Genomic DNA, 53,475 nt, shown 5'->3' on the forward strand with positions numbered 1-53,475 from the left:
ATGGCCGAACACGAGTTCGAAGCGACGAAGAAACTGCGGGAAATCGGCATCGACGCCCCCGAACCGATTGAGGCCTTCGAGTTCGAAGACCTCGGCATCCTCGTCCTCGAATATCTCCCCGAGTTCCGGACGCTGAACGAACTCGACCGCCGTGAAGCACTTTCCTACGCTCCCGACCTGTTCGAGGCGCTCGCGACGATGCACGACAACCGCCTCGCCCACGGCGACCTGCGGGGGGAAAACGTCCTCATCGCGAACAACACGCTCTACTTCATCGATGCGACGAACGTCAAAGAATCCGGCCTCGCGGACGCTCGGTCCTACGACCTCGCGTGCGGGCTCGCCGCGCTCGAACCCATCATCGGGGCCGGCCCCGCCGTCGATTCGGCCCTCGACAGCTACTCGATAGAAGAGGTGCTCGCCGCCCGTGAGTTCTTAGACTTTATCAACATGCGCCCGGACCACGATTTCGACGCCAGCGCGGTGAAAGGCGAAATCGAAAAACAGGCCAGCTAACCCCAGAGGTGAGTATTTCAGCCTGCCAGTGCTAGTTTTCCAGTGGTATGAGCCAGCAGGCAACAGAAACCTTCCGCCACTACATCGGCGGGAAGTGGACCGAGGGTGCAGGAGGGGAGACGTTCGAGAGTCTAAACCCAGCGACGGGCGAGGTGCTCGGTGAGTTCGCGAAGGGGACGCCGGCGGACGTTGACGCGGCCGTCGACGCCGCCACAGCCGCCTTCGAGGAGTGGCGCAATCTTTCGCACATCGACCGCGCGGAGTATCTCTGGGACATCTACCATGAGATGCGAGAACGCACCGACGAACTCGCAGAAATCGTCACCAAGGAGTGCGGCAAAGAAATCTCGGAAGGCCGGGCCGACGTGGTCGAAGCCTACCACATGGTGGAGTGGGCCGCAGGCGACGCCCGCCACCCGAAAGGGGACGTGATTCCCTCGGAGATTCCGAGCAAGGACGCCTACATGCGCCGTAAGCCGAGAGGTGTCGTTGGCTGTATCACACCGTGGAACTTCCCCGTGGCCATCCCGTTCTGGCACATGGCCGTCGCGCTCGTCGAAGGGAATACGGTGGTCTGGAAACCGGCTGAACAGACGCCGTGGTGTGGGCAAATCATCGCAGAGATGTTCGAGGACGCGGGCATCCCCGACGGTGTGTTCAACATGGTCCAGGGATTTGGCGACGCCGGGGCCGCCATCAGCGAACACGAGGACGTAAAGACGGTGTTGTTCACGGGATCCGCCGAAGTCGGCCAGAAGGTCGCCCAGATTGCGGCCGCCCAGCCCGGAAAGCTCGCGGCCTGTGAGATGGGCGGGAAAAACGGCATCGTCATCACCGCGAACGCAGACCTCGACATCGCCGTTCACTCGGCCATCATGTCGTCGTTCAAGACGACCGGTCAGCGATGTGTCTCGTCGGAACGCCTCATCGTCCACGAGGACATCTACGACGAGTTCAAAGAACGGTTCGTCGAACTCGCCGAGCAGATTTCGGTCGGTGACCCACTCGACGAGAACACCTTCATGGGGCCGGCCATCGAGCCAGACCACGTCGAAAAGATTCGCCAGTACCGCGACCTCGCGATAAAAGAGGGCGCAACCGTGCTCGTAGACCGCACGGACCTCGACGCAAGCGAGATTCCAGCGGGCCACGAGGACGGCTACTGGGTCGGCCCGCTGGTCTACGAAATCGAGTACGGCCCGGACGTGCGCGTCATCCGCGAAGAAGTGTTCGGCCCGCACGTTGCGCTGCTCACGTACGCAGGTGACATCGAGGAAGCGGTGGCGATGCACAACGACACCGAGTACGGACTGGCGGGAGCCATCATCTCCGAGGACTACCGCGAAATCAACTACTTCCGTGACCACGCGGAGGTGGGCCTGTCCTACGGGAACCTCCCGTGTATCGGCGCAGAGGTCCACCTCCCGTTCGGCGGCGTCAAGAAATCAGGGAATGGCTATCCTTCGGCCCGCGAAATCATCGAAGCCGTCACCGAACGGACAGCGTGGACGCTCAACAACTCGAAGGAGATTCGGATGGCTCAGGGCCTCTCTGCTGATATCAAGACGCAAGACTCGTAGGTGAAGTGTAAGAGCGGTTCGAGGCGAAGTGTGGGCCGTGTCGCGTGTGCGCCCCTGCACGCGACGCAGCCGGGTGACGCTGCGGCGAGCGTCGTGTGGACCGAGGCCATCGCAGTCCACGAGTGGCGGTGCGTTAGTTACCGGATTGACGAGAAAAGCGTCGTACCGGTACCTGTTGGAAGGCACTCACGACATTTAAATGCGGTGCATCGGGCAACCGGCGTCCGGTTACGCGGAGGTTTTCAGGTCTTCGAGCAGGGCGGCCTCTAAGTTCTTCAGCTCCTTCGAGAGATTGCGCTTGAAGAAGCGTTCGACGCCGGGGACCTTCCCCTCGACGACGAACCGGTTTTCCAATTTCGTCCCGTTTTCGGTCTCCGTGAGTTCGTGTTCGCCCACGACGTGCATCACCGACGACCGACCGACGAACTTGATGTACTCGGGTTCCTCGCGTTTTACGTCCTCAGTTCGGACTGGGACGGTCTTGTCGATGAACGGAATCGGGATGCTAATCTGCCACGTCGCTTTCGTCCCCTCGTCGTCGTCGATGGTGTACGAATCGACGACGCTGATGTACTCTGCGCGTTTGGCCGGGTCTGCGATGAACTCCCAGACGCGCGCGGGCGTGGCGGGCAACTCGAACGTTTCTGCAACCCGGACGGTCATACGACTGTTCCTACTTGCTCGCCGCTTAAAAAAGGCGCTGACTGGTTAGCCAAGCGTCACGCGCCACGTCGTAGACCGGGCACGCCCCCACTTTTCGATCTCGATGTCTTCTGACTTCTCAGAAAGGCGTGGGAGACGGACTCCGACCTGCTTTGCGGTGAGCCCAATCTGGTCTGCGATGTGCTTCGCGCGGAAGTAGCGTTCCCCCTTGGCAACGCTCTCGCGAAGGTGTGCGAGAATTCGCAGGTCCTCATCTGTGAAGTCTGTCATCACCGGGTCAATAGGACGTACAGAGGTTTAACGGTTACCGAGTCAGTTCCCGTAGAAGTGTAATAATCCAATCAGAATGCTCCCAAACACCATGGCGGCGGCGAAGCCGTAGGCGGCGTTCAGTGTCTCTGGGAAGACGTACATCGCGAGTGCTCCGAACAGTGCGAGCGCGCCAAAGAGCATGGCCATGCCGACGCCCTTGTCCGTGGCTGCGGCGGAATCTGCGGTCATGAGAGGAGGTAGCAGCAGGAGGGTCTTAGTTCATTCTTTTCCGGCGGCGGGAGACGACAGAAGAATTTTACGCGACTGCGCACTCACCTCTGGATAATGGCAGGGGCAAAGACACTCTTCTTTGGCAGCAAACTCAAGGTCGTCGTCGCCGTGGTCGGCCTGCTCAGCGCCAGCGTCGGCGGTGCGTGGGCGCTCGGTATCGTCGGCGTTCCGGGCGTCGTCGCCGTCGAAAACCGGTTTACCGGCGTGAGCGACACGGCGACACAGATTCAGACCGACCTCGTGGTGAACAATCCGAACCCGATAAGCCTCCAACTCGGCGGTACGTCGGTCGAGTACGACGTGGCGATGAACGACGTCTCCATCGCCAGTGGGCAAAAAGAGGGGCTAAACATCGACCGGGGCAACACCACCCTCCAGTTCGAAACGCAAATGGACAACGAGAAGATTCCCGCGTGGTGGGTCACGCACATCCAGAACAACGAGACGACGAACGTGAACATCGACGCGACGGTTCACTCCTCGCTGCTCGGCCGCTCGTTCAACGTCCCCCAATCCCAGCAGGTGAACACGAACCTCATCGGGCAGTTCAACTCGGACGAGACCCGACGTATCGACGCGAATCAGGCGCTCATCTCCGACCCAGTCCTCTACATCAACCAGACGAGCGCCGAGTGGGGCACGGTGACCCAACAGAAGACGCCAATCGACCTGCGATTCAAGATGTACAACCCCAAACTCACGCCCTACACCATCACCGAACTCGGCTACACGGTGACGATGAACGGCATCACGGTCGGTGAAGGGACGACGGACCGCTCCTACGTCATCCCCGGCGGGGCCACCGAGACGGTCCAGACGAAGGCGAACATCAACAACCAGCTCCTCGACGACTGGTGGGCCTCGCACCTGCGAAACGACCAGGTGTCGGAACTGCGCATCGACTTCTACGCGAAGGTGCAACTCGGGCAGAGCGGCCCAACCGTCCGCCTCCCACTCGACCAGTTGACCCACAGCCAGACCGTCGAGACGGACATCTTCGGGACCAAAGACCAGACGGACATCGAAACGAACGCGAGTAGCGACACCTCTGCTGGAGACGATGCCCAGTCTACCACGACCGACGGAACGACGACGAGCGAATCAGAAGCGACGACCGCCACCGAGGAGACGACCACCAGCCAACCGACGACCACCGAAGACGGTGGCATCCTCGACCTGCCCCTCGGAACGCGCGTGCTCTGGGCTGGCCCGGCGATAGCATTTTAATCCCCCACCGTCTACGTTGGAATACAATGACACGGAGTACCCAGGCTCCTGGTCGCGTTCTTCTCCCGTGAGCAACGCGTAACGGCAGACGGCGAATCGATTATCCTGACGATAGACGGCGACACCCACGAGTTGCCACGCTCGGTCGCCCGACAGTTGCACGACGAAATCGGCGAGGCGTTACACCACCGCGAAGAGTTCTTCCGCACCGTCGGCGAGTATCGTGAGAACGGCACCTACCGCGTGAGTCGCCGCGGCGCGACCTCCGGCGGGAACGCCAAGGTGTTCCGCAGTTTCGAGGAACTGGAACGCCTGTACGAGCGGTTACCAGCGGCGTTCACCGCAAACGACATCGGTCGGACCGGCATCACCGGGTCGCGTCGGCACATGCTGGTGCGTCACTTCGCCGAACATCCGACCTTCGCGTGCAAAATCACGCGCCGAAATCCACTGACGGTGAAAAAAGGGTAGCTATCGAATCGTCGTGTGCTCAGATTCCTCGTTGAGCGCGAGGTTCGTCGCGATTTCGGCGTTACGGACGGCGTACTGAGCCGTCTGCTGGAGGCTCACGAGCACTTCTCGGACCTGCAGGAGGTCCTTATTCGACATCTCCGGGAGGTCGTTCAGGATCTCGTGTTCCTTGTCGCCGATTTCTGCGAACATCTTCCTGACCTCGATGGTCATCTCGAAGTCGCGTTCGACCGCAGAACGGACGGCGAGCTCCGTGATTTCGTTCACCTGGTCCGTAAACTCGCGGATGCGGCGCATCGTCGCGGAGTCGACGTTCAGGGTGTGGCCGTCCGTCTCGATGACGGTCTTCGCGATGTCCTCTGCGTTGTCGGCCGTGAGTTCGAGGTTCTTCGCGATAGAGCGGTAGCCGATGAGCGGGAAGCCATCGGCGAGGCCCACGGCGCGGGCGAGGTTGGGGTTCTGGTAGGCGGTGAAGATGAGGCGAAGCAGCAGGACGAAGATTTTGTTCGCCTGTCGCTCGCGGTTCAGGGCGCGCTGGGCGAGGTCCGGGTTGCCGTGCGCGAGGGCCTTTACTGCCTCGTTTCGCATCGTAGAGCCGGTCGATTCGAGGCGTTCTAAGAGATTGTCGAGTGTGAAATCTTCAGGGTCAACAGAACAGCGGATGGCGATGCGGTCTGGGGTCTCCTCGATGACGCCGAGGCCCATGAGCTGGGTCTCCGCGTTGTACACCGCGTTGATGTGGGCGCTGGTGAGGGTCTCACCCTCGTCAGCTTCCACGTGGATTACCCGGCGGCCGAGGACATACTGCGCGACGATTGCCCGCTCGACGGAATCTGCGTCGAGGTTCTTCGCGTGGATGATAGCCTCAGACTCCTCGGTCTGTGCCGACTCCGGCATGACCGTGAGTGTACCCTTTCCGCCCATCCGAATCGTCACCTCATCGCCCTTCTCGACTCCGTGTGCCTTTGCCCATTCCGCGGGCAACGTCATCGCCAGAGTCGAGGGTCCGAGTCGCTGTACCTTACGTGTCTCCATACGGAATCTTCTCTATTCGGACTACCTTATATCTCACCATATGGGAATAATCCACCTTGTTCTCCGTACTAGGGCCTAAGAGGGTGTTAAACGGCTTTCAGCATTCGGTGTTCGAATCGACCGACGCGAACGCGATACCAGCCCTTTAATTCCTCGTCGAGCGCCGAATCGCCCGTGTCAACACGCAGCACACCAATGTCGTCGATCTTCGCTCGCGACCCGACGACGTCGACGTCGCACTGGCGAATGACGGCGGGAGACAACTGGTGGTTCCCCCGCCCAAAGATGAATCCCTGCCCACCGATGGGGGAGACGACGATGCGATTTTGTGCTCCGAGGGCGTCGAGAATCTGCGCTTCGTTGCCGTCGGTGACGAGTACCTCCCCGTCTCGCCAGACGTCGACGCCCAGTGGCGACCCGTCGAACCCGAGCGCGTCTTTGATTGCGCCCACGGTGCTGCCGGGACCGAGGACGTAGGTGACCGCCGGGTCGATGTCTGCGACGAACCCATCGACGAGCGTCTCGATGGTTCCAGAAGAGAGTTGTTTCGACGACTGGCGGTCGTCTGCAACCGGGACGTTCACCACACCTTTGAGTTCCGCGCGCACCTCGCCATCGCGGTAAGCGGCCTCGTCTAAGTCCATCACTTCGCTCGATTCGACGCGGTCGAAGGTGGCTGCGATGTGCCCTGCCGCACTCGGCGAGACGGCGAACACGGCGGAGTAGATTTTCACCCCGGTCGGAATGCCGAGCATCGGCGTCTCCGCGTCCAACTCGGCGAGCGTCTCGGCGACGTCCACAGCGGTGCCATCGCCGCCAGCGAACAGGACGAGGTCCACGTCAGCTTCGACGAACCGCCTGACGGCTTCCCGGGTGTCCGCGGCAGTGGTGTCAGCGGGTGCTTCGGAGACGAGTTCGGGAGTGAAGCCAGCGGCCCTCGCTGCGGCCTCACCCATCTCCCCGGAGACCGTGAGAATCGTCGCGTCGGGGGCGTGTTTGGCGAGGCTTTCGAGAGCGTCGCGAGCGCGAGCCGGCGAGCGTGGTTCCGCGCCGAGTTCGCGGGCCTGCTCGACCGCGCCGTCAGTCCCCTTGAGGCCGACGCGCCCGCCCATGCCGGCGATTGGATTCACCACCACTCCGATGCGTCGCATGGTCGTTCATGCGCGAGTTCGACACAAAAGGGGTGCGGTGGCGGCGAGGGAGAACCAAAGCCCAATTATTATGTCAATCTACCCGATTAGAGCCACCACACAGGAACGGAACAGATGATGATAGACGAATTAGATGAGATAGTCGAGTACGCTACGTATCGATTCGGGGACAGCCTCCGCGTCGTCGGATACGTCACCGAAAATGAGCGTCATTCGACAGTTATGCGCGACGATGTCGCAGAGCAGTACGATGCAGCAGAGTTGGACAGAATCAGGGACGAACTCGTGTTGAGCACCATCGACCACGACCATCAGGAAAACCTGTACGCAATGGGGACCCCCCAGGCGACCGTGCGGGTGTTCGAGGAGGCCGTCCTGGTCGCGTTCGACAATCCGGATGAGAACGCAGCAATCATCGTTTCGCTCGACATCGACGTCGACTGTTCGCTCGTCGAATTCGTCACGGAGTGTCGGGCGCGATTCGACGGCGGCGGTGGCTGAGCCAACGTATGAACATTTAAGCGAACCCGCTTGCAACGACTTTTCATGTTTGTTCCACTCGTCGAAGCGGGAGAAACGGCCTTCACGGCCGCACAAATGAACCTCATCGGAGGCGCGATGGGCGTCCTCGGACTCGTCCTCGTCGGCGGCTGGTGGTACTACCTCTACCGCTAAGCTTCTGTCACGCGTTCTCGTAGCCACGCTTTCGCCGCAGCGACCGCGTCTTCGTCCTCGCTTTCGAGCTTGATGCGAACGTTCTCGCCTGGATAGCTGCCGACCTTGACGCCGAACTTCGCTTGAACCTCGTTCATCCGGTCGATGAGCGCGCTCTCGGGTTCGGCGGCGACGACCTGATCGGTGTAGCGTTTCGTTCCCGCGAACTCGTCCGCGACGAGGTCGAACATCGCCTTCATCTCCGCTGGGACACCGGGGAAGACGTACACCGACTCAACCACGCAGCCGGGGGCGACGCCGACTTCGTTGGGGAGCATTCGCGCTCCCGAGGGCAGGTGGGCGGTCCCCGTCGCGAGGTCGTCGCGCGAGTAGCCGCCGTGCGTCGTGAGCCATTCGAGAGCTTCGTCGTGTGGTTCGACGGACTTTCCGAACGCGGCGGCAATGCCGGCCATCGTCAGGTCGTCGTGGGTCGGTCCAAGTCCGCCCGTAACGAGGACGGCGTCGTACTCGGCGTGGTATTCGTTGACCACGCGGGCGATGTCGGCAACCCGGTCGGGGACGGTGGTCACGCGTTCGACCGTGACACCGCGCGCGGCCAATTGCTGGGAGAGCCAGGTGGCGTTCGTGTTGACGGTGTCTCCAGCGAGTATCTCATCACCGACGGAGACCAGGGCGACGCGCATACCGCTCGGTAGGAGTGGGGGTCGTAAAAATCCACAGTTAGCAGCGAGTTACCTGACGTCGAAGTCCGTGAACATCCCGAGTCTGTAGTGGGCCGGGAGGTTGCAGATGAGTGCGTAGTGTCCCGCTTCCATATCGACGGTCAGGGTCGCCGTGTCTCCAGTCTCCAGGTCCTCTACCTCGTCTACGAGTTCGATGCCCGGTGCACCGGCTTCGTCTACATCGCCGTTCTCGTCGGTCGGTAACTCAGCCGCGGGAATCTCCGTCCGTAGCACGACGAATTCGTGGACAGAGGGCCCATCGTTCGTGATATTGAACTGGATGCGCCCGGCCTCCACGGAGTCGTCACTCAGGATGATGTCGAAGTCGTTGAGCGTGACGTCCACTTCTGTGTCAGCAGTTGCACCCGTCCCGCCAGTACAGCCGGCGAGCGCGACGACGGCGAGGCCCCCAGTCGCTTTCAGGAAGGTACGACGGTCGGCCGTCCCCAGTTCCCCACGCAGTACCCCAGTTGACGCAGCCTTCGTGCTGGCCATAGGGTAGTGTACGCGGGCTGTGAGGATAGGCTCATCGTCGGGTCTCAGCACGTGAGACTACGCGAGATAGCGAATTGCAGTTGAAGAAATCCTGCCCGGTCAGATAGCGAGGTCGCCTTTTGCCTTGACGACGTCCACTTCTGAGGCGTCGATTGCATCGACTTCGAGGTGCATCGGGATGAACTCCCGGCGCTCGAAGGCTTCCTGTTCGTCTGCCGTGCCGATGGTACACCAGAGCTGGACGCGGTCCGGGCCGTGGTAGTCACCCTGTCGTGCGACGCCGAAACAGACCATCTCTTGACCGTCGTAGTTGATGATACCACCCTTGCGGATGCCGGGGTCCCCGTGGATGATGAGCCGCTTCATGGTCGTCGGTTTGGGCGACGGTGAAATTATACTGTCGGTTGCCGGTGGCCAGCCATACGCTCCAATTTGCCATCCGCCGTGAGAAATATAGTCTCGCCAACATTAACTCCTGAGCGATTGTATATTCCGGAAATGTACGGTCGTCGTCCGTTTCTTCTCGCCTGCGCTGTTGCGCTGTCCGGCTGTTCGCTCGTTACCGACCGGGATGGACCGTCAGAGAGCACGCTCACGCTCGACGTTCGAAACGAACGCACCGGTCCGGTCGACGTGACCGTGACGGTCACGGACGAAGAGGGAACCGTCGTGGACGAGGAAACCGACCGAATCGACGCCAGCGTGAGTCGAGCGTTCGAATTCGAGGTCACGGACCAGCGCGAGTACACAGTGACCGTTTTCGGGAGCGACTGGGGGACGGAACTCGCCTGGAACGCGGCGACCTGCGCGCTCCTCGATTCGACCGTCCGGCTCACCGACGAATCGGTCGAAAATAGTGGTGAATGCGTCCAGACCCGGTAACGGGTCGTTACTCGTAACTCGCGACGTTGTCCATGTGGTAGACGATTTCGTCGGAGACGTTGTCGAGATAGCCGGAGTGGTTGCTCCCAACCTGTGAGGTGGCGTCGTAGTCCCAGTAGTTACCGGGCGCGGTGTTGCCCGATTCCTTGCCAGTTTCACCCAGCGCCTGGTCGAACTCGAAGGAGTTGTAGGCCCAACTGAGCGTGCTGTCGTCGTTGCTGTAGTAGTTGAACGTCGCTCGGGTCTCGTTTGCCACTGCGTAGTAGCCGTCGCCGTGTTCGAGCGTCGGGCGCTCGTTGTCGACGGCCGCGCCAATCAGATGGACCGAGTCGATTTCGTAGCCGTACTGGTCCCAGTCGGAACTCACGTCGAGCGTTTCGAGGGCGCTGAAGGTGACGTGCGCGCCGAGCGAGTGGGCGACGATGCGGATGGTGCCCCCACAGTAGTACTTGTAATCGAGGAGGAACTGGGCGAGTTTTGGGCCATTTTGCTGGGCGATGTCCTGTGATTCGTTCCAGCCGTAGTCGCCGCCCCCGCCCTTGTTGTTGTCCCAGCTATAGCCGATGGTGGTTCCCCAGTAGCCGTTAGCGTCGAGTTGGCTGTCTGCGTGTTCCATCTTGTCCTCGGCGGCTGCCTCCGCGTCGCTGTCCGAACCCTTTTTGTCCCAACCGTGGACGAAGACGGTCATGTCGGAGACACAGCTCGTGTCGATGCCGGGAACCGTGCCGTCGGTGTCGTAATCGGTCGCCGTGTGACCCGCCGTGAGGTTGGCGTCGTCGTCGAAGTGGCCGCGCGTCGAGACCACCGGAACGTACGTGGCCGCCGAGGCGGTGGTCGCGCCGAGTGCGGTGAGTCCTGTCGCTGCGATGCCGGTGCGTTTGAGGAAGTTGCGTCGTTTCATTCGTTGGTAGCGTGTAGTGGTTTGCGAACTGGCCGACTGCCCGTCGCGTGACGAACAGCTTTTGTTACAGATAAAATTATTATAAAATTATCTAATAGAACTACCGGGGTGAATAATAAACACGTTCCACCCATGTATGCCAATAGCTGTGATGGGTTACGCCGTCGCGGACCCGCGGAAGGCGACGGGGCGACACGTGCGTGAGACACGGGAAAACCAAATGCGTTTTAAGGCGTGGCACGTTACGCCAGCATAAGGGATTAGCTATGCAGATGCCACGACGCTTCAATACGTACTGTCCGCATTGCCAAACGCACCACGAACACGAAGTCGAGAAAGTTCGTCGCGGTCGCGAAACCGGGATGAAGTGGATCGACCGCCAGCGTGCCCGTGGCAAAGCCACGATCGGTAACGCAGGCAAGTTCTCCAAGGTGCCTGGTGGCGACAAGCCAACGAAGAAAGTGAACCTCAAGTACCGCTGCAGCGACTGCGGGAAGGCCCACCTCCGCGCCGGCTGGCGTGCTGGGAAGCTCGAGTTCCAGGAGTAATCTCATGGCAGGAGCCTTCATCACCGTCAAATGCGCAGATTGCGAGAACGAACAGACCCTCTTCGAACGCGCGGCCACGGAAGTCGCCTGCGCCGTCTGCGGGCACACGCTCGCCCGTCCGACCGGCGGCAAGGCGACCATCGAGGGTGAGGTCACAGAGGTCGTCGAGTCACGATGAAATACAGCGGCTGGCCCGAGCCGGGCGAACTCGTCGTCGGAAAGGTAGAAGACATCGAGAACTTCGGTGTGTTCATCGACCTCCAGGAGTACGACGAAAAGCGCGGACTCGTCCACATCAGCGAGGTGGCCAGCGGATGGATCAAGAACGTTCGTGACCACGTCCGTGAAGGACAGACCGTCGTCTGTAAGGTGCTCTCGGTCGACGAGAACTCCCAGCAGATCGACCTCTCTATCAAGGACGTAAACGACCACCAGCGCAAAGACAAGATTCAGGACTGGAAAAACGAGCAGAAAGCAGACAAGTGGATGCTCATCGCCTTCGGTGAGGACATCGCAGACGAGGAGTACGCATCCATCGCCAACGAACTGCTCGACGAGTACGGAAGCCTCTACGCTGGCTTCGAGGCCGCCGCAATCCACGGCGCGAGTGCCCTCGAGGACACCGACTTAGACGACGACGAAGTGAGCGCAATCGTCGAATCCGCTCGCGAGAACGTCTCTGTTCCGTACGTCAACGTCACGGGCTACATCGACCTGCGCTGTCCGGCCCCGGACGGCGTGGACGTCCTCAAAGAGGCGCTGAAGGCGGCCGAGGAGGACGCGGACCTCCCCGACGACATCGAACTCGGCGTCACCTACGTCGGGTCGCCCGAATACCGCATCAAGGTGAAAGCGCCCGACTACAAACTCGCAGAGGACGCCCTCGAAGCGAGCGCCGGGCGAGCAAAGGACTACATCGAGTCCCACGGCGGCACCGCGCTCTACCACCGCGAACGCCACGAAGACGACGAATGAAATCAGACATCCGGGTGTGTTCGGCGAGTGCGACCGCACACGACCGCCCGGTGTACACGCTTTCTGCGACCTGCCCGATTTGCGGCGCCAAGGCCGTGAACTCAGCCCCGGCGAAGTTCAACCCCGAAGACCCCTACGGCGAGTACCGACGCGCTCTTAAACGCAGAGCACACGAATAGTGCCGTATGGACGAGTTTGACATCGAGGTCCTCGCCGACCCCGAACTTTCTGACCCAATTCTGGTAGAGGGACTCCCCGGCGTGGGCCACGTTGGGAAGTTGGCCGCCGAGTATCTCGTAGAACAACTTGACAGCGAGCTGGTACGCCGCGTCTACACCGAACACTTCCCCCCACAGGTGAATTTGGAAGATGGCATCGCGGAACTCACCTGTGCTGAGTTCCACGCCATCGAAGGCGAGGAACACGACCTGCTCGTGCTCACGGGCGACCATCAGGCACAGGACAACGCGGGTCACTACCGCCTGACCAACGCCTTCCTGGACGTGGCAGAGTCGTTCGACGTCTCGAAAATCATCGCCCTCGGCGGCGTCCCGACTGGCGAACTCATCGAAGAGTACGCCGTCCTCGGCGCAGCCACAAACGAAGACCTGGTCGCCGAACTCGAGGACCTCGGCGTGGAGTTCCGCGAGGACGAACCGGCCGGCGGCATCGTCGGCGTGAGCGGCCTCATGCTCGGCCTCGGTCGCCGGCGGGGCATCCCCGCCGCGTGCCTGATGGGCGAGACGAGCGGCTACCTCGTGGACCCAAAGAGTGCACAGGCGGTGCTCAAGGTGCTCGAAGCCGTGCTCTCGGTCGAACTCGACTACGAGGACTTAGAGGAACGCGCAGACGAGATGGAAGACGTGATGGGCAAAATCAAAGAGATGGAACAGAGCGCGGCCCCGACCGACGAGGACCTGCGCTACATCGGCTGATTAGTTCGTATCGACACCGACGACGAGGTTCGTCTCGTCAGTGCCACTCACGTCAAAGAACCCTTCTCTGACGGTTGGATTCACCTCGACCGGCCCGAAATCGTAGGTGCCCGTCGAGTCCGGACACTCGACGAAGTACGAATAGTTCGTCGTCGCGTTCGCAATCGCCTCCTTCGTGAAGTAGACGTAGTTGCCCTCGACGCGGTCTACGTCTTCGCTATATGCTTCGAGCACCGTCCAGCCGTCGGGTACGTAGTCGCGGACGACAGACCGGTCCGTCGGCGTCACCGACAGTTCGAGGTGATTCGTTTGCCCGGCCGTGAACACGGAGCCGTCGTCGTGGCGCTGCCCGGAGACGGAGAACGCCTCCTGTGGCGCTTCTACCGGGTCCACCGAGAAGTCGCCACCGCCGAAGGTGACGCGCTCCAGTCCGTTCTGCATCGTCCGAACCTGCGTGAAGCCCATCGCGTTGGTCAGGACGAGGTAGCCGAGGAACGAGACGGAGTAGTCGAGCATTCCGAACGGGTGGAGATTCGACTGGGAAGCGGGCGGGAGCAGGCTGCCGATGCAGTGGATACCCGTCCGGTCGTCTGCCGTCCACGTAAGCGAGCCGGCGGAGATGCGCCCGTCGGTGGTCCCCGCAATCGAGGGCACGGCGGCCCCGCCCGCAGCTTCTTCGAAGGCTTCCACGTCCACGAGCGTCATCGGCGCTTCGTTGCTCGTGGAGTAGCCAAGCGGCGTCATCTTCCAGAGCGCCTGTTGAATCGGTCGGGTGTCTTCGAGCAGCGGGTGTTCTGGGTCCTTCTCGCCGAGGTGGCCGATGTAGAAGTTTTCGGGTGAGACGCGTTCGCCCTGAACGTCTGCGGCAAGGGTGTTTTGCAGCTTGCCGAGCAGATTGAGGCCGGTGTCCGTGAGGACGAGGTTGCCGTCGTTTTCGACGAACGCGTCGAGTGCATCGACGTAGGCCGGTTGCTCACCGCCGAAGTTGTGGATGACGACGGCGTGGTCGTAGTTCGCGAGTGCGCCGTTTGCCACCTCGTCTATCGTGACGGGTTCCACCGAGCCACTGTCGAGGAACCCAGCGAGGTCCTCGAAGAATTCGAACGGCGTCACTTCGTAGTCGGTCTGCTCGTAGCCGAGTGCACGGACGGGGTCAGGGTTCGGGCCGGAGGACCCGAGCGTCCCGTAGCGGACTTCGGTGAACGCCGGTTCCGCCTTCAGATTCTCCATTCTGACGGTCCACGTACCCGCTTCCGGGCGCTTCACTTCCCAGGCTTCCTGGTCACAGCAGCGGCCACCGATGGCGTGGCCACCTTCGAGTGGGTTCTCGGAGCGGACGACCTCGCCGGATGGGGCCACGAGTTCGGTTTCGAGCAGCGCATCGTGGGCGTGGACGTGCGCAGAGAAACTCGAGAGTCCCGACGGTACGTCGAACGTGCTCGTCGCGACGCCGTCGCCGGCGACCTGCTGTTGGTCGGTCGAACTGCTCGTCGTCGTGGTCTGTGAACTCTCGCCCGGCCCGAGGAACGTCGCATTGATTTCGTACGTCGAGGCGGCGTTGGCCCACGTCTCCGCGATGAAGGTGTACTGGCCCGGCCCCGCGAGGTCTGCGGAAATCGTCTCCGGGTTGTCGGCCGTCGCCGCCGCCCCGATGCGGTTGCCGTCCGGGTCCTCCAAGTAGAATTCGAGGTCCTGTTGTTCGGGGGTCCACGAGAGTTCTGCCTGCACCTTGGTCGGACTCCCTTCGAGGTCGACGGTGTGGAAGGTCTCTTCTGCCGTCGTCTCCGCGCCCGTCGCGCCCGGCCCAATCGTGCCGGAGGCGCTGTAGGAGTCGAGTTCCTTGAGAGTAAAGGAGAGGTCGTCCGAGGAGCGCGTCAGCCCGTCGGTCGTGACGTAGGCCACTCGGTCGCCGCCCGTCTCGATGGACGTGTCGAATTCGTCTGTGCTGTTTGGCGTGTCGCTGTTCTCGTAGGCGTAGCGGGCGATTGTCTGGATGGCCGTCTGATAGCCAGTCACCTGCATCTCGACGATTTCGGGGTGGTAGACGTTCGTCCCGACCATGTGCGAGTAGGCCATCTCGAAGTCCATCGTCGTCATGCCGAGGCCGCCGAACTCCTCGGGGTGGGCCATCCAGTCGCCCATCGCGCCCGTCACGGTGTAGTCGATGGTGTCCCAGATGCCGGCGTAGTCGAACGCCTGCTCGGGGAGGACGCCGAAGCCCTGTGGCGAGACGTTCGTATCGCCTGTGATGGTCTTCTGTAAGTCGGCCGCGGTAACCCACGTTTCGAGGGCGCTCTCCAGGTCGTCGTCGATGACGCGACACATCTGGTAGAGTTCGTGGAGTTGCCGGGAGTCGAACTGGTCCTGGCTGATGAGGCCCAACACGAACTCCTTGGCGTTCAACATCCCGTGCATGTCCGCGCCGTAGTCCAGATTCTCGTACCCGCGGAAGTGGTCCACGATGGTGAGCGCGTCGGTCACTTTGTCGAGCGACCGTTCTGCCGGGTCGTCCGGTTCGCCGGGATAGTGCGCCGGCGTAATCCACCCGACGGTCGGATACTGGCGGTTCGTGTCGTAGACGCCAGCGTTGCCGCGCTCGTACATCGGAACGACGGGGACGCCGTCGTCCGGCCCGACGAGTTGGTAGCCGCTTTCGTACTGGGGATGTCTCGCGACCCAGCCGTCGGGGTTGGTGTAACAGAAGATGAGCACGAGGTCATCGAGCAGTTGTTCGATTTCGGGGTCGCCACCGCGGAGTAACTTCTCGATGTACCGCGACCCGGCCTCCGCCCCGGCGCGTTCTAAGCCGTGAAGTGACAGGCTGTAGAACACCTTCGTCTTCTCCTCGAAGGCGGTCTGGTCCTCGATGTCGTTCGTGATTTCGACGACGTAGACGTCCTTCGGGTCCACGCGCCCGCTAATCTCGTTGTAGTGGCCCGGACTCGTGCCGATGGAGTAGTAGCGCATCCGGTCTGCGTTCTCTTCCTGAAGGTGGCCGATGCCATCTATCATCTGCTCGTAATCGACGTAATCGACCGAGCGCTTTGCCTCCGGGAAGACACCGAGTGGGTAGTAACCAAGTCGCCAGAACGGGTTCGACCCCGGCGAGTGGCTGAGCGTCTCCGCCGTCGGTAGGTCCGCAACCTCGGCCGATTCAGTCGCCGTGAACTGCCCGTAGGCGGCTGGTTGTGGCGTGCTCGTCGTTTCGAGAGCGGCGTCGAGGTCGAGCGACGCGATGTCGTCGAGCCCCGACTCCTCTGAGAACGTGACGAGCGTCGGGACGGCGTAGTCCGTCGGCGTGTGATTGACGACGTATTCGTATTCCGCGCTCATCGTGTCTGCGGACACGTCGGCCGTCGCGTTGCCCGGGAGGGCGAGCGCCCCCGCGGTCGCCACAGAGAGGCGGACGAAGGTTCGACGTGAGATACGACTGGCTGCGAAACGGTCTGTCGGTGGAGAATTCTCGTCTGTCATAGTGTCGGTGTGGGCAGCAAGGCCCACGCGTATTTTCACGAGATGTCTCTCAGGTACAAAGTCTTCTGACAAATGTGTCCAATTAACACGCCATCCACACGGTTCATACGCTTCGCGGTCCAACATCATCCGTGATTGGTGACCTGCTGGCTGCGCTTCCCGGCTGGCTCGTCCTCGGCGTTGCGCTCGGGATGGCATTTTCCCTCGCGATAGCCACGGTGTTCGTCGTCGGCGAACGTCTGTACCCGACGGCCCCAATCGACCCGCGCCACGTCTGGAGCGGCGACGAGCGTCGGCGCAACGAGATTCGGGAGTTTCTCCATACTATCGGCGAACCGTTCGCCGAAAACCACCCCGTCGAAGGCCAGACGGTCGATTTCTACCTCCCGATGCGCGACGTGGCGATAACGTTCGACGCACGGGCCTACTACCGCATCGAAGGTTCGCCCACCTACGCCGTGCTCGTCGAACACGAGATGCCCGGCTTTCAACTGGCCGGCAGACTCCCCTTCGAAACGCCCGAAATCGAGATTACCGACGGCACGCCCGACGCGACGAGCATGGCCTTCGCCGTCCTCGGTGTCCCGAAAACAGCGAACAGCACGGAACTCAAGCGAGCGTACAGAGAGCGCATCAAGGAGGTCCACCCCGACCACGACGGCGACTACGAGACGTTCAAGCGCGTCCGCGAAGCCTACACCACCGCGAAAAAACGAGCGGACTGAGTGCGTGCGAACTGATTAGAGGTCAGCGACTTCGTAGGCGAGTCCCGCATCGCGAAGCGCGTCGGTCACGCGACCGGCGGTATCGACGGTGGCGACGACCACGACCGAGAGGCCGCGACTCGCCGCGTCGGCGGCGACTTCACCGGCCGCGAAGATGGTGTCCGGCGTCCGTTCGATGCGTCGGAGCGCCCCGACTGCCTCGACGCCCATCGCCGCGACGAGGTCCGCCGTCTCGCAGGCCGCCGCGAGCGTGTCTTCGTCAACCTCGTCGTCACCGGCCCGAACCGGCGACACCTGATAGACCGTCACGTCGCCCGGTTCGAGGTCGATGACGCCCGAAAAGCCGGTGACGCCGACGACTCGACCGGACTCGGCCATGGTCGTCGCGACGCCGGTCGCTGGTCCCGCTGCGCCGGGCGTCGCGTGGAGGAGGCCATCGACGATAGAGAGGGTCACCGTCTCGCCAGCCTCCACGGAATCGGTCGCGATTGCAGCGTCCTCCTGGACGTTTCCGAGCACGTCCTCCGTGACGTGTTCTGCAAAGCGCCGAACGTCCGTGGCGGCCTGAAACAGCCAATCGACCCCCTCCTTGGTCACGCGGTAGCGCGAGCGCCCCTCCTTGCGCACGAGGCCCTCAGCGACGAGGTCACGGATGTACTCGCTCACGGCCTGACTCGTCACGCCGACGGCCTCCGCGATTTCGCCCTGGCTCACGGCTGGCTGTCGGTCGGCGATTTCGACGAGGATGCGAAATCGGGTTGCGGCGCGCTTGTTTTCGAGGACGTCCGCCATACCACGTTCTACGGACGGGGGGCTATAAATTGCGTCGCCTTACCGGAGTGGCTAGAGCGGTCAGCGGTGGTCCGCCAGCACCACCTCCGCCGCGACCCGCCCGCTCTCGAGTGCGCCCTGAATCGACGACCACTGGGTCCAGTCGCCCGCGAGGTAGACGTTCTCGTCGCCGTCGCGCACGTCGGGCAGGCCAGATTTGAATCCGGGTGGCTGGCTAAACTGCGCGAACTCGATGCGGTCGGTGTGGATGTGTCGGAGGCTCCCGAAGGACTGTTCGGGGAACCACGACGCGAGGGCGTCGCGGCTTCGTTCGGTGAGTTCCGCGTCCGTCGCATCGGGCAGGCCGAGATAGGTGGCGCTCACGAGATGCTCGCCGCCGGGGGCGTAGTTCGGGCAGACCGCGGAGAGCGGCGCGACCTGATTTGGCCCCTCCTCGGTCGCGTTCAACACGAGCCGGCGGTCGGTGTCGAGGGGCGTCGAGAGCGAGTAGTACTGGGTGACACAGGACTGGGCCTGGCGTGGAATCGCGGACACGTCGGTCAGGTCGTAGGCGGATTTCGGGTCGGTGGCCACGACGACGGCGTCGGCTTCGAGCGTCTCGTCGTCGAGTTCGACGGTCGGTGCGTCCCCGCCGAAGACGCCGACTGCGTGCGTGTCGAGGGAAATGTTCGCACCCGACTGGCGGGCGTGGTCGGCCAGTTGCTCGGGAATAGCGCCCATCCCCTGTTTCGGCACGACAGTGTCGCCCGTCGCAAGCATCTGGAACGTGTAGTCGAACACCGCAGCGGAGGTGGCAAGCGACCGGTCGAGCGTGATGCCGCCGTAGAACGGCGCGGCGAAGTTGTCGATGAAACTCTGTGAGAACCCGCGTGCGCGGAGACCGTCTTCGATAGACCGGTCTTCTCCGTCGAAGAATGTCTCCGGGTCCCGTTTTCCGAGGGCACGACGGAGTTTCAGGATGCGGAATTTGTCGCGGAAGGTCACCTCGCGGTTGAATAGCGACTCGCTCAGGTCGCCGGGGTTGCGAAGCGGGTCTGCGAGGACCGACCGGTGGCCGGGGCGGGCGATGGTCGCCCCCGGTTCGAAGGCGTAGAGTTCGAGGGCGTCGAAGTCGAGTTCCCGCCGAGCGGCCGGATAGGCAGTGAACAGGACCTGAAAACCCCGGTCGAGCGTGAAACCGTCTTTCTCGATGGTTTGCACGCGACCACCGACGGTGTCCTCCTGTTCGACGACGTGGACCTCGATGCCGGCGTCAGCGAGGCGGCGGGCGGCGACGAGGCCGGAGAGCCCCGCCCCGATTATCACGACTCGTGTCATAGTTTCGTATAGTCCGGCGAGACACAAAACCGTATTGCGCCGAGACAGACAGCGATTTGTCGATTGCTCCGTAGATACAGGTATGGAGACGACTGCTGCGTTCCGCGGTCTCACGTGTACGGACTGTGGCGAGGCGTTCGACGCCGAGGCGGCCACCCACCGCTGTCCCGAGTGCGGCGGCATCCTCGACCCCACCTACGACTACGACGACATCGAGTTGACCCGTGAGGACCTCGAATCCCGGCCTTTCACCGGGATGTGGCGCTACGAAGAACTGCTCCCCTTCACCCGCGCGTCGAGCGTGACGATGGACGAGGGCGCGACGGCGCTCGTCGAGGCTCCCGCCCTCGCAGAGCGCCTCGGCGTCGGCCGCGTCGTCATCAAAGACGAAGGGCGCAACCCCACGGGGACGTTCAAGGACCGCGGCCACGCCGTCGCCGTCACCGCCGCCGTCCAGCACGGCGCGACGGACATCGCGCTTCCCTCCGCCGGAAACGCCGGCCAATCCGCCGCAGCCTACGCCGCCCGCGCTGGCCTCGCCTCACACGTCTTTCTCCCCTCTCGCTCCGCGTTCGTGAACAAGGCGATGGTCAACGTCCACGGCGGCGACATGAAAGTCGTCGAGGGGCGCATCGGCGACGCCGCAGACCGCTACGCGAGCGCGATGGCAGACGAAGACTGGTACTCGACGGCCACCTTCCAGACGCCCTACCGCCACGAGGGCAAGAAAACCATGCTCTACGAGATCATCGAGCAACTCGACTGGGAGGTCCCCGACGCCATCCTCTACCCGACCGGCGGCGGCGTCGGCCTCGTCGGGATGCACAAGGCCGCCCGCGAGTTCCGCGACCTCGGCCTCATCGACGACCTCCCGCCGATGTACGCCGCACAAGCCTCGGGGTGTGCGCCAATCGTCAAGGCGTTCGAGGAGGGCAAAGACCGCCACGACGTGTGGGAGGTCCCCGACACCATCTGCGGCGGCATCGAAATCCCCGACCCCGGCGCGAGTCCGCTCATCCTGGAGGCCATCCGCGAATCAGACGGCGGCGCGGTGGCGACCGACGACGACGAAATTCTCGACTCCGCCGTCGCCGTCGCCCAGCAAACGGGCGTCGAGATGGGCGCGACCTGCGGGGCGGCCGCGAGCGGCGCGTGGGAACTCGCAGAGCGCGGCGAGTTCGGCGAAGACGACACCATCGTCCTGCTCAACACCGGCGCGGGCAACAAAGAGGACGACATCCTCCGCAGTCACCTGATGGGAATGGGCTTCTAAACTACCACAGAATCGGCAACAATCCCGTTTTTGGACCGTATTTTCGTGTGAAACGGAGGCCTACCAACTGGCGTGAGACGTATGTTGCAACTCGTGGTAGACGCAGGTTTCAGCGGGACTCCGCACCTGCCGAACCTGAAACGTTGAAATTACAATATCCAGACGTATTGAATCAACAGCGGGTGAAACAGATGAACCGAACCCGACGATCGTTTATCAAAACCGGCGTCGCGCTCGCGGCGCTCGTGAGTGGGACGACGACTGCAGCTGCTGGGGGATGTGGGAGAGAGCCACCACAACCACCACGACAGGAACCGTGCAACAAGTTCGATGATACCGAGAGTGATTGGTATCTCAACCGTGACAGGGTAAAGGGAGAAGATTGGGCTGATAATGCAGACACAGCCGGGAATTTTGGCCCGCAACCTGGTGAAGTGGCTAACGACGTGGTGTTCCCGACGAATGCCGACCTTCCACCCGGACACGATAAGGTTCCAGAACCGCACGACAAAGACGAAAGTCCGCCACTGGAGAACGGACAGAAAGTCGGACACTGCAAATTCGACCCGCACCCGAACAGCTCAAACGACGAGTAAGCGGCTTTCGGAACCGACGCTGCAACAAAGTCACCTTTTTCGTGGCCAGTCCCCTACGACCAGCCAATGCTGGATATCCTCTCGACGCTCGTCGCGGGCGTCGTCTTCGGGCTCGCTATCGCGGCCCCGCCCGGTCCCATGAACGCGGTCATCGCAGAGGAGAGCGTGCTCCGAGGGTGGCTCGCTGGGGTTCGTGCCGGGCTCGGCGCGTTCACGGCCGACGTGGTGTTTTTCGTCCTCGCGCTCTACGGCGCAGTCGCGTTCGTCGAGACCTACCCGACTGTGCGCGGCGTCATGGTCGCCGCCGGTGGGTTGTTGATGCTGTACTTCGCCTATGGTGCGGCCCGGAGTGCGACCCAGACGTTCACGGGTGACGGCCTCGACGACGACCAGAAGGGGTTCCAGAAGGCGTTCGTCCTCGCGCTCACGAACCCGTATCAAATCGTGTTCTGGCTGACCATCGGCGTTGGCCTGCTCCAGCCGGGAACCATCGACGTGTTCGCGCTCGTTCCCTATGTCGGCGACCAGCTCGCGGGGTCGCTCGTCGTCGAGACGGGAAGCACGATGCTCCTCGTCGGTTTCTTCGGCGGCATCCTCGCCTGGGTCGGTGGCTTTCCGGCGACGCTCGTCGCGGCTGAACACCGGACGGATGCGTTCGCTCCGGTCGTCGCGTATCTCAGCGCCGGGATTCTCGCGGTGTTCGGCGTGCTGTTCCTCACAGATGGCGCAACGACGCTGTTTTAGGGCTGGTCGGGGTCGCGGGTCACCACGCCGTCCCCCGTCGAGAAGGTGACTTCGCGGTCTTCCGCGACGGTGAGGTCCACCGTCGCTGCGGTGATTGGCGACTCGGCGGTCTCTTGTGCCGACTGGTCTTCCGTCTCGGGGGACCAGCGGACGATGGCCGCGCGAGGGGCGAGGTCGTCGGTCTGGGCGTCGGGGAAGGTCAGACACCCCTCGGCACGGACGGTGTCGCCGACGCGGGTCAGGGTCTGCATGTGGACCTGCTGGGCCGAAGACCCGTACGGTCCCTGGACCACGAGGAGGGTGTGTTCGTCGAACGACGTCTCCCTGGCGAACGAAGCGGCGTCCTCCGGCAGGTTGGAGTAGTCGAATCGCTCCGCCTCGTTTTCGGTCGAGACGAGCGTGGTGTAGTACTGTTCGGTTCCGTCGTCGTACTCGTCGAATCCGCCTTCGATGAACCCCGCACGGGCGACGCTCACGCTGTCGAAGTCGATGGGTGATTCGCCCATGTCCCGACACAGGTGGAGTTCGTCGTTCGACTGGCCGATGGTGTCAGCGCAACCCGCCAGCCCGGCGAGTGAGGCACTCGCTGTGAGGGACAGAACCTGTCGGCGACTCGGCGACATAGGCGAGGCTAGGGACCCGCTGGGCAAGAAAGTGGTGGCCCACGCGGCTGTGGCCCGCTATACGTCGGCGCTCATCTCGGCGATTTCAGCCTCTAGCCACTCCTGGAACCACTTTACGCGCTTCAGGCGCTGGAACGCGATCGAGCGAGCAGTTTCCGACTGCACTCGCTGGGCGGCGTCACGGCCGCGTTCGAGCACACGTCCAACCATCTCCGCCGAATCCATGTGCGTCCGGGCCTCGTAGCCCATGCGCAGGAGCATCAGCGTGGTGCCGTTCGCGCCGACCTTGTCGAGCAAGTCGGCCTCAATGAGACACTGCGTTTCGAGCGTCAGATTCGAGAGGTCACCCTGATACGAGTGGTCGGTAATCGAGTCACACACCTGCGTGATGAATGACTCAGGGTAGTCGCCGTGGGATTCGAGGAACGCCTGCGCGACGCGGGCACCCTCCTCTGCGTGGACCTCCTGGTCTGCTTCCAGTTTCGCCACGTCGTGAAACAGCGCGGCGACGCGGGTCACGTCCACGTTCGCCCCCTCGTTGCGAGCAATCTTCGTCGCGAGCCCGACCACGTTCAGGATGTGGTTGTACCGGTACTCGGCGGAGTGCCACGGGTACCATCGCATTCGGCCACCCTCGTCTTCGTTGCGGACTGAGGCCTGGAGATAGTCGTAGACAAACTGCTTCATCTCCTCGAACGCCTCGTCCGTGATGGGTGACTCCTGAATCTCAACTCCCACAGAACCGCCCCCAGAGCGATGTAGTTGTGTTCATGTTACGTAGAAAAAGGTATGTTCTACTCTTTAGCGTTACGACAATCCGATTGATTAATCAGGAGCCTCCACTAGGTGGTATGGATTCGATACCCCGGTATCTCACCGACACCGACGCGAGATCTTTCGAGTCGACCGTTACCCGGGTCGCAGACGACCGGGTCGTTCTCTCAGAGACGCTCTTCTATCCCGAAGGCGGTGGCCAACCGGCAGACCACGGAACGCTACGGGCCGACGATGCGGAGTGGGCCGTCTCCGACGTCCAGAAGAAAGACACGATATACCACACGCTGGGAGCAGAGCCGCCCGCAGAGGGCACCACCATCACCGGCGAACTCGACTGGGAGCGCAGATACGCTCACATGCGCTACCACACGGCCCAGCATCTCCTCTCTGCGCTCCTCATCGAGGAGTACGACGCACCGACCACGGGGAACCAACTGTACACCGACTATGCACGCATGGACGTCGAACACGACCGCTTCACCGACACCGACCTCGCCGATATCGAAGCCCGGATGAACGACCTCGTCGACGAATCCCTGCCCGTGACCTGGTACGAGATGGACCGCGAGCAGGCAGAGGCCGAACTCGACCCGGTCAGAACACGGATTAACCTCTTGCCGAAGTCCATCGAACGGCTCAGAATCGTCGAAATCGAGGGATACGACCGAACCGCCTGCGCCGGAACGCACGTCGCGAACACCGACGAGATTGGAACAGTCGAGATTCAGGGGCGCGAATCGCGGGGGAAGGGATTCGAGCGGGTCCGGTTCGTTCTCGACGAGTAGGCTGTGCACACGGCGTGCGAACTCCCGCATGGCATTCGTGGTGACATCCCGGAGTTCACGCATGAACGTCAGGCAGGTCATCCCGCCGGATGCCATCCCGAGCATCGACGACCCCACATTCACCGCCGCGTACGATGGCGACTCCGACGAGCGAATCGTCGTCTTCGTCACCCCCGAAGGGATGGCGACCTTCGAGAATCCGGGATTCTCGTTCAACCGCGCAGCCCAACCCGGCGTGTTTCGAGCAGATGGAACCCGGTGGGACGGCGTGACCGGCGAGAGCGACGATGGGCGGACGCTCACCCGGGTACCGACGCGGTGGCTGTTCGCGTTTAACTGGCAGGACGACCACGGTCCACGCTCGTTTTTCTCGAATTGACTACTTTTTAACCTGAAAATTGGTCGTTCGAACAGCAATTTTGCCGACTAATTCGCGTTAACGCGCAAAGAATTATATAAAAGTCGCTCGATTCACCACTTGCATGGCGTACTCAGCTGAACCTTCGACGACAACTCCCGTGTGGCGTGACCCGGAACACTGTCCGTTCTGTGGGGCAGAACTGGTCGACGGTGGACCGGCATTCATGGCACACATCGACGACAGTCAATCCTGTAATCAGGGGTTCAGTCTGTGGCGCCAGCAAGTCGCAGACGACATCGGCAGCGAGTGGGGCGGCTAAGCCTTACTCTGCGTACGGTCGTTCGTAGCCGTTGTTGATGACGTGGCGCACGTAGTTCGCGTAGGTCCGGTCTGCGGGATTCGTGGCAACCTGTTCGTACTGGACTACGCCTTCTTCGTCCACGATGAACGTCCCAGCGAGTGGAATCTCTCCGTGTGCGGCATGATGTTCGGTGCCAGCATAGGCGGAAACCAGTTCCAGGTCGAGGTCCGAAAAGAGCTGTATTTTGAGGTCGAACCGATCGCGCATCTCCCGGAGCCGTGAAACCGGTTCGTTGCTCACGGCGATGATCGTCGTGTCGTGGTTTCGCCAGAGGTCGTATGCGTGATTGCTGAACGTCTGGAGCTGTTCTGCACAGTACGAACACCAGTGACCGCGGAAGGTCAGCACGACGACGGGACCGTCCTCGCGTGCCGCCGTGAGGGTGCGCGTGCTGCCGTCCGTGCCCTCGACAGAGAACTCCGGTGCGTCCGTGCCTTCGAGTGTCATACCCGCTTTTACGGGAGCGATGGCTTGACGCTACGGGTTGTGGCAACAGGAAAATCGAGCGGTGTGTCGTCCGTTCAGGCCGACTTCATGACGCCCTCGACGTCGGCTGTCGAGTAGTCGAGGCCGTGGGTCTCTTTTGCGTGCATTTTGACCATCTCGATGAGTTCGTCCTTGTTCTCTGAACGAATCATGAAGTCACAGTCGTTTCCAGCATCGCGGCAAAGTACTTGGTGAGCCATTGGCATCTCCGACCCCACAGAGGCGAGCGTTTCACGTAGTTATAGTTCCCTTGCACCAGAGCAGTCAGGAAAAGCGGACGATTAGGTGTCGTCGTCGTGGTGCTCGCGGTGGAGTTCGAGTGCCTCCTCCGGGGTGACGGTTTTCCACTCGCCGTCACCGAAACTGACCTGTACCATCCCGTCAGGGATGTCGGCCTCGACTTCGACGGCGTGTTCGGTGGCGATGTGTTCTGCGAGCCGGTCCTGTGCTGCTCGCGTCGTGGGCGCGACTGCGTGCCAGCCACAATCGTCGTTTGGACAGCGAAGCATTCGTGGCTGAGCAATCGGGGCAGATAGCTTAATGCTTTCCTAACAGCTGCTACCACGCCACACAAACGAACGACGGTGGGATGTCTCTCGCCTGACCGGACGTTCCCGATGCGAAGACGTCCACGAATTCGGGAAAACCGCCGAACGTGGCTCGTCTCGAGGCATACTTAATCGGCTATCTGACGTAGGTTCTGTATGGCATCGAGCAATCAACGATTCACGAATCCAGATCTCACGCCCGAGGAGTTCCGCGACCTCGGGTATCGGACGGTGGACATGATCGCGGAGTTTTACGAGGGTCTCGACCGGCATCCGGTGTTCCCCGCAAAGCACGAGCAAGATGTCGAAGCGCTGTTCGAGGAGCCACTGCCGATGGACGGGCAGGACCCGACAGCCATCGTCGAAGAGTGGCGGACCAAAATCCTGCCGAACGCGACCCACAACACCTCTCCGCGCTACTTCGGCTACGTGATGGGGTCGGGGACGATGATTGGCACCCTGGCCGAGGCGCTCGCCGCCGCGGTCAACATGAACACCGGCGGGTGGAAACCAGCCCCAGCCGCCACTGAGGTCGAACGGCGCACCATCTCGTGGCTGTCGGAACTCATCGGCTACGACCCAGATTGCGGTGGTTTGCTCACGAGCGGCGGAACGATGGCGAACTTCATCGCAGTTCTCACCGCGCTCAGAAACGTCGCCGAATACGATACGACCGTAAAGGGTCTCCAGACGGCCGACCGACCGGGGCGCTACACGCTCTACATGGCCGACCACGAGGGTCACTCCTCGCTGTACCGGGTTGCGGATATGCTCAACCTCGGACGCGAGGCAGTTAGATTGGTCCCGAGCAAGGATGATTTCACGATGGATACAGCCGCGCTCGAACGACTGCTCGACGAAGACATCGCGAACGGCGACGTTCCGTTCTGCGTCGTCGCGCAGGTCGGGTCGATTAACGTGAGTGCCATTGACCCGCTCGCGAAAATCGCCGATATCTGCGCGTCTCGCGGCCTCTGGTTCCACGCAGACGGAGCCTGTGGGGCCGTCGGCGCGATGCTGCCCGAACTCGAAGCGCGCTACGAGGGCCTTGACCGCGCGGATTCGATAACGCTCGACCCGCACAAGTGGCTGTACGTCCCCTACGAGTGTGGAGCCGTTCTCGTCCGCGAGGGGGACCGCCTGCGCCGGTCGTTCGACATGGAAGCGCCCTATCTCCACGGGACGCTCCCCACCGAGTACGAGGGTCACGATTTCTACCAGCACGGCCCGCAGATGTCGAGAGGATTCCGGGCACTCAAACTCTGGATGAGCCTCAAACACTACGGCGTGGAGGGCTACCGCGAACTCCTTCGCCAGAACATCGCGTGTGCTCATCACCTCGACGCGGTCGTGCGAAGCGAACCCGACTTTCAGGCGGTTCAGGAGCCAAACCTCTACATTTACTCGTTCCGGTACGTCCCCGCGGACCTCCGGGCCGAGGAACTGCTGGACGACGAAAACACGGCCGTCATCGACGAGTACCTCGATACGCTCAACCAGAAAATCGCGGACGCGATACAGGAGAGTGGGCTCGCGTTCTTCGGAACCACGTCGATTCACGACCGGACCGTGCTTCGGTTTTCGATTTGCTCTCACCGGTCAACGACCGCGGATATAGATGACGTGGTCGCGGCGATTCGCGCCGCTGGTGACGAACTCGACAACGCGGATAGACCGACGCTCGCAGCGACGAATCCGGACCTCGCACGGCGATAAAACGTGGGTGCGGGTGGTTCAGCAGGCGGTCGTTAGGAGTCGTTTTCGTCTTTGTCTTTGATGTCGACGTGCACTGGATCGTCGTCACGACGCTCCTCATCGCCCATCAGGCGATTTCGGAGGTCGTCCGTAAACGACTGGACACGGTCTTTGAGCGTCTCCATCTCGTCTTCGAACTCCTCTACGTTTCGTTCGACGTGATAGACCCGTGTGTGCGGAATCCGTCGAATCGTGTCGTTTCCCTCCTCGTCTTCCCCCGTCTTGATAATCCAGTGGTCCTGGAAGTAGGCGACGTGCTCGTTGTCGACAGTCTGTTCTGTCTTTCCGTCTGCACTTTCGTAGACGATAGTCGCCTGACCGAGGTCGTTTTCGACCATATCTGGTCACGTCGCCGGACACAGAAAGGTGCTGGGGCCACCGCCCGGTTGAAGGGGCTGAGGTCGGCCAAAAGAGTTAATTACGTTAGTTTTCGTCGTTGCGGTACATCCGCAGCCCGCGACTGCCCTTGTTCCAGACGCCGTTTTTGATGTGGCTGCGTTTGATGGTCACGTCGGAACTCATCCGGTTGAGTTTGACCGCTTCGTGCCCGGAGAGTGATTGGGCGTCGATGCGTTCGAGCCACGCGCCGTTGCTGTTTACGACGATTGGGACGTGATTGGCCGTCTGTGACCCACGGTAGACGAGTACGTCGTCGCCGTTGAGGACGAGGCCGCGACGGAAGTGGGAGCCCGGCTGGTTGATGTTCACGACGCGGAACTCGCAGTTGTTGCGGTTGCAGCGAATCGCATGACGCCACGACTCCCCGTCTGCATTGCCCGTGATATCCACGTATTCGAGGTGGACCTTTCCGGCGTCGTCGCCGTTGATTTGAATCGCATTCCCACCTTTGGCGATGTCGATGTTGGTGTCGACGATTTCGGTCGGGCCAGCCTTCGACTGGACGACGATACCGTGACAGACGCGGTCGCCGATGGAGATGTCAAGCCCGCGCAGGTAGGCGCTCTCACAGTCGTTCATCACGGTGAGGGCGTGACCGTTCGGTTTTACGAGCCGAATCTTCGTGTTCACGACCATCATGTTCGGCCCCTCGTCGAGGCGGATGCCACGCTGGTTCTGGTTCTGGGGGTTCTGCTTGTCAACGACAACTTCCGCGCCGGTGACAAGACAGTCGTGACCGCCGAGACGGATGCTCGCTGCCTCGCTGTTTGCGTAGCGCCCGCCGTTGACGATGACTCGCCCGTTGGTCACGGCGTAGAGGCCGTTGTCCGGCCAGTCGTCGAGTTCGCAGTCTTTGAACTCGATTTGGCCCTTGTGGTAGCGACTGCAGAGGATGCCCGTCGGCCCACGCCAGAGGTCGCCCGGCGTGTCCTCGTCCCACGCGCCGCCGTCGTTCGCCCGGAATCGCTTGACCATGCCCTTGCCGTTCGGCGACGTGATGGAGAACAGCGCCGGGCCGAACGTGCCCGAGTCGTGGCGGCCGACGATTTCGATGTCGTCTACGAACAGGCCGTCGTCCACCATCGCGTCGATGGCGCGAATGCCCGTGTGCTTGCCCCGGAGGTCGACTTTGAAGCCCTGAAAGTGGAGGTCGACGCCCGGGTTGTAGTAGATGCCGAGGCGGAACAGGCGATACTGTGGCCCGTCGAAGTCGTAGTAGTTCGCCGGGACGAACGTGGCGTCGTCGCCCACCATTCCGAAGTTCCGAAAGCCCGTAAACCGGAACTGCTCGTCCATGAAGTACCGGCCCGGCGGGAACTTGAGCAGCGTGTCGTTGCCCGCGACACGGCGCAGAATCGGCGTGATGGATTCTCCGCCCGTCGGGTCCGCGCCCGCGTCCTCGACCATGTCGATGACTCGACTGTAGCTGTCGTCTAAGTGGTCGTGCGCTTTCGCCGTACCAGAAGAAAGCAGCGTCGTCCCCGCCGCAGTCGCCCCGACTGCGCCCATGAACTGCCGCCGCCCGATGGTGGTGTGCTGTGCCTGCTGGTTTGCGTCGATGTCCTCGTTTTGCATGTGATTTGTGGGGTGCGATTCTCGGGCCCGGTCGGATGCCGTATGAGTGGAGTTGAGACTAAACCCGTAGCTATCGCGAAGCCGCATATTCGTATTTCGATGACAGTAATTCCCGTTTGAATTACTTTCTAATATTAACATTCTAGTAAGGATATAAAATTGTTATGATTTCAGTAGTATACTGACATAGATTAATTCCTGTCTGAAAATCTGAGTAATAAATGCAGTCATTAAGGGGCGATTAATTGAAACATAAAACCTGGAATTTCAGGTTTCTAGCGGCTAGAAACCCAAAATTCTCATTCCACAATTATTCCGATGCATTCCTTCCTACACGTTCTATCATACTTTTCAGAAATCAGAGTGATGGACCGTTTCACACCGCTTAGACAGGTTCTAAACCCCGGAATTCGCGAGTTTCGTATCAATCTACTAGAGTAGTCTCTGAGCGGGGTAAACCGGGTTCATTGCATCGGCGTTCACGTCACTCGGGATGAATGTTTTGGCAATATTTGCGAGGGCTGCGACGCCATATTTGGTCGTGCGCGCAGTCACCTCTGACCACGCGCGGTGCTCACCAGTTACGACAGGTCGGATTGAAGTCGAGGTGAGCCGTGGCAATAGTAGTCCCAACCGGATATCGAACCACGCGAGCTGCTCGCGCCGCTCTCCCGTTTGAACCGGGGTTCAGTTACGATTTACGCGTTGGCTTCCCAGCGCGAAAATACGATAGTCCAAACCGGATATCGAACAACGGTCGCAGATAAGCTGCTCCCTTATTCGAATCCGGCGCTCTTTCAGCGTTACAGCCGAGGCTCAACGTGGAGCCTCGGCAGAATATATAGTCCCAACCGTATATCGAACTGAAGTCGCTCCCTTTGGTCGCTCCAAACTTCGAATCCGGTGGTCAGTCACGAATATAGCCGACGCTCGCAGTTGAGCGTCGGCAAAGTTAGTAGTCCCAACCGGATTCGAACCGGTGTCAACGGCTCCAAAGGCCGCTATGATTGGCCACTACACCATGGGACTGCACTCACTTCGTTCGCTCGTCCCACGTACCTCGCAGTTCCTTCGGAACTGCTCACCACCGCGAGACTCGATTTGCTCGCCTCGCGTGATTCGCAATCCGGTACGGATTGTTCATCACCATGGGATTGCACTGCGTTTGTCCCATTAGCCTTCACGCGTGGCGTGAAGACACCATAGGACTGCTCGATGTGAGACTTCACTTCGTCCTATCTGTTCCCTATACTTGAACGCTTCGAGAATCCGCAGACTAAGACGCGATTCAGTCGCGGTCCTGCATCATGACCGTGACCGGACCGTTGTCGAAATTGAGGAGCACCGACTGTGCGACGTCGCCGAACAGCGCCTTGCCGGAGGGCGAGCGACGCGTCCCGATGAGGAAGATGTGGTCTGCCTCGAAGTCCTCTGCGGCGGCGAGGATGCGCTTCGTGAGCTGGCCCACGACACTCACCGTCTCGTACTCAACGCCGAGATCCTTCAGCTCCTCAAGGCCGAGCTTCGTCGCGAGGCGGAGGGCCTCGTCCTCTGCCTCTTCGAGGGTGTAGGTGGTTTCCCCGGAAGAACCTTGACGGCGGGCCTCGTGGCGCTCGTCGTATTCTTCCTCGGGAAGAATCGAGAGGAGAACGAGTTTCGCGCCGCTGCCTTTGGCGAATTCACCCGCTTCGCGGACCAGTTCTCGGTTGCTGTCGAGGGGTTCGACCACGACCAATCCGGTTTGCATGGCAGGGGCTACACGACGGGATGTGATAAAAGGTTACGACGGGACGCGATTACGATTATTTCGCGGGGCTCGACTGGGAGGACGACTGGGAGAGCTCCAAGTCCTGGACGAGAAGCGAGCAAACGTCGTCCTCGGCGGAGAAGCAGTCAGGACAGCGTGAGTCGCGGTCGATAATCGTGTCGAGGCGGTCTGCCACCGTCTCGTCGATGACGCTTTCCAGTGCCTTCGCCTCGGCATTAAACTCCTCTACGTCCAGCACCTCGATGAGGAAGCGTTCGATGATGCAGTAGGTCTGGAGCGAGTCCCGCGCACGCATGATTCCCTCGTCGGTGAGCGATGCGCCTTTGTACTTCTCGTGGATGAGCAAGTCCCGGGCTTCGAGCTTGCCGATCATTTCGTTTACACTCGCGGGACTCACCTCGAGCATGTCCGCGAGTTTGCCCGTGGCGGCGGGACCGTCTTCCATCTGCTGGACGAGGTAGATTGCTTTCAGGTATTGGTCGGCGGTGTTCATTCGCGCGTCTCCATGAGTTTAGTCACTGCTTCGACACCCTCTGCTTCCTCTTCGCGGATGGACGCAAGGGTTTCGATGAGGCGGTCTCGGTCGATACTGAACGCGGTTTCACTCGCTTCGATGGCGTCGATGAGGTCGTCGTAGAACTTGTACGCCGTCTCCTCGTTACAGAGCTGGTCGTAGAGCAAACCGTCGAAATCCTCTGGCTTGGTGCGCCCGTAGCGTTCCGAGACGAGCATCTCGATTTCCTCGTAGCCGATGACCTCCGCATCGAGTTCGTCGATGAGCGCAGAGAGTCGCTCGCGGTGTTCTGCTGACTCCTCTGCGGCGTGTTCTAAGAGGTGGACGATTTCGTCGTCGAGTTCGTCCGCGCCGAGCGATTCGTAGTGGTGGTGGGCTCTCGCTTCGACGACTTCCTCTAAGACGACCCCAATCTGGAGCAGCCGAGCGAGCTGGTGGTCCGACGAGACGCGCTGGCCAAGGCTCATGGGGCGCACCTCGCATGACGACCAGATACCGTCGCCGTCGTGACCATTCGCATAAAGCTAGTTCGGAGAGACGGGAACTTAAGCCGTTCCCTACTCACCGGGTTAGTTGTGCAGGCGCTCTTCGATGAGCGCTTCGAGGTCGGTGCGGAACTCGTCAACCTCGATTTCGTCGAGTACCGGGACGAAGAATCCTTCGACGAGCATGTTCTTCGCCACCTGCTCTGGAATCGACCGGGAGGTCATGTAGAGGAGGTCCTCTTTGTCGACCTGTCCGACCGACGCCGAGTGGCTGGCCTCGGTGTCGTGGTTGTTGATGATGAGCTTCGGACTCGCATCTGCCTCGCTCTCGTCTGAGAGCATCAGCGTGCTCTCGCGCTGGTAGGAATTGGTGTCCCACGCGTCGCGACCGACGTCCTGGACACCCTCGTAGACCGAGCGGGCGGCGTCGTCGAGAACGCCGCGCGTGACGAGGTCTGCGGTCGTGTGCTCTGCCATGTGCCAGACGCGGGAGGCGATGTCGATGTGCTGGTCGTTGTGACCGAAGAACGCACCGATGATTTTCGTCTCGGAAGTGTCTCCATTGAGGTTCGTCTCGACCGAGGACTTCGTCATGCGAGAGCCGATGTTGCCCTCGATGAAGTTGATGGTCGAGTAGGTGTCCGTGTCCCCGCGCTTGAGCTGGTAGTTGTACGTCTCCTCGTCCAGGTTCTGGAGGGAGCCGTACTGTACGTGGCTGTTCTCACCAGCGACGATTTCGACGATGCCGCTGTAGTAGCGCTCGCCCTCGACTGCCTCACCCGTGGACTGGCGTTCGAGGATGGTCACCGAGGAGTTCTCCTCCGTGACGACGAGCGTGTAGTTGAACAGCGACCGCGAGTTCATCGTGGTGCGAATCTTCACGTCCTCTGCGTCGACGCCCTTCGGGACGTAGACGACGGTGCCCGTGGTGAACAGGGCCGTAGAGAGGGCGGTCAGGTAGTTCTCCTGGGTCGGAACGACGGAGCCGAAGTGCTCTTTGACGAGGTCTTCGTGCTCGTTCAGCGCTTCCGCGAAGGAGAGCACTTCGACGTTGTCGGGACCAACCTGGTCTTTTTCCTCCGCCGCGTTGAGCGGGTCGACGAACGACTCGAAATCCAGGTCTGCGAGGTTGGTCCAGTTGCGCCCCGGCGTCCGGATGACGTGGGGCATGTCTGCGTCCTCGAGGGCCGCGAGTGCGTCGAGACGGGTCTCGAGCATCCACTCGGGCTCGTCGAGTTGCTCGCTGATCTGGCGGACCTGTTCTTCGGTGAAGTTGGCGTGTACTTGCGCACTCATGTTATCCGAGGCTGCCCTCCATTTCGAGTTCGATGAGCCGGTTGAGTTCGACTGCGTACTCGATTGGCAGTTCTTCCGTGATGGGTTCGATGAACCCGGCGACAATCATCTGCTTGGCTTCGTCGTCGTCGAGCCCGCGACTCTGGAGGTAGAAGATGTCCTCGTCGCCGATCTTACCCACGGTTGCCTCGTGAGCGACGTCGACCTGGGACTCCTGAATCTCCATGTACGGCATCGTGTCCGAAGTGGACTCGTTGTCGAACATCAGTGCGTCACATTCGACGCTCGTAGAGGAGCCAGTCGCCCCACGCGAGATGTGGACGAGGCCACGGTAGTTCGTTCGGCCGCCGTCCTTGCTGATGGACTTGGACTCGATGGTGGACTTCGTGTTCGGCGCGTTGTGGTAGACCTTCGCGCCGGTGTCGATGTTCTGGCCCTTGCCGGCGAATGCAATCGTGATGTGGTTGTCACGCGCACCTGGTCCCTTGAGGATAGTCGCTGGGTAGAGCATGGTTGCCTTCGAACCCATCGACCCGGAGACCCATTCCATGGTCCCGTTCTTCTCGACGATGGCGCGCTTCGTGTTGAGGTTGAACGTGTTCTTCGACCAGTTCTGGACGGTCGAGTACTGGACGTGTGCGCCCTCCTTGACGAAGACTTCGACGCCACCGGAGTGGAGGTTGTGGACACCGTACTTCGGTGCCGAACAGCCCTCGATGTAGTGGACTTCGGAGTTCTTCTCCGCGATGATGAGCGTGTGCTCGAACTGGCCCATCCCCTCGGAGTTCATGCGGAAGTACGCTTGGACTGGCATCTCGACCGTCACGTCCTCTGGGACGTAGACGAACGACCCGCCGGACCAGACTGCGCCGTGCAGCGCCGCGAACTTGTTGTCGCTCGGCGGCACGCATTTGGTCATGAAGTACTCTTTGACGATGTCTTCGTGCTCCTGGACCGCCTGGTCCATGTTGCAGAAGATGACGCCCTTTTCCTCCCACTGTTCCTGCATGTTCTGGTAGACAATCTCGGATTCGTACTGCGCACCGACACCGGAGAGTGCCTTGCGCTCTGCTTCTGGAATCCCGAGTTTGTCGAACGTGTCTCGAATCTCTTCTGGCAGTTCGTCCCAGTTATCCACACCGCCGCGTGTCTCCACGTCTGGGCGGATGTATGGGACAATCTCGTTGATGTCGAGCTCCGAGAGGTCCGGCTGACCCGGCCAGTCGGTGGGCATCGGCATCTTCTGGAACTGCTTCAGCGCGCGCAGACGGCGCTCGAGCATCCACTCGGGCTCGTCCTTGTCTTCGCTGATGAGACGGATTGTCTCTTCAGTGAGGCCTTTTTCCGTTTTGAACGCCGACTTCTGCTCCTTTTTGAACTCGAAGCGGGCCTCGGTGTCGGTTTTCTTGAGGTGGTCTTCTTGTGAACTCATTGTTGTTAGTGGGTGTTTGTTCGCCAGTCCCTTTACGCTGTCTCGTAGACTTCTTCGCGAATCCAGTCGTACCCCTTGTCTTCGAGCTCCTCAGCGAGCGACGCGTCGCCGCTCTTTACGACCTTCCCGTCCATCATGATGTGGACGTGGTCTGGTTCGACGTAGTCGAGGATGCGCTGGTAGTGGGTAATCTGAAGGATACCCGTGCCGACCTCGTCGCGAAGCGCGTTGATGCCCTTCGAGACGTCCTGCAGGCGGTCGATGTCGAGCCCGGAGTCGATTTCGTCGAGCACGGCGATGGATGGCTCGAGGATGGCTGCCTGCAGCACTTCGTTTTGCTTCTTCTCACCGCCGGAGAACCCGGCGTTCAGGTAGCGCATCGCGAACTTCTCGTCCATGTCGAGGAGTTCCATCTTTTCTTTGAGAATCTGCTGGAACTCGGCGACACCGACTTCGCCATCGTCTGCTGGGCCTTCCATCGGGGAGGTGGAGTAGCCCGCTTCTTCTTCTTCCTCGTCGTCGTCCTCGCCGAAGATGAGGTCCTCGCGCTCTTCGAGTTTCGCGTTGAGCGCGGTGCGGAGGAAGTTAACCATCGTGACGCCCTCGATCTCGGCGGGATACTGGAAGCCGAGGAAGATGCCGAGTGCGGCACGCTCTGGTGGTTCGAGGTCGAGGAGGTTCCAGGTGCGCTTTGCCTCTGGAATCGCCTCGTCCAAGTCCGCGAACTCGTCTTCTTCGAGGTGGAGGAGGATTTCTCCGGCGGTGACCGTGTAGGCCGGGTGACCGGCAATAATCTTCGCCATCGTCGACTTCCCGGAGCCGTTCGGTCCCATCAGGGCGTGAATCTCGCCGGACTGCACTTCGAGATTGACGCCGCGGAGAATCGTCTCGCCGCCCTCTTCTGCTACTTCTGCGTGTAGGTTTTTGATTTCTAGCCTAGCCATTCTGGAGACACCTAAGTCGTCTTGAGATGGGTACGTCGCGCCCATAATCCTTTCGCAATCCTGCGCAAGACTTTTCGATTTCAGAAAACAGAATTTTGTGTTTGAGAAAAGAAAACGTCCGTCAATGCAAAGTCCAATTCCTGAAAATAGAACGGTTTTCGGTCCAATACAGTCTCTGTGTCTTGGTTTTTGCTAGAGAGACTCAAGCACAGATGAGTGAGCGTCGAAAACCGCCACAAAGCGTCCGAAATCCCTCCAGAAAAATTAACTATCTAACAGTCACATGAAGCTCCCGAGCCCAGTCTGCTCCTGTCCCGATTTGACTTCTTCCCAGGAGATGTCGAGGGCTTCGAGAATGCGCTCGATTGGTCCCTGTAATGTCTTTTCTAACATCTTGTCCCAGTCAACCTGGAACTCTTCTGGAACCTGGTCTGCGTACTCGAAGCAGATGACGTCCGGGTCGCGTTTGAACTCGCCGTAGAGCAGTTCGTCCGCCGTCATTCCGGCAGGGTCGATGCCGGTCTCCGTTTCGATACGTCGGAAGAACGCCGGGTGCACTTTCGCGAGATAGAGGCGCTTTGGCTTGCTCCCGCGCTGGAAGTTCGTCCCGAGCAGCAGGTTCGCGTATTTCGCCCCGCGTACGTGTGCGGTGTCGGTGTCGTAGTTGTCTAACTGCTTCCCGATACCGCCCGGAATCGCCACGTCGTCCAACCCGACGTTCCCTGCTCTGAAGTCCTCAATGACGTCGTGGACGTAGGTTTTCACCTTCTCTAAGTCCTCTCCGTGGACGATCATTTCGATGACCCGGAGCTGGACCTCCTTCGTGATGGGCGCGATGTCGGAGCGCTTGTACTCGAAGCCGGTGATGTCGATGTCGTCTACGTCTTTGCCTTCCTTCCAGATGATGTGGCCCGCGTAGCGCTTCTTCTTCCCCGCCTGGAAGAACCGCCGGTAGAGTTTCTCGAACTCGATTTGGAAGCGGTGGTTCTCTGCGTTCAGTTTCTCGCGCGCGAACTCGTCGTAGGCTTCGTTGATGTGTTCCTCGATGTCGAACGACTGCTCGATGGCCGACTCCTTGTCTACGTCTGGTCCGAGTTCCAGCATGATTGAGTCGGTATTGTGCAACACTAGTCCACCAACGGCATCGACGAAGGTCTCGTTCTTCTCGACGCTCAAGTCGTAGACGTAGCCATCGTGTTCGACTTCAGTAAGAACTGGGTCGCGACCGCTGCGGTAGTAGTCGCACGTTCGAATCGTGTATGTCCCCTTCGAGTCTCGATATTTCATCGAGTGTTTCTGGTTTTGTTGGGTCAAAAGCATGGAGAGCCCTGCAGCAAGCTCTCTACTAGTGGTTTCGTAATCGAAATTCCGTTTCGCATAGTCGTCTGCGTATCGTGGGAATTTTCGAGAGCCGTCACCTTCTACGAGGACTTCCAGGAAGACGTCTTGGAGCTGGTTTTCGAGGTGGAAGACGAATCCAGGGATACGCTTTCCACGAGACGTTTGTCCAGAAAACTCCCTAAAGAATACAGCAGAGAGTTCGTTCATCATCTGAAGCTTCAATGTCGTGTCGTTGTACGACACCGAAGCCGGTTCACCTCCTGTCTCGTACGAAACCGTCCGCTCCGCTTGTGAATCGCTTGCGATGATACTTGCGGTCGCTCCCTCGAAAAGACGGTGGTAGTCGTCTTTGAGTTGGGTAAGCCACTCTTGACGCGATTCCGAGATGCTCGCACCAAATTTCGAAGCAGTCGTCTCTTGTGTCGAGGAACTTCCCTCCGCTAAATAGGCAGCAAGAAGCCGAATCAGTGCGGCCCCGTCCGCACTTTGCAAGTCGATTCGGCGCTTCACTTTCACCGTTGACTGTAATCGACCGTGGTGTTCGTGACCGAACCAGACCCATTCGTCGTCTGCGTGGATATGCTTTATCTTCGTTTTTCCGCGCTCAGAACCAACACTCATGCCGTCGGTGTATTCGCGTTCGTAACCGTTCAGCATCTCGTAGACGTCTATCGAGTCAACAGAGGCAACATCCGGAAACGATGGAATTCGAAGCGGCTCGCGAACGTCTGCAGGCGAGGCCTCGACGAATGTGCCATCGTTTTCGACCATGTAGGAGTGGTCGTGTGTTGTCGTAGACTCACCGAATTTGTGCTGCAGCCGAACCACTTTCTTGTCCGTCTTGTGGCGAATGACTTGCGTAATTGGCTGCCACTCTGCGTCCCCGGTCTCGCTCAGCGAGAGCGCGTTCCATCCGTCAAGCGAGCGGCGTGATTTCCCAACTGTCGAGTGGGCAACTGGACCTCCATCTGCAGTGATAAGAATGTCGGCATCGTCGGCAGATGCCAATTCGAACAATTGCTCGATTGGTATTATCTGGACCGTTCCAGACGGGTCTTGCACAACGATTGGTCGGTCACCAGTAACGCTATCGCCGTACACCACGTTGTAACCCAGGTCGTTCGCGGCCTGCTCGGTGAAGTTGATGACCTCACGGCCAGTCGCGGTCACCGCAGCGCCCATCTCCTTGTCGTACAGGCGGAATCGCTCCCAGCCCAGCACCCCGTATAGGGAGTTCATGATGACCTTCACGGCGGCCTGCTGGCGGTCGAAGCGGTCGTAGTCTGTCGAATCGGGGTCGTTCTGGTTGCGAAGTTCCTTCTTCTGTTCGCGTTCACTCAAGAGTTCGTCCACCATCTCTCGGATGATGCCGTCTGGCTGTTTTCGGAAGTGCGTCCCGTTCGGGGCTTTGAACGTCTCGCCCTCATAATCGGGGCCGACCTTGGAGTCGGGCGAGGCATTGATGGTGACCATGCACATCGGGTACAGCGACTTCAGGTCGAGCACCGTGACGTTCTCGCGGACGCCCGAGATGGGGTCGAACACCGCACCGCCTTCGTAGTCTTCGCTCTCAGCTCGGCCCTTCGAGGGCAGGGCGAAGTTGCCGTGGACCTTGTGCAGGACGTAGAGGTCCACCGCGTCGCCCGGCGTCGGCGCGTCTTCGAGTTTACACCCGACGAACGACGCCACCTCGCGCCAGAACGGGATGATTCCCTGCTTACGGTCGAGTTCGACGCACAACTCCACGTCGCGCAGGTTGTACTCCAGCAGTTTCGACGGGTTCTCCTCCCAGAGGTCGCCAATAGACCCGGCATAGCGCTCCTTTCCGATGCCGAGTTCGACTTCACCCACCGCGTCGAGGCGGTAGGAGTCGAGTTCGGTGAACTGAGTCCGTTTGTAGCCATACAGCAGGTCGAACACGACGCGTCCTTTGATGTTCGGCCCCTGCCAGTCAGAGCGCCAGACCTCGTCTACGCGCGAGAGACGATTGTAGTCGAGGTCGTACGCTGAACCGCGTTCGAGTTCTTCGAGGCGGTCTAAGAGGTACGGCGCGTCGAAGTCCGCGAAGTTCCACCCGGTCAGCACGTCAGGGTCGGTTTCGACCAGATAGTCGAGGAACGCCGCGAGCATCTCGTCTTCTGCCTCGAACCGGCGAATCTCGAACTCGATATCCCCCTCTATCGGGTCGTAGGCAGAGAGGTCGTCCAGTCCCGTCGCACCGTCGGGAGCCTCGTAGAGCCACATGACGTACTCGTCGTCGAACGAGTCGTGGCTGGTCAGGCAAATAATCGGCTCCTCGCCGTCTTCGGGGAAGCCGTTTCGGTCCTCGACTTCGATGTCGAACGTGTTCACGCGCAGGTTCGCATCGACGTCGACCGCCTCGATTTCCGTGTGCGGGACGTGGATGGCGCCGTCGTTGCCGCGGCGTTCTGGCACCCGAATTCCGCTTGTGATGTCCTTGTCGATGAGCAGGCGGTTCGGGAACAGGATGTCCGCCTCGAAGTGGTCGAAGCGGTCACGAATCTGCCCCACGTCGCGCGGCGTGCGCCCGAAGATTTTGGTCAGTTTCTCTCCCCGAATGCTCTCGTAGCCCTCTTCCCACCCCGTGATGACGTCCATGTCGAGTTTGTCGTCAGAGAGCGAGTCGGTCGGCGCGTAGAAGTACGGCCGAAAACCAGAGACGAGGACGTGTTCGAGTTCGTCGTCCGCCGTGCGTCCGAAGACATGGAGGACGGGGGCTTCTGCGTCGCCACTGCCGACGAGCGTGTAATCGACCTGCGAGACGGCCAGTTCGATGGTTCCGGTTGCGTCGGGGAATTTCTTGGCCGCCGAGTCGACGACGTCCGCGTGCGTCGCGCCGTCGCCGGCGACCGCTCGTGCCTCCGCTGCGAGCCGGTCTGTCTCCTCCGCTGGCTCCGTGGCATCGAACTGGTCGAGCCCCATCTGCGTCATTGTAGGAAGAACTCGTCCAGCCGATAAAAACACCCGCGGTCCAGCGTCTACACTTGCAACATCCACAAAAGATTTAATGTGATAACACATATCATACTTCGAGGTGAAATGGCCTAATGTCAAACCACGCAAGTTCGCGTCGGCAGCCAGATAGCGCTGACAGACCAGAGCCAGCCGTCCCGGCAGGAGTCGAGACCACAGAGGTCTACGAGACAGAGGACGGAATTGTGCTCTATGACGCGGAGAACCCGCTTGCGTGGGTACAGGCCACGCACGCTGTTCGACTGAGTGACGTGGCATAAGGGGAGTATCGTGACGTGGCGACACGTCGGAGAATACTTTTTTGCGGACGACGTAGGACGAAGCGTGTTCGACCTAGAGGAAGAGGACTCAGACGCGTGGCCGGACGAGCCAACGGAGTTCGACCCCGAGAAGGACATCGGCCCGAAGATTCCCCAGGTCCAGATGCCAAAGACGGACATGTCGGACGTCCCAGACGACGTGTTCCGTACTTTCTGGTCGCTCGTCCTCACGTTCAATATCGCGTTGTTCGCCCTGAGCCTCGGCGCGATGCTGATGTACTTCCGTGGCCAGTTCCAGACCGGCGGAGCCGTGTTCGCACTCGGGGTCGTCTCACTGGTCTACGGCGTCGCAAAGTACCGCGCCTTCCAGAACCGATAACCGGCCTGCCTCCCTTCCTCTACCCATGCGGACGGTCACCGACGACACCGGACGACACCTCCTGCTCATCGCCGAGTCGAGCGACGCAAGTCGCGTTCGAGACCCGGAGACCGGCGAGGAGTTCTACGTCGAAAACGACCGACTGTCGCACGTCGACGGCGAATCGACCTTCGAAACCGTCGCCAGAAGCGTCGACGAACCCGTCCGAAAACTGCTCTCTGCGGTCCACACTGAGTGGGCGCTCGGCTTGCTCATCCACCTCGACGAGAACGGCCCCGTGTCCGCCCGCGAACTAATGGAAACCGACGACAAGTGCGAGAGCACGCTGTATGGAACCATCAGCGAGTTTCGCGCCGCCGGCCTCGTCGTCGAGGCGGACGTGTTCGGCGAGCGCGGCTATCGAACGACCGAGCGGGCGAGCGCGGCGCTACACCAACTCCGCGGGTAACTCCCGCGCCTCGCGTTCTGCACTCGACCGGTTGCTCGTCGCGTCTTTTTCCACCACGACGAGGTCGTCGGCCGCGCCGACGAGTTCCTCGTCGTGAGAGACGACCACGATTTGCTCCACCCCGAGCGTGCGCATCGAGTCGATGAGTTCGATGAGTTGCGTGACGTGCCCGTCGTCTAAGAACACCGTTGGCTCGTCGAGGATGAGCGGCGGCATCGGGGCAGCCCCGTCGATGCCTTCGGAGAGCAGGCGGTAGATGGCACAGCGCAGGCTCAAGTTGAAGATGGCGCGCTCGCCGCCGGACAACTGGTCGGGAGCCAGTGCCTCGCCGTCCTTCTGGAACACCGTGAGTTCGTAGTCGCCGTCGAGTTCGATGCGCGAATACGAGTCGTTCTGGTAGACGAGGTCGAACACCTCGTTCAACATTCGCTCCAGGGTCTCGACGTTGCGCTGGCGGAGTTCGCTGCGCAAGTCGCCGTACATGTGCTGGAGGTCTTCTGCCTCCTCGTAGAGTGAGTCGAGATGGGAGACGACAGACGCGACGCGGTCACGTCGTTCGCGGAGGTTTTCGAGGTCTTCGATGGCGTTTTCGAGCGCCCCGATGGTTCCCTTGAGCGAATCGCGTTTGTCCGTGAGGTGGTCGAGTTTGTCCTCGTTCTCACTCAGGTAGGTCTCTGCGTGCTCTTTGCGGTTTTTCGCCGCCTCGATAGCCGACTCGTCGAATTCGGATTCGAGTTCCTGCTTTCGCGCGGTCAGGTCGGCGAGGCGCTCGCGGCGCTCCTCGTTCATCTCGGCGAGATGGGACCGTCGGTCGCGCTTCTGGGTCATCTGGACCTCGTTTTCCGTGATGTCAGAGAGAAGCGTTTGCATCTCGGTGAGCCGGGATTTCCGCTCGCGTAGGGCCGTCCGTTGCTGATTCAACGTGGCGATCGCCTGGCGCGCCACCGTCGCTTTTTCGGTCGCTTCACTCGCGGCCTCACGCTTCGATTCGGCTCGTTCTTCGAGCGTATCGGCTTCGTCGCGGAGGGTTGCCACCGTCTCGCGGCGCTCTTCGAGCGTCATCTCGCGCTCTGCGACGAGCTGTGTGACGTTCTCCTTCTGTCGTTCTAAGTCGGCGACTGTCCGCTCTGCGTCGCGGAGCGATTCTGCCGTCTCGATGCGAGCTTCGAGGGCGGATTTCTCCTCCTCGAGTTCCGCGAGTTCGGCGTCCAGCGACGCGAGTTCCTCACGGTCGTCGTCCAGCGAACCGACGTGCGGGGAGTCCTCGACGGGCTGGCCACACTCCGGGCACTTACCTTCGTCGAGCAAGCGTTCTGCGTCCTCGATGCTGGCCTGCAGACTCTCGCGGCGGGCGCGAAGATTCGTCTCCCGGTCCGCCAATTCCTCGCGCTCGGCTTCGAGCGATTCGCGGAGGGTCGCCGCCTCGCCGAATTCAACTGGTGCGTCGTCGAATGCAGCCCGCGTGTCCGCGATTTCGTCGTCGATGTCGCCAACTTTCTCGCGGCGCTCTGTCAGCGTCTCCTCGTCTTCGGCGATGGCTGCCTCCGTTTCGGCGGCCTCCTCGCGCTTCTGTGTCGCCTGTGCGTCGAGTTCCTCAGCCCGCTCTTCGAGCGATTCCGCGTCGCTCGTGTGCGACTGGGCTTCGACGCTCCGCTCCCGGATCTGTTCGTGCAATTCGTCGTCTTCGTCCTCCACCGCAGCGAGTGCCTCCTCGACCGCCTCGGGGGTCGCTTCGTCGAGAGCGCTCGCTTCGACCTGCGATTCGAGGTCGGCGCGAAGTTCCTCGGTGGCTTCCCGGAGATTTCGAAGGCGTTCTTTGAGCGCGTCACGTTCGCTCTCGTCGGTGCGGATACTCTCGCGCACGTCCGAGATTTCCTCGGTCAGGTCGCCGAGTTGTTCGCGTTTCTCTTCGTACGCGTCGAGCGTCTCCTGGGCGTCGTCTCTCGTGTCTCGGGCCTTCTCCAGATTCCCCTCTAAACGCGAGAGCTTTTCCTCACAGTCTGCGAGTTGCGTCTCCGCCTCGTTGAGTTGATCGTGGAGGTTCTGCGCTTCTTTCTCCGCAATCTGGTCGTCGAGCTGGGTGAGACTCCCGTGTTGGTCGTCGAGCACGCTCCGCACGCCGAGGCGGGCGTCGCTCGCCCGTTCGCGATACTCCTCTAACTTCCCGAGCTGGAGGAGGTCGTCGATCATCGACTGGCGCTCGCGGGGGGTCGCGTTGATGAGTTTGTTCACCTCGCCCTGCCGGACGTACGCGCAGTTCACGAACGCCTCGTCGTCCATCCGAAGCAGGGACCGAATCTGTGTCTCCACGTCGGTCACGCCGTCGATGGTCCCCTCCGGCGTTTCGAGGATGCACGACACGGTTTGTGCTCGGTCGCCGCGCACCTTGATGCGGCGCTCGATACGGTACTCCGCGCCCGCGTGGGCGAACCAGAGTTCGACCGACGCCTCCTCCGCACCGATGGTCACGAACTCGTCTAAACTGCGGTCGAACCCGCCGGGGCCGTAGAGGGCGAAAAAGCACGCTTCGAGCAGCGTGGACTTGCCGCTCCCGTTTACCCCGTGGATGACCGTCACCCCGTGGTCGAGAGACAGGTTGGCGTCGTCGTAGCACTTGAAGTTCTCCAGGCGAATCTGCTCGAATTTCATAGGTACTCCTCCATCGACCGCTGGGTCTGCCCACCGCTTGACGACTCACTTGTGGCGTCCGCCGATTCGTCGGCGGGTTCGGCAGCGTCTTCAGCTGCGTCCTCCTTCTCTCCGTCTTCAGCTTCGTCAGCCGTTGTGGCTTCGTCTCTCACTGGCTCTCCCTCGGGGTCGGTTTCCGAGGCTATCTCTGTTGCTGTGTCGTCGTCCGTACCAGCCACCGCATCTGCGGATTCCGTGTCGGCTTCGTCTGCCGCATCGGCCGTTTCGGGTGCGGATTCAGGTGACTCCGTGGTCGCTTTCTGCGTTGTGGATTCAACGGTTTTCTCGGTGTCAGTCTCTGTGTCCGCTGCCTCCGTCTCGGCGTGCTCCGGGCGAGGTGCGGCGGTGAACACCGAGATGTCGTCTCCGTCGAGCAGTTCCCGGACGCGCGTTTCGACTTCGTCGCGGACGTTCGAGTCTGCGACTTTGCTGGCGCGAACCACCTCGTCGATTTCGATGGCGGCTCCGCTCAAGCCGAGTTCACGAACCCGTTCGCGGACGGCCTCGTCTGGGTCGGCAAAGGAGACGCTCACCTCGGTCTCAGGCGTTTCGTATTCGCGTTTGTCGGTGACGCGGGCGACGAGTGCCCCCCGTTCGGTGGCGAACTCCTCGACCGCTGCCTGCGAAAACGGTTCGCCGTCGCCCGTGATGGTGACGAGCGCGACGGCGTCGTCGAGGTCGTACTCGCGGACGCGCGCTCGCATCTCATCGAGTCCCTCACCGTCACCGAGCTCAATGTCGATGAAGTGGAACTGGCGGGTGGGTAGTCCCCGGCGGGTGATGTCCACACCGTTTTCGAACGTGACGATGTTGTAGCCGCGTTCGTCGCGCTCGCTCGCGCTCGCGCGCTCGGTGGACCCACAGTAGGTGACCCACGTTTCACCGACCTGTTTTTTCGCGGGCTTGTGGTTGTCGCCGAGCAACATCGCGTCGAACTCGATGGAGGCCGTTTCGAGGAGCCCTTCCGTGTCCCAGTCGCCGAAGTCGAACGGCGTGAACAGGCCGTGGGTGACGAGCGCGGCGTGGTCGGCGTCGTGCGGTGCGAACTCGTAGTCTAACTGGTCGCGCCGGGAGGGCGGCACGAAGTCCAATCCGTAAAAAGCGGTGTTGCCGAGGACGTAGGGGTCGCTCCCGAGGCGCGTGGCGAGGCCGAGATTCTCGTAGAGGTCGAGCCACTGGCCGTTGCGCTTGCCCTCGTGGTTGCCGACGATTGCGAGAAACGGAATGTCGGCGTCGTCGAGCGTGCGAAGGACAGAGAGCGTCCCGAGAAGGTCCTGAAGGTCCGGTCTGCGGTCGTGAAAGAGGTCACCAGCGTGGATGACCGCGTCGACGTCCGCCGCCACGGCGTCGTCTACGACCTGTCGAAAGGCAGCGAGGAAATCCTCTCGGCGTTCGGCAGTGTGGTACTGCTGATAGCCGATGTGGGTGTCCCCCGTATGAATCGCCCGAGTCATGTCCAGATTATTTTGCGTCTCGACGTAAAGGGATTCCGCGACCGGAGCGAAAGTGATTGGCGACGCGACGAAAGTCACGAACGGTTTCGATTGCGCGTCGGCCCGCTCCCGCGAGGTCGTCGTCGCCAGTGGCCGCACACCGTTCGACCGCGGCTTGGAACTGGTTGAGCGGAACCGCGGCGAAGAACTCGGCGGCGGCCTCCACGTCGTCGACGGCCGCGACGCCGCGGCGCACTAGGGCGTCGTCGGGTTCCGAAATTATGTCGTCAGGTTCCGGAGGTATGTCGTCCAGTTTCGAGCGGGCGGCGTCCGATTCCGAAGCTGTGGCGTCGGCTGTAGGGGAGGCACCAACAGTCGGGGCGAACGCGAGGCGGCGAAGCGCACGTTTCACCGCGTCGGGGTCGGGAACGTCGTCTGACACGCCCCGCGATTGTCCCGGCTTCGTATATGAAGTTATTCGAGGTCGAGGGTGTAGAGGCGCTTTCTCGCGTCGGTGAAGGAGAATCGCGACGAAACCGCACCCGCGTCTTCGAGTCGGTTGAGCGCGTACCGGACGGTGCGCGGGGGCAACAGCGTCTCTTCGACAAGTTGTCCCTGCGTGAGCGTCTCGTTGTAGTCAAGCATCTTGGCAACGAGCTTTGCACTTGGTGGTAAGTCACGGACTGCGGCCCATCTGTCGTCCTCGGCGTCGGTTACGACTGGCTCCTGAGTACTCATTATCACAGTTCTACGAATACTCCGTATTAATATTTCCGGATGTAAAATATTACTAATAATCATACTGGCTCGGATGCCGGACTTTCAGGCTCGCCGTCATATGTGTCATTATTTGAGAGGGTTTACCCGAAGCCTCTTATGAACTAGCGACCTATGCCGGTGTAATGACTGATACTGTTGACGACGTGGACTTACCCTACGACGAGGACGCGTCACAGCAGGAGAAAATCGAAGCTTTGCGCCAGCGCTTGCAGATCGTCGAATCGCAGAACGAGGAGATGCGCGACAAGCTTCTCGACGCGAACGCAGAGAACAACAAGTACCAGCAGAAGTTAGAGCGACTGACTCACGAGAACAAGAAACTGAAACAGTCCCCGCTGTTCATCGCGACGATTCAGGAAATCACTGAGAAGGGCGTCGTCATCAAACAGCACGGAAACAATCAGGAGGCGCTCACCGAGGTCACGGACGAGATGCTCGAACAGATCGAACCGGGCGCTCGCGTCGCGGTCAACAACTCCCTTTCTATCGTAAAGACCCTCGACGACGAGACTGACGTCCGCGCCCGCGTGATGCAAGTCGAGCACAAACCAGACGTCACCTACGAGGACATTGGTGGTCTGGACGAGCAACTGAACGAAGTGCGCGAAACCGTCGAGATGCCACTCGAGAACCCAGAAATGTTCGAGAAGGTCGGCATCGAGCCGCCGTCCGGCGTCCTGCTCTACGGCCCGCCGGGGACCGGCAAGACGCTGCTCGCGAAGGCCGTCGCGAACCAGACCAACGCGACGTTCATCAAGATGGCCGGGTCCGAACTCGTCCACAAGTTCATCGGCGAGGGCGCGAAACTCGTCCGCGACCTGTTCCAGGTCGCCCGCGACCACGAACCCGCCGTCATCTTCATCGACGAAATCGACGCCATCGCGAGCAAGCGCACCGACTCGAAGACCTCCGGCGACGCTGAGGTTCAGCGGACCATGATGCAGTTGCTCTCTGAGATGGACGGCTTCGAAGAGCGCGGTGAGATTCGCATCATCGCGGCGACTAACCGCTTCGACATGCTGGATCGAGCAATTCTGCGCCCGGGCCGGTTCGACCGCCTCATCGAAGTACCAAAGCCCGGACAGGAAGGTCGCGAGAAGATCTTCGAGATTCACACGCGCAAGATGAACGTAGACGACGACGTTGACTTCTCGAAACTCGCAGAGGAGACGGGTGAAGCCTCCGGTGCCGACATCCGTGCCATCTGTACGGAAGCCGGGATGTTCGCCATCCGCGACGGCCGCACCAACGTCACGATGAAGGACTTCGACAGCGCGTGGGCGAAGATTCAGGCCGAAGAAGAGGACGACGACGTCTCGAAGACCTTCGCCTGAGCGACACGGGATTGCTGTTTTCAAAAAGTTTCGACGCGACCCCTACGGAGTCGCCACACCCCACCTCGTTAGAGGATGAGGGTGATGAGCGCGAGGACGATGAAGATGATCACGAACCATCGCGCGACGTTCATCGTCACCCCAGCGACACCACGGGCGCCCACCAGCGCCGCGATGATGGCGAGGACGAAGAATACGACTGCCCACTGCAGGAATTGGCCAGAGAACGCCTGGAGCGGCATGAGCTGTGCAACCGATAGGACTGCTTGCGTTAGTTCCATGTAACGATAATTGGGTGTTGAGCAATTCGTTATGCAGTGGGCATCGACGGACGTACTCGAATAAGATAGCGTTATTCTGAAGCCTTCAGTCGAGTGAGCAGGTCCGCATACACGAACACAGGTCACTGTCAGTGGCAAGAGTGCGTGACTTTCGGTGTGCTTAAGCTATCTCCCACTCCCTGTACGCTCATTCGTACTGAGCGATGTCTCCCGCAGAACTCCTTGGCGCGGTGATGGTGCTGGTCGCGAGCGGTGTGCTCGGTATCCTCGCCCACGAGTTCGCCCACGCGCTGGCGCTTCGGGCGTTCGGCATCGCGTTCAGAATCGACTGGCTCCCCGACGGCCGCGAAGAAGGGTTGTTAGGAATGATTTTCCTCGGAAAACTCGCCGCCGTCACGCCCACCAGGTTCCCGCACGCCGACGCCGCGCTCCGATTGCGCATCTCCTCGATGATGCCACTGGCACTCCTCGTGCCGCTCGCGACGATTCCACTCGGCGTCGTTCCGGGGTCGCTGGTCGCTGACTCGCTTTTCGCCAAAGTGGCGCTCATCGGCTGGTGTGCATGTGCGCTGCCGAGTCCGCAGGATTTCTCTGTGCTGTGGTACGCACCGCGTGTCGTGGCGAAGAAGCGGGCTGCACGGAAGAAGTAGCCGGTCGATTACGCGCCGAGGGCGAGGAAGGCGAGATACGGCAGTCCGAACAGGACCACCGTCATCACGACGAGCAGGATGCCGTAGCTGAGAAACGTGCCGAGTGCGGCCGTAAACGAGGCGTGGTCGAACTGCGCGGGAAGGTTCATACGCGAGACGTTGCCCGGTCCCCTCTTGAGTCTTTTGCCGTCAGGTGCGGAGGATGTCGCCAATGCGACGAGCCGGACCGTTCAGGTCGGGATTCTTCTCGATGATTTTGAGCACCTCGTGGTCGGTGATGTCCGGGTAGGATTTTCCGATGGCCTCCTCGACGAAGTCACGTTCGAGGCGGAACTCAGACCCTTCGTACACGACGTCTATCCCATCTTTGTCGAACGAGAGAACCGTCATGCGGAGATGTTGCTCGCTCGCCCGTAAAAACCAACCGACCGCGTCAGCCACCCGTCAGACATTCGCGGAGGATTAATACGAACCGAGAGACGACATCACTACGTGCCACTGCGTTCGGACCCCCTCGATAAACTCAGCATCCCAGACGGGACGACCGTTGAGGAACACGACCTCGTGACCGACGGCGACGTGCTCGTCGGCGCGCGCAGCACGGTCGAATTTGGGGTTCGCGGACGCAACGTCATCGCCGGTGAGGGCGTCACCTTCGGCGGCGACATCGAAGCGGAGGGCGACTGTCGCATCGACATGTGGTCCGACATCGCCGGAAACGTCCTCGTCGGCCAGGACGCCTATCTCGGCGAGCGCGTCCACATCGAGGGCCAACTCATGGTCTCCGGCGACCTCGACATCGGCGACGACGTGAACATCGAAAACGGCTTCGAGGCAAACGGCTGGATCGTCATTCGCAATCCAGTCCCGACCATCGTCTTTCTCTTCATCTACCTCTCGCAACTACTCCGGCTCGGTGAAGAGGAAGCCGCAGAGGAGGTGCTCACCGAACTCGCAGACGGCGGCGAGCCAGAGGACGAACCAGTCGTCATCCCGCGCAACTCTCACGTCAGCGACGACGCCTGGCGAGTCTCGACGCCAGCGACCATCGGGGACGGCTGTCGGCTCCACGGGAACATTCGCGCGGATTCCATCGAAGTGGGCGACGACAACAACATCTTCGGGAGTCTGCGGGCGCGCGGAGACATCACCATCGGCGAGGGAACGCGCATCCACGGCGACGTGACCACGCGGAAGGGAACTGTCTCCGTGACCGAGGGAACGCGCGTCCTCGGCGACGTAGCCTGCGACGACCTGTTGCTCCACGAGGGCGCGGCGGTAGACGGGTCGATTCGGGCGCGCGGCGAGATTACACAGGTTCGCGAGAAACAAGACCGCGACCTCGAATAGACCGAAAGGCAATTTTGGGTAACCACGGTATGTGAGCACATGCTCTCTATCGCGCTCGCCGGGAAGCCAAACGCCGGCAAGTCTACCTTCTACAAAGCCGCGACCCTCGCCGAGGTTGACGTGGGCAACTACCCCTTCACGACCATCGACCCGAACCATGGCGTGAGTTACGTCCGAACGGAGTGTCCGTGTCTCACCCGCGAGGAACGCTGTAACAACGAGAACTGCCACGACGGCAAGCGGTACGTCCCCGTCGAACTGCTCGACGTAGCGGGCCTCGTCCCGGGGGCACACGAAGGCCGGGGCCTCGGCAACCAGTTCTTGGACGCACTCACGAACGCCGACGTGATTCTGAACGTCGTGGACGCCTCCGGCGGGACGAACGCAGAGGGCGAACCCGTCGAAATCGGCGACCACGACCCCGTCGAGGACGTGACTTTCATTCAGGAGGAGATGGACCTCTGGCTCGCGGGCATCCTCAACCGGAACTGGGAGACGGTCACGCGCCAGTCGCGCTCGCCCGGATTCGACATGGACGACGCCCTGACCGAGATGCTCACGGGTGTCGGCGCGACAGAACACGACGTGACGACCATCCTGCGGAACATGGAGTACTCAGAGAACCCACAGAAGTGGACCGACGCGGACCGTGAACGGCTGGCCCGTGACCTCCGTGCTCGCACAAAGCCCATCGTCGTCGTCGGGAACAAAGCCGACATCGCGCCCCCCGAGAACATCGAACGCCTCCGCGAGGCAGCAGACCTGTTCGTTCCGGCCACAGCAGACGGCGAACTCGCGCTCCGACAGGGAGCCAAGGCCGGACTCGTCGCGTACGACCCCGGCGACCCGGACTTCGAAATCGTCGGCGACCTCTCGGGACCACAGGAGAAGGGCCTGGAGAAAATTCGCGAGGTGATGGCCGAGTACGGGGGAACAGGCGTCCAGCAGGCGCTCAATCTGGCCGTGTACGACCTGCTCGACCACATCACCGCCTATCCCGTCCAGAACGAGGGCAAGTGGACCGACGGCCAGGAGAACGTCCTCCCCGACGCCTTCCTTCTGCCTCGCGGTTCGACGCCCCACGACCTCGCGTACGCGGTCCACTCGGACATCGGCGACGCCTACCTGCACGCCGTGGACGCGAAGTCCAATCGCCGCATCGCAGAGAGCCACGAACTCGACGAGGGCGACGTCATCAAAATCGTCTCCGCGGCCAAATGAGCGAAACCGCGTGGCTGCCCATCGACGAGGTCAGGCCGAGCCAACTCTACCTGTCGAGTGAGAAACTGACCGCCGTCATGGGATGGTTCGACTTCGACGGGCCGACGTACGGGCCGCTTCCCGTGTTCGAACACGAAGGCGAGACGTACCTCGCGGACGGCCACACTCGCGCCTTCGTCGCCCACCTCGCCGGGTGTATGAAGGTGCCCGTCTCCTACGACCCAACCCTCCGGTCGAGCGACGACTTTCCAGTGTACCTCGAATGCATCGACTGGTGCGAACAGGAAGGAGTCGAAACGATTGCAGACCTCACGGGCCGCGTCCTCTCGCCCGAAGCCTACGACGTGGAGTGGATAGACCGCTGTCACCAGGTGGCAGAACGACTCGACTGACGAATCAGGCGACCCGTCTGAGAATCTCGTCTGCGAGGACGACCTCGGTTCCTGCAAGCCCAACCGAACAAAACACGGTGAGGTCATCCTCTCGCGCCCGCCCAGCGTGGTCGCCCCCGACGACGGTGGAGAGTTCGACCAGCTCGGCCCGACGGTCGCCCTCGATGAAGAACGGCTGTTTGTACTCCGCGTAGCCCTTCACCTGCGCCAGCGAATCAGTGACCACCGTATTGGCCCGCTTGACCGTCTCCATCGGGAGTTCGTGTGCGCCGACGTACTTTGGCCCGAGCGTGGTGACGTGCGCGCCGGGCGCGAGCCACCGGTGTTCGAACACCGGATTCCGACTCGTCGTCGCGCAGATGACGATGTCTGCCTCCTCGACGGCGGCTTTCGCACTCGCTGCGGCGACGACAGTCCCGCCCAGTTCGTCGTCGAGGTCCCGGACGGCCGCGTCGCGGTGGTCGGCTTTCGGGGAGTAAACTCGTATCTCATCGAGATTCCGCACGCTCGCGGCCGCCCGCGTCTGCATCCGTGCGTGTGACCCGGACCCGATGACGGCCATCGTTCGCACGTCCGGTTTCGCGAGATACTCGACGGCCACGCCGCCGATGCCGCCCGTGCGCAGGAGGCCAACCTGGTCGCCGAGCGCGATGCCCTTGAACGCGCCCGTTTCGCTGTCGAAGACGGCGACGAGTTGCGTGTGGTCTGGCGAATCGTCCTTGAACGTCTCGTAGACGCGGAAGCCGAGGGCCTGCACCTCGCCAGTCGCGGCCCCGGCGGTGAACACGAGCGACCCCTTCTCCACATCGACGCTGAACCGGGGCGGGGAGACGAGATTTCCGAAGGCGTGTTCGCGGATGGCGAGTTCCATCGTAGCGACGACGTCCGGCACATCGATGGCCGCGAGCACGTCGTCGTCAGAGAGGACGGGGAATGTCATTCTGCGACCTCCGGCAACTCGACGGTTTCCACGTCCCATCCATCTTCGGGAATCGTTGCCTCGATTTGCAGTTCGACGAGGGCACCCGGGAGAGCAAGGTTTGACATCCCAACCATCGTACTCGCCGGAAAGTGGGGGAGTGAGAAGAACTCGTGTCGAACTTCGTGAATGGCAGTTCTGGAGGCTGGTGTCAACGCATCATCACGGACGTAAAATGTTGTGTGCGTAATGTCATCCAGCGTTGCGTCGAGAATATCGTCAAAGACCATTTGAACGAACCCCAACAGCGTTCGAACCTGTTCTGGAGCAGTATCGTCTTCGGGCCACGCCAACCCGGAGAGAGTGACCTCTCGGTATGTTTCGTGGTGGGTGACGACCCCGAGCGACGAGGCTGTCGTGTCGATAATTTCTGAGTCCATATCACTCTCCTCTGGAGCGATGACTGTCTTTTTCATACAGGAAAAACGGTTGGCTGGCTGAAAACTGTTCACCCGAGGGGGCGGAACCAGACGGCGACGAGCAACAGCGCGAGGAAGACGTAGGAGCCACGAATCAAGAGCATCGTCGCGAGTTTTGGGGTTGCGTGTCTGGCGATAAGTGCGACGACGCCGAACCCGGCGACGGCGAGCGTAGCA

At 61.1% G+C, this 53,475-nt stretch carries 63 protein-coding genes and 1 tRNA gene (2 of these 64 cut by a window edge); 27 read left to right on the forward strand and 37 right to left on the reverse strand.

Annotated elements, in window-relative coordinates:
* Together P1M51_RS09600 and P1M51_RS09605 are read left to right on the forward strand one after the other, a co-directional pair.
* Positions 1-516, forward strand: the 3' portion of a protein-coding gene (locus P1M51_RS09600; protein ID WP_276247983.1) for an RIO1 family regulatory kinase/ATPase. Its footprint begins 282 nt before the window's first position; only the last 516 of its 798 coding nucleotides appear in the window; its start codon lies beyond the left edge, outside the window; its stop codon occupies positions 514-516.
* A gap of 47 nt (positions 517-563) precedes the next feature.
* Positions 564-2,096, forward strand: coding sequence for an aldehyde dehydrogenase family protein (locus P1M51_RS09605; protein ID WP_276247984.1), 1,533 nt, complete (start codon positions 564-566; stop codon positions 2,094-2,096).
* 228 nt (positions 2,097-2,324) lie between these two features.
* Here the strand turns inward: P1M51_RS09605 and P1M51_RS09610 are convergent, their stop codons facing one another.
* Genes P1M51_RS09610 through P1M51_RS09620 form a run of 3 tightly spaced genes read right to left on the reverse strand, consistent with a single transcriptional unit; the run spans position 2,325 to position 3,260 of the window.
* Positions 2,325-2,759 carry an SRPBCC family protein gene (locus P1M51_RS09610; RefSeq protein WP_276247985.1) on the reverse strand — a complete coding sequence of 145 codons (435 nt, stop codon included), beginning with the start codon at positions 2,757-2,759 and terminating at the stop codon, positions 2,325-2,327.
* Between the two features lie 45 nt (positions 2,760-2,804).
* Positions 2,805-3,029 (reverse strand): hypothetical protein, encoded by a 225-nt coding sequence (locus tag P1M51_RS09615; RefSeq protein WP_276247986.1) that lies wholly within the window; start codon positions 3,027-3,029, stop codon positions 2,805-2,807.
* 42 nt (positions 3,030-3,071) lie between these two features.
* Complete coding sequence (locus P1M51_RS09620; protein WP_276247987.1) at positions 3,072-3,260, reverse strand: hypothetical protein; 189 nt, start codon at positions 3,258-3,260, stop codon at positions 3,072-3,074.
* 96 nt (positions 3,261-3,356) lie between these two features.
* Between P1M51_RS09620 and P1M51_RS09625 the strand changes: the two genes are divergently transcribed.
* Both P1M51_RS09625 and P1M51_RS09630 read left to right on the forward strand, forming a co-directional pair.
* On the forward strand, positions 3,357-4,529 hold the full coding sequence (locus tag P1M51_RS09625; protein ID WP_276247988.1) for an LEA type 2 family protein: 1,173 nt from the start codon (positions 3,357-3,359) through the stop codon (positions 4,527-4,529).
* 105 nt (positions 4,530-4,634) lie between these two features.
* Complete coding sequence (locus tag P1M51_RS09630) at positions 4,635-5,000, forward strand: hypothetical protein (RefSeq protein WP_369685101.1); 366 nt, start codon at positions 4,635-4,637, stop codon at positions 4,998-5,000.
* Here P1M51_RS09630 and P1M51_RS09635 read toward each other — a convergent pair whose 3' ends face one another.
* Together P1M51_RS09635 and P1M51_RS09640 are read right to left on the reverse strand one after the other, a co-directional pair.
* Positions 5,001-6,035 carry a phosphate uptake regulator PhoU gene (locus P1M51_RS09635; protein ID WP_276247990.1) on the reverse strand — a complete coding sequence of 345 codons (1,035 nt, stop codon included), beginning with the start codon at positions 6,033-6,035 and terminating at the stop codon, positions 5,001-5,003. It lies immediately after the preceding gene.
* Positions 6,036-6,121: 86 nt separating this feature from the next.
* Positions 6,122-7,186, reverse strand: a complete 1,065-nt coding sequence (locus tag P1M51_RS09640; protein WP_276247991.1) for an ATP-NAD kinase family protein — start codon at positions 7,184-7,186, stop codon at positions 6,122-6,124.
* Positions 7,187-7,300: 114 nt separating this feature from the next.
* Between P1M51_RS09640 and P1M51_RS09645 the strand changes: the two genes are divergently transcribed.
* Both P1M51_RS09645 and P1M51_RS09650 read left to right on the forward strand, forming a co-directional pair.
* A complete protein-coding gene (locus P1M51_RS09645) occupies positions 7,301-7,687 on the forward strand; it encodes a hypothetical protein (RefSeq protein ID WP_276247992.1) in 387 nt (128 codons plus the stop codon).
* 45 nt (positions 7,688-7,732) lie between these two features.
* Entirely contained in the window at positions 7,733-7,861 is a 129-nt protein-coding gene (locus P1M51_RS09650) for a hypothetical protein (protein WP_276247993.1), read from the forward strand.
* Here the strand turns inward: P1M51_RS09650 and P1M51_RS09655 are convergent.
* The 3 genes from P1M51_RS09655 to P1M51_RS09665 form a co-directional block, all read right to left on the reverse strand.
* Positions 7,858-8,544 carry a molybdopterin-binding protein gene (locus tag P1M51_RS09655; protein ID WP_276247994.1) on the reverse strand — a complete coding sequence of 229 codons (687 nt, stop codon included), beginning with the start codon at positions 8,542-8,544 and terminating at the stop codon, positions 7,858-7,860. The genes P1M51_RS09650 and P1M51_RS09655 overlap by 4 nt on opposite strands.
* Positions 8,545-8,592: 48 nt before the next feature.
* Positions 8,593-9,078, reverse strand: coding sequence for a cupredoxin domain-containing protein (locus P1M51_RS09660; protein WP_276247995.1), 486 nt, complete (start codon positions 9,076-9,078; stop codon positions 8,593-8,595).
* 99 nt (positions 9,079-9,177) lie between these two features.
* Entirely contained in the window at positions 9,178-9,444 is a 267-nt protein-coding gene (locus P1M51_RS09665) for an HAH_0734 family protein (protein WP_276247996.1), read from the reverse strand.
* Between the two features lie 132 nt (positions 9,445-9,576).
* Between P1M51_RS09665 and P1M51_RS09670 the strand changes: the two genes are divergently transcribed.
* Positions 9,577-9,960 (forward strand): hypothetical protein, encoded by a 384-nt coding sequence (locus P1M51_RS09670; RefSeq protein WP_276247997.1) that lies wholly within the window; start codon positions 9,577-9,579, stop codon positions 9,958-9,960.
* Between the two features lie 7 nt (positions 9,961-9,967).
* On the opposite strand, the gene P1M51_RS09675 is transcribed toward P1M51_RS09670, so the two are convergent.
* Positions 9,968-10,861 carry an alpha/beta hydrolase gene (locus tag P1M51_RS09675; protein WP_276247998.1) on the reverse strand — a complete coding sequence of 298 codons (894 nt, stop codon included), beginning with the start codon at positions 10,859-10,861 and terminating at the stop codon, positions 9,968-9,970.
* 266 nt (positions 10,862-11,127) lie between these two features.
* Between P1M51_RS09675 and P1M51_RS09680 the strand changes: the two genes are divergently transcribed.
* From P1M51_RS09680 to P1M51_RS09700, 5 genes are read left to right on the forward strand one after another with little or no spacing between them, the layout of a single operon-like run.
* Positions 11,128-11,409: a 50S ribosomal protein L44e gene (locus tag P1M51_RS09680; protein WP_276247999.1), complete on the forward strand. Its 282-nt coding sequence runs from the start codon at positions 11,128-11,130 to the stop codon at positions 11,407-11,409.
* Between the two features lie 4 nt (positions 11,410-11,413).
* The gene (locus P1M51_RS09685; RefSeq protein WP_276248000.1) at positions 11,414-11,587 is read left to right on the forward strand and encodes a 30S ribosomal protein S27e; all 174 of its coding nucleotides are present in this window, start codon (positions 11,414-11,416) and stop codon (positions 11,585-11,587) included.
* On the forward strand, positions 11,584-12,384 hold the full coding sequence (locus tag P1M51_RS09690; protein WP_276248001.1) for a translation initiation factor IF-2 subunit alpha: 801 nt from the start codon (positions 11,584-11,586) through the stop codon (positions 12,382-12,384). The genes P1M51_RS09685 and P1M51_RS09690 overlap by 4 nt, the downstream gene beginning before the upstream one ends.
* Complete coding sequence (locus P1M51_RS09695) at positions 12,381-12,563, forward strand: RNA-protein complex protein Nop10 (protein ID WP_276248002.1); 183 nt, start codon at positions 12,381-12,383, stop codon at positions 12,561-12,563. The genes P1M51_RS09690 and P1M51_RS09695 overlap by 4 nt, the downstream gene beginning before the upstream one ends.
* Before the next feature lie 6 nt (positions 12,564-12,569).
* Positions 12,570-13,319 carry a proteasome assembly chaperone family protein gene (locus P1M51_RS09700; protein WP_276248003.1) on the forward strand — a complete coding sequence of 250 codons (750 nt, stop codon included), beginning with the start codon at positions 12,570-12,572 and terminating at the stop codon, positions 13,317-13,319.
* Here P1M51_RS09700 and P1M51_RS09705 read toward each other — a convergent pair whose 3' ends face one another.
* Positions 13,320-16,793 (reverse strand): M14 family zinc carboxypeptidase, encoded by a 3,474-nt coding sequence (locus tag P1M51_RS09705; RefSeq protein ID WP_276274431.1) that lies wholly within the window; start codon positions 16,791-16,793, stop codon positions 13,320-13,322.
* A gap of 191 nt (positions 16,794-16,984) precedes the next feature.
* Here P1M51_RS09705 and P1M51_RS09710 point away from each other — a divergent pair, with 191 nt between their 5' ends.
* A complete protein-coding gene (locus tag P1M51_RS09710) occupies positions 16,985-17,518 on the forward strand; it encodes a DnaJ domain-containing protein (protein WP_276274977.1) in 534 nt (177 codons plus the stop codon).
* A 15-nt stretch (positions 17,519-17,533) separates the two neighbouring features.
* Here P1M51_RS09710 and P1M51_RS09715 read toward each other — a convergent pair whose 3' ends face one another.
* Positions 17,534-18,310, reverse strand: a complete 777-nt coding sequence (locus P1M51_RS09715; RefSeq protein WP_276248005.1) for a MarR family transcriptional regulator — start codon at positions 18,308-18,310, stop codon at positions 17,534-17,536.
* Positions 18,311-18,370: 60 nt separating this feature from the next.
* Positions 18,371-19,627, reverse strand: coding sequence for an NAD(P)/FAD-dependent oxidoreductase (locus P1M51_RS09720; protein WP_276248006.1), 1,257 nt, complete (start codon positions 19,625-19,627; stop codon positions 18,371-18,373).
* 82 nt (positions 19,628-19,709) lie between these two features.
* On the opposite strand from P1M51_RS09720, the gene P1M51_RS09725 reads away from it, so the two are divergent.
* Both P1M51_RS09725 and P1M51_RS09730 read left to right on the forward strand, forming a co-directional pair.
* Positions 19,710-20,900, forward strand: coding sequence for a threonine synthase (locus P1M51_RS09725; RefSeq protein WP_276248007.1), 1,191 nt, complete (start codon positions 19,710-19,712; stop codon positions 20,898-20,900).
* Positions 20,901-21,562: 662 nt separating this feature from the next.
* On the forward strand, positions 21,563-22,240 hold the full coding sequence (locus P1M51_RS09730) for a LysE family translocator (RefSeq protein WP_276248008.1): 678 nt from the start codon (positions 21,563-21,565) through the stop codon (positions 22,238-22,240).
* On the opposite strand, the gene P1M51_RS09735 is transcribed toward P1M51_RS09730, so the two are convergent.
* On the reverse strand, positions 22,237-22,863 hold the full coding sequence (locus tag P1M51_RS09735) for a hypothetical protein (RefSeq protein WP_276248009.1): 627 nt from the start codon (positions 22,861-22,863) through the stop codon (positions 22,237-22,239). The two genes, P1M51_RS09730 and P1M51_RS09735, sit on opposite strands and share 4 nt — an antisense overlap.
* Positions 22,864-22,920: 57 nt before the next feature.
* On the reverse strand, positions 22,921-23,601 hold the full coding sequence (locus tag P1M51_RS09740) for an HD domain-containing protein (RefSeq protein ID WP_276248010.1): 681 nt from the start codon (positions 23,599-23,601) through the stop codon (positions 22,921-22,923).
* A gap of 113 nt (positions 23,602-23,714) precedes the next feature.
* On the opposite strand from P1M51_RS09740, the gene P1M51_RS09745 reads away from it, so the two are divergent.
* From P1M51_RS09745 to P1M51_RS09755, 3 genes are all read left to right on the forward strand, one after another.
* The gene (locus P1M51_RS09745) at positions 23,715-24,425 is read left to right on the forward strand and encodes an alanyl-tRNA editing protein (RefSeq protein WP_276248011.1); all 711 of its coding nucleotides are present in this window, start codon (positions 23,715-23,717) and stop codon (positions 24,423-24,425) included.
* Between the two features lie 61 nt (positions 24,426-24,486).
* Entirely contained in the window at positions 24,487-24,804 is a 318-nt protein-coding gene (locus tag P1M51_RS09750; protein WP_276248012.1) for a hypothetical protein, read from the forward strand.
* A gap of 103 nt (positions 24,805-24,907) precedes the next feature.
* Positions 24,908-25,105, forward strand: coding sequence for a hypothetical protein (locus P1M51_RS09755; protein ID WP_276248013.1), 198 nt, complete (start codon positions 24,908-24,910; stop codon positions 25,103-25,105).
* A 3-nt stretch (positions 25,106-25,108) separates the two neighbouring features.
* Here the strand turns inward: P1M51_RS09755 and P1M51_RS09760 are convergent, their stop codons facing one another.
* From P1M51_RS09760 to P1M51_RS09770, 3 genes are all read right to left on the reverse strand, one after another.
* The gene (locus tag P1M51_RS09760) at positions 25,109-25,594 is read right to left on the reverse strand and encodes a peroxiredoxin (protein ID WP_276248014.1); all 486 of its coding nucleotides are present in this window, start codon (positions 25,592-25,594) and stop codon (positions 25,109-25,111) included.
* 74 nt (positions 25,595-25,668) lie between these two features.
* Positions 25,669-25,833 carry a DUF1059 domain-containing protein gene (locus tag P1M51_RS09765; RefSeq protein ID WP_276274432.1) on the reverse strand — a complete coding sequence of 55 codons (165 nt, stop codon included), beginning with the start codon at positions 25,831-25,833 and terminating at the stop codon, positions 25,669-25,671.
* 81 nt (positions 25,834-25,914) lie between these two features.
* Positions 25,915-26,142 carry a hypothetical protein gene (locus tag P1M51_RS09770; RefSeq protein ID WP_276248016.1) on the reverse strand — a complete coding sequence of 76 codons (228 nt, stop codon included), beginning with the start codon at positions 26,140-26,142 and terminating at the stop codon, positions 25,915-25,917.
* Positions 26,143-26,337: 195 nt separating this feature from the next.
* On the opposite strand from P1M51_RS09770, the gene P1M51_RS09775 reads away from it, so the two are divergent.
* Positions 26,338-27,897: a pyridoxal-dependent decarboxylase gene (locus P1M51_RS09775; RefSeq protein WP_276248017.1), complete on the forward strand. Its 1,560-nt coding sequence runs from the start codon at positions 26,338-26,340 to the stop codon at positions 27,895-27,897.
* Between the two features lie 32 nt (positions 27,898-27,929).
* On the opposite strand, the gene P1M51_RS09780 is transcribed toward P1M51_RS09775, so the two are convergent.
* The 10 genes from P1M51_RS09780 to P1M51_RS09825 all read right to left on the reverse strand — a co-directional run bounded on the left by P1M51_RS09780 (position 27,930) and on the right by P1M51_RS09825 (position 40,633).
* Positions 27,930-28,274 (reverse strand): hypothetical protein, encoded by a 345-nt coding sequence (locus P1M51_RS09780; RefSeq protein ID WP_276248018.1) that lies wholly within the window; start codon positions 28,272-28,274, stop codon positions 27,930-27,932.
* 85 nt (positions 28,275-28,359) lie between these two features.
* On the reverse strand, positions 28,360-29,910 hold the full coding sequence (locus P1M51_RS09785; RefSeq protein ID WP_276248019.1) for a hypothetical protein: 1,551 nt from the start codon (positions 29,908-29,910) through the stop codon (positions 28,360-28,362).
* A 956-nt stretch (positions 29,911-30,866) separates the two neighbouring features.
* Positions 30,867-30,939, reverse strand: a tRNA-Gln gene (locus tag P1M51_RS09790).
* 259 nt (positions 30,940-31,198) lie between these two features.
* A complete protein-coding gene (locus tag P1M51_RS09795) occupies positions 31,199-31,657 on the reverse strand; it encodes a universal stress protein (protein ID WP_276248020.1) in 459 nt (152 codons plus the stop codon).
* Positions 31,658-31,712: 55 nt separating this feature from the next.
* Positions 31,713-32,171, reverse strand: coding sequence for a metal-dependent transcriptional regulator (locus tag P1M51_RS09800; protein ID WP_276248021.1), 459 nt, complete (start codon positions 32,169-32,171; stop codon positions 31,713-31,715).
* On the reverse strand, positions 32,168-32,659 hold the full coding sequence (locus P1M51_RS09805; RefSeq protein WP_276248022.1) for a ferritin-like domain-containing protein: 492 nt from the start codon (positions 32,657-32,659) through the stop codon (positions 32,168-32,170). Before P1M51_RS09805 ends, P1M51_RS09800 begins: the two co-directional genes overlap by 4 nt.
* A 102-nt stretch (positions 32,660-32,761) precedes the next feature.
* Complete coding sequence (gene sufD / locus P1M51_RS09810) at positions 32,762-33,973, reverse strand: Fe-S cluster assembly protein SufD (RefSeq protein ID WP_276248023.1); 1,212 nt, start codon at positions 33,971-33,973, stop codon at positions 32,762-32,764.
* Position 33,974: 1 nt separating this feature from the next.
* The gene (sufB, locus tag P1M51_RS09815; protein ID WP_276248024.1) at positions 33,975-35,405 is read right to left on the reverse strand and encodes a Fe-S cluster assembly protein SufB; all 1,431 of its coding nucleotides are present in this window, start codon (positions 35,403-35,405) and stop codon (positions 33,975-33,977) included.
* 32 nt (positions 35,406-35,437) lie between these two features.
* Positions 35,438-36,349, reverse strand: a complete 912-nt coding sequence (locus tag P1M51_RS09820) for an ABC transporter ATP-binding protein (protein ID WP_276248025.1) — start codon at positions 36,347-36,349, stop codon at positions 35,438-35,440.
* A 279-nt stretch (positions 36,350-36,628) separates the two neighbouring features.
* Positions 36,629-40,633 (reverse strand): DNA polymerase domain-containing protein, encoded by a 4,005-nt coding sequence (locus tag P1M51_RS09825; RefSeq protein ID WP_276248428.1) that lies wholly within the window; start codon positions 40,631-40,633, stop codon positions 36,629-36,631.
* Between the two features lie 125 nt (positions 40,634-40,758).
* Between P1M51_RS09825 and P1M51_RS09830 the strand changes: the two genes are divergently transcribed.
* From P1M51_RS09830 to P1M51_RS09840, 3 genes are read left to right on the forward strand one after another with little or no spacing between them, the layout of a single operon-like run.
* Positions 40,759-40,944, forward strand: coding sequence for a hypothetical protein (locus tag P1M51_RS09830; RefSeq protein ID WP_276248026.1), 186 nt, complete (start codon positions 40,759-40,761; stop codon positions 40,942-40,944).
* 10 nt (positions 40,945-40,954) lie between these two features.
* Entirely contained in the window at positions 40,955-41,323 is a 369-nt protein-coding gene (locus tag P1M51_RS09835; protein WP_276274433.1) for a hypothetical protein, read from the forward strand.
* Between the two features lie 25 nt (positions 41,324-41,348).
* Positions 41,349-41,771, forward strand: a complete 423-nt coding sequence (locus P1M51_RS09840) for a hypothetical protein (protein WP_276248028.1) — start codon at positions 41,349-41,351, stop codon at positions 41,769-41,771.
* On the opposite strand, the gene rad50 is transcribed toward P1M51_RS09840, so the two are convergent.
* The 4 genes from rad50 to P1M51_RS09860 are packed head-to-tail and all read right to left on the reverse strand — an operon-like array spanning position 41,751 to position 46,630.
* Complete coding sequence (rad50, locus tag P1M51_RS09845) at positions 41,751-44,420, reverse strand: DNA double-strand break repair ATPase Rad50 (RefSeq protein WP_276248029.1); 2,670 nt, start codon at positions 44,418-44,420, stop codon at positions 41,751-41,753. The genes P1M51_RS09840 and rad50 overlap by 21 nt on opposite strands.
* Positions 44,417-45,913 (reverse strand): DNA double-strand break repair protein Mre11, encoded by a 1,497-nt coding sequence (gene mre11 / locus P1M51_RS09850; protein ID WP_276274434.1) that lies wholly within the window; start codon positions 45,911-45,913, stop codon positions 44,417-44,419. The genes rad50 and mre11 overlap by 4 nt, the downstream gene beginning before the upstream one ends.
* A 7-nt stretch (positions 45,914-45,920) precedes the next feature.
* The gene (locus P1M51_RS09855) at positions 45,921-46,334 is read right to left on the reverse strand and encodes a hypothetical protein (RefSeq protein WP_276248031.1); all 414 of its coding nucleotides are present in this window, start codon (positions 46,332-46,334) and stop codon (positions 45,921-45,923) included.
* A gap of 32 nt (positions 46,335-46,366) precedes the next feature.
* Entirely contained in the window at positions 46,367-46,630 is a 264-nt protein-coding gene (locus P1M51_RS09860; protein ID WP_276248032.1) for a helix-turn-helix domain-containing protein, read from the reverse strand.
* A 164-nt stretch (positions 46,631-46,794) separates the two neighbouring features.
* On the opposite strand from P1M51_RS09860, the gene P1M51_RS09865 reads away from it, so the two are divergent.
* Complete coding sequence (locus P1M51_RS09865) at positions 46,795-48,006, forward strand: proteasome-activating nucleotidase (RefSeq protein WP_276274435.1); 1,212 nt, start codon at positions 46,795-46,797, stop codon at positions 48,004-48,006.
* 68 nt (positions 48,007-48,074) lie between these two features.
* Here P1M51_RS09865 and P1M51_RS09870 read toward each other — a convergent pair whose 3' ends face one another.
* Positions 48,075-48,287, reverse strand: a complete 213-nt coding sequence (locus P1M51_RS09870; protein WP_276248034.1) for a DUF1328 domain-containing protein — start codon at positions 48,285-48,287, stop codon at positions 48,075-48,077.
* Positions 48,288-48,490: 203 nt separating this feature from the next.
* Here P1M51_RS09870 and P1M51_RS09875 point away from each other — a divergent pair, with 203 nt between their 5' ends.
* Entirely contained in the window at positions 48,491-48,937 is a 447-nt protein-coding gene (locus P1M51_RS09875; RefSeq protein ID WP_276248035.1) for a hypothetical protein, read from the forward strand.
* Between the two features lie 8 nt (positions 48,938-48,945).
* Here P1M51_RS09875 and P1M51_RS09880 read toward each other — a convergent pair whose 3' ends face one another.
* Both P1M51_RS09880 and P1M51_RS09885 read right to left on the reverse strand, forming a co-directional pair.
* Positions 48,946-49,086, reverse strand: coding sequence for a hypothetical protein (locus P1M51_RS09880; RefSeq protein WP_276248036.1), 141 nt, complete (start codon positions 49,084-49,086; stop codon positions 48,946-48,948).
* A gap of 40 nt (positions 49,087-49,126) precedes the next feature.
* Positions 49,127-49,327, reverse strand: coding sequence for a DUF5800 family protein (locus P1M51_RS09885; RefSeq protein ID WP_276248037.1), 201 nt, complete (start codon positions 49,325-49,327; stop codon positions 49,127-49,129).
* 102 nt (positions 49,328-49,429) lie between these two features.
* Between P1M51_RS09885 and P1M51_RS09890 the strand changes: the two genes are divergently transcribed.
* From P1M51_RS09890 to P1M51_RS09900, 3 genes are read left to right on the forward strand one after another with little or no spacing between them, the layout of a single operon-like run.
* The gene (locus tag P1M51_RS09890) at positions 49,430-50,287 is read left to right on the forward strand and encodes a polymer-forming cytoskeletal protein (RefSeq protein WP_369685096.1); all 858 of its coding nucleotides are present in this window, start codon (positions 49,430-49,432) and stop codon (positions 50,285-50,287) included.
* A gap of 39 nt (positions 50,288-50,326) precedes the next feature.
* Positions 50,327-51,508 (forward strand): redox-regulated ATPase YchF, encoded by a 1,182-nt coding sequence (locus tag P1M51_RS09895; RefSeq protein WP_276248038.1) that lies wholly within the window; start codon positions 50,327-50,329, stop codon positions 51,506-51,508.
* Positions 51,505-51,900, forward strand: coding sequence for a hypothetical protein (locus P1M51_RS09900; protein WP_276248039.1), 396 nt, complete (start codon positions 51,505-51,507; stop codon positions 51,898-51,900). Before P1M51_RS09895 ends, P1M51_RS09900 begins: the two co-directional genes overlap by 4 nt.
* A gap of 4 nt (positions 51,901-51,904) precedes the next feature.
* On the opposite strand, the gene P1M51_RS09905 is transcribed toward P1M51_RS09900, so the two are convergent.
* The 3 genes in view from P1M51_RS09905 to P1M51_RS09915 are tightly spaced (at most 32 nt apart) and all read right to left on the reverse strand, a layout consistent with a single transcriptional unit that may run on beyond the window.
* Entirely contained in the window at positions 51,905-52,840 is a 936-nt protein-coding gene (locus tag P1M51_RS09905) for an ornithine cyclodeaminase family protein (protein ID WP_276248040.1), read from the reverse strand.
* Positions 52,837-53,295, reverse strand: a complete 459-nt coding sequence (locus P1M51_RS09910) for a RidA family protein (RefSeq protein WP_276248041.1) — start codon at positions 53,293-53,295, stop codon at positions 52,837-52,839. Before P1M51_RS09910 ends, P1M51_RS09905 begins: the two co-directional genes overlap by 4 nt.
* A gap of 32 nt (positions 53,296-53,327) precedes the next feature.
* On the reverse strand, positions 53,328-53,475 hold the 3' portion of the coding sequence (locus P1M51_RS09915; RefSeq protein ID WP_276248042.1) for a UbiA family prenyltransferase. It continues 704 nt past the right edge of the window; the window shows 148 of its 852 coding nt (coding positions 705-852); its start codon lies off the right edge, out of view; it ends in the stop codon at positions 53,328-53,330.

Origin of the sequence: Haladaptatus sp. QDMS2, assembly GCF_029338295.1 — an archaeon.
GTDB lineage: Archaea > Halobacteriota > Halobacteria > Halobacteriales > Halococcaceae > QDMS2.

Bases quoted from the DNA above. Each gene is read 5' to 3' on its own strand.
- P1M51_RS09605 (WP_276247984.1), top strand. From the start codon at position 564: ATGAGCCAGCAGGCAACAGAAACCTTCCGCCACTACATCGGCGGGAAG.
- P1M51_RS09610 (WP_276247985.1), bottom strand. From the start codon at position 2,759: ATGACCGTCCGGGTTGCAGAAACGTTCGAGTTGCCCGCCACGCCCGCG.
- P1M51_RS09615 (WP_276247986.1), bottom strand. From the start codon at position 3,029: ATGACAGACTTCACAGATGAGGACCTGCGAATTCTCGCACACCTTCGC.
- P1M51_RS09620 (WP_276247987.1), bottom strand. From the start codon at position 3,260: ATGACCGCAGATTCCGCCGCAGCCACGGACAAGGGCGTCGGCATGGCC.
- P1M51_RS09625 (WP_276247988.1), top strand. From the start codon at position 3,357: ATGGCAGGGGCAAAGACACTCTTCTTTGGCAGCAAACTCAAGGTCGTC.
- P1M51_RS09635 (WP_276247990.1), bottom strand. From the start codon at position 6,035: ATGGAGACACGTAAGGTACAGCGACTCGGACCCTCGACTCTGGCGATG.
- P1M51_RS09640 (WP_276247991.1), bottom strand. From the start codon at position 7,186: ATGCGACGCATCGGAGTGGTGGTGAATCCAATCGCCGGCATGGGCGGG.
- P1M51_RS09645 (WP_276247992.1), top strand. From the start codon at position 7,301: ATGATGATAGACGAATTAGATGAGATAGTCGAGTACGCTACGTATCGA.
- P1M51_RS09650 (WP_276247993.1), top strand. From the start codon at position 7,733: ATGTTTGTTCCACTCGTCGAAGCGGGAGAAACGGCCTTCACGGCCGCA.
- P1M51_RS09655 (WP_276247994.1), bottom strand. From the start codon at position 8,544: ATGCGCGTCGCCCTGGTCTCCGTCGGTGATGAGATACTCGCTGGAGAC.
- P1M51_RS09660 (WP_276247995.1), bottom strand. From the start codon at position 9,078: ATGGCCAGCACGAAGGCTGCGTCAACTGGGGTACTGCGTGGGGAACTG.
- P1M51_RS09665 (WP_276247996.1), bottom strand. From the start codon at position 9,444: ATGAAGCGGCTCATCATCCACGGGGACCCCGGCATCCGCAAGGGTGGT.
- P1M51_RS09670 (WP_276247997.1), top strand. From the start codon at position 9,577: ATGTACGGTCGTCGTCCGTTTCTTCTCGCCTGCGCTGTTGCGCTGTCC.
- P1M51_RS09675 (WP_276247998.1), bottom strand. From the start codon at position 10,861: ATGAAACGACGCAACTTCCTCAAACGCACCGGCATCGCAGCGACAGGA.
- P1M51_RS09680 (WP_276247999.1), top strand. From the start codon at position 11,128: ATGCAGATGCCACGACGCTTCAATACGTACTGTCCGCATTGCCAAACG.
- P1M51_RS09685 (WP_276248000.1), top strand. From the start codon at position 11,414: ATGGCAGGAGCCTTCATCACCGTCAAATGCGCAGATTGCGAGAACGAA.
- P1M51_RS09690 (WP_276248001.1), top strand. From the start codon at position 11,584: ATGAAATACAGCGGCTGGCCCGAGCCGGGCGAACTCGTCGTCGGAAAG.
- P1M51_RS09695 (WP_276248002.1), top strand. From the start codon at position 12,381: ATGAAATCAGACATCCGGGTGTGTTCGGCGAGTGCGACCGCACACGAC.
- P1M51_RS09700 (WP_276248003.1), top strand. From the start codon at position 12,570: ATGGACGAGTTTGACATCGAGGTCCTCGCCGACCCCGAACTTTCTGAC.
- P1M51_RS09705 (WP_276274431.1), bottom strand. From the start codon at position 16,793: ATGACAGACGAGAATTCTCCACCGACAGACCGTTTCGCAGCCAGTCGT.
- P1M51_RS09710 (WP_276274977.1), top strand. From the start codon at position 16,985: ATGGCATTTTCCCTCGCGATAGCCACGGTGTTCGTCGTCGGCGAACGT.
- P1M51_RS09715 (WP_276248005.1), bottom strand. From the start codon at position 18,310: ATGGCGGACGTCCTCGAAAACAAGCGCGCCGCAACCCGATTTCGCATC.
- P1M51_RS09720 (WP_276248006.1), bottom strand. From the start codon at position 19,627: ATGACACGAGTCGTGATAATCGGGGCGGGGCTCTCCGGCCTCGTCGCC.
- P1M51_RS09725 (WP_276248007.1), top strand. From the start codon at position 19,710: ATGGAGACGACTGCTGCGTTCCGCGGTCTCACGTGTACGGACTGTGGC.
- P1M51_RS09730 (WP_276248008.1), top strand. From the start codon at position 21,563: ATGCTGGATATCCTCTCGACGCTCGTCGCGGGCGTCGTCTTCGGGCTC.
- P1M51_RS09735 (WP_276248009.1), bottom strand. From the start codon at position 22,863: ATGTCGCCGAGTCGCCGACAGGTTCTGTCCCTCACAGCGAGTGCCTCA.
- P1M51_RS09745 (WP_276248011.1), top strand. From the start codon at position 23,715: ATGGATTCGATACCCCGGTATCTCACCGACACCGACGCGAGATCTTTC.
- P1M51_RS09750 (WP_276248012.1), top strand. From the start codon at position 24,487: ATGAACGTCAGGCAGGTCATCCCGCCGGATGCCATCCCGAGCATCGAC.
- P1M51_RS09755 (WP_276248013.1), top strand. From the start codon at position 24,908: ATGGCGTACTCAGCTGAACCTTCGACGACAACTCCCGTGTGGCGTGAC.
- P1M51_RS09760 (WP_276248014.1), bottom strand. From the start codon at position 25,594: ATGACACTCGAAGGCACGGACGCACCGGAGTTCTCTGTCGAGGGCACG.
- P1M51_RS09765 (WP_276274432.1), bottom strand. From the start codon at position 25,833: ATGGCTCACCAAGTACTTTGCCGCGATGCTGGAAACGACTGTGACTTC.
- P1M51_RS09770 (WP_276248016.1), bottom strand. From the start codon at position 26,142: ATGCTTCGCTGTCCAAACGACGATTGTGGCTGGCACGCAGTCGCGCCC.
- P1M51_RS09775 (WP_276248017.1), top strand. From the start codon at position 26,338: ATGGCATCGAGCAATCAACGATTCACGAATCCAGATCTCACGCCCGAG.
- P1M51_RS09780 (WP_276248018.1), bottom strand. From the start codon at position 28,274: ATGGTCGAAAACGACCTCGGTCAGGCGACTATCGTCTACGAAAGTGCA.
- P1M51_RS09785 (WP_276248019.1), bottom strand. From the start codon at position 29,910: ATGCAAAACGAGGACATCGACGCAAACCAGCAGGCACAGCACACCACC.
- P1M51_RS09795 (WP_276248020.1), bottom strand. From the start codon at position 31,657: ATGCAAACCGGATTGGTCGTGGTCGAACCCCTCGACAGCAACCGAGAA.
- P1M51_RS09800 (WP_276248021.1), bottom strand. From the start codon at position 32,171: ATGAACACCGCCGACCAATACCTGAAAGCAATCTACCTCGTCCAGCAG.
- P1M51_RS09805 (WP_276248022.1), bottom strand. From the start codon at position 32,659: ATGAGCCTTGGCCAGCGCGTCTCGTCGGACCACCAGCTCGCTCGGCTG.
- sufD (WP_276248023.1), bottom strand. From the start codon at position 33,973: ATGAGTGCGCAAGTACACGCCAACTTCACCGAAGAACAGGTCCGCCAG.
- sufB (WP_276248024.1), bottom strand. From the start codon at position 35,405: ATGAGTTCACAAGAAGACCACCTCAAGAAAACCGACACCGAGGCCCGC.
- P1M51_RS09820 (WP_276248025.1), bottom strand. From the start codon at position 36,349: ATGGCTAGGCTAGAAATCAAAAACCTACACGCAGAAGTAGCAGAAGAG.
- P1M51_RS09825 (WP_276248428.1), bottom strand. From the start codon at position 40,633: ATGGGGCTCGACCAGTTCGATGCCACGGAGCCAGCGGAGGAGACAGAC.
- P1M51_RS09830 (WP_276248026.1), top strand. From the start codon at position 40,759: ATGTCAAACCACGCAAGTTCGCGTCGGCAGCCAGATAGCGCTGACAGA.
- P1M51_RS09840 (WP_276248028.1), top strand. From the start codon at position 41,349: ATGCGGACGGTCACCGACGACACCGGACGACACCTCCTGCTCATCGCC.
- rad50 (WP_276248029.1), bottom strand. From the start codon at position 44,420: ATGAAATTCGAGCAGATTCGCCTGGAGAACTTCAAGTGCTACGACGAC.
- mre11 (WP_276274434.1), bottom strand. From the start codon at position 45,913: ATGACTCGGGCGATTCATACGGGGGACACCCACATCGGCTATCAGCAG.
- P1M51_RS09860 (WP_276248032.1), bottom strand. From the start codon at position 46,630: ATGAGTACTCAGGAGCCAGTCGTAACCGACGCCGAGGACGACAGATGG.
- P1M51_RS09865 (WP_276274435.1), top strand. From the start codon at position 46,795: ATGACTGATACTGTTGACGACGTGGACTTACCCTACGACGAGGACGCG.
- P1M51_RS09870 (WP_276248034.1), bottom strand. From the start codon at position 48,287: ATGGAACTAACGCAAGCAGTCCTATCGGTTGCACAGCTCATGCCGCTC.
- P1M51_RS09875 (WP_276248035.1), top strand. From the start codon at position 48,491: ATGTCTCCCGCAGAACTCCTTGGCGCGGTGATGGTGCTGGTCGCGAGC.
- P1M51_RS09880 (WP_276248036.1), bottom strand. From the start codon at position 49,086: ATGAACCTTCCCGCGCAGTTCGACCACGCCTCGTTTACGGCCGCACTC.
- P1M51_RS09885 (WP_276248037.1), bottom strand. From the start codon at position 49,327: ATGACGGTTCTCTCGTTCGACAAAGATGGGATAGACGTCGTGTACGAA.
- P1M51_RS09895 (WP_276248038.1), top strand. From the start codon at position 50,327: ATGCTCTCTATCGCGCTCGCCGGGAAGCCAAACGCCGGCAAGTCTACC.
- P1M51_RS09900 (WP_276248039.1), top strand. From the start codon at position 51,505: ATGAGCGAAACCGCGTGGCTGCCCATCGACGAGGTCAGGCCGAGCCAA.
- P1M51_RS09905 (WP_276248040.1), bottom strand. From the start codon at position 52,840: ATGACATTCCCCGTCCTCTCTGACGACGACGTGCTCGCGGCCATCGAT.
- P1M51_RS09910 (WP_276248041.1), bottom strand. From the start codon at position 53,295: ATGAAAAAGACAGTCATCGCTCCAGAGGAGAGTGATATGGACTCAGAA.